Genomic DNA, 48934 nt, shown 5'->3' with positions numbered 1-48934 from the left:
CAATCTGATCAACTATCGGAAGTTCCTGGCATTCACCTAGTTGTGCTATCTTAGCCCAGAAGCTCACTGTGTTAACCTTTTGTTTTACAAGCGAATAACCGCACCCGTAAACATGGCTTTACGGAATGTCAACCTATTAGTGGAATATACGAAAGGGTAATAATTAACCAAAAGAAAAAGCTAGGCACCTGGGCACCTAGCTCGTAAGGCACTTTTTTATGCCAAGAGGTTGTAAAACCTTGATTTCACAGGATTTACAGTCCCCCCCCTTTGCCGCTCGGGACACTCTCCCATCGCCGATTTTCATCAGCACACCAGACGGATCCGGCGACGAAAAGGCCGTTGGGGCGGCCCGTCGTGGGGGGCCTTATCGCGAGTTCAGCTGAGTCTGTCAACTGCAAAAAGCAGAGCCGTTTCTTGCCAAATTCGGCGCCCCGTGACAGGACGAGGCCGGAGACCGGCCATGAGAAAATCCAGCAAACCCCCGTTCGGCGCGAAAACCGCGCGCAGCAAGCCGCATGCGGCCCCCGCTAGGGGCGGTCGGGCGGCGCCGCGGCCGAGCGGCGACATCGCCTTCCGCCGCCCCTCCGCCGAACTGTCGATCCTTTATGGTTACCACGCCGTTCGCGAGGTGTTGCGCGCACAAAAACGTAAGGCGCTCGACCTGTTCGCCACACCGGCGGCGCTGGAGAAATTGCAGCCGGAAATCGCCGCCAGCGGCGTGACCACCCATGTCGTCGCCCCCGATGTCTTGGACGCGCGGCTTGGCGCCGACGCCGTGCACCAGGGCGTGCTGCTGGAGGCGCGCCCCCTGCCCGACCTCGACATCGCCGATATCGAAGTGAAATCCGGTCTGGTGCTGGCGCTCGACCAGATCACCGACCCGCACAATGTCGGCGCGATTCTGCGCACCGCCGCCGCCTTCGCCGTGGACGCGGTGATCGTCACCGAGCGCCATGCGCCCGAGTTTTCAGGCGTCCTGGCGAAAACCGCTTCGGGGGGGCTGGAGCACGTCCCGCTGGTCGAGGTGGTCAATCTCGCCCGCGCGCTCGATCAGCTGGGCGAAGCCGGCTTTTTGCGCGTCGGCCTGGATTCGGAGGGGCCGGCGAGCCTGGAGGACACGGTTTTGTCGCGCCCCACGGTTCTGCTGCTCGGCGCCGAGGGCAAGGGGCTGCGGCGGCTGACGCGCGAGAAATGCGATGTGCTCGCAAGGCTCGACATGCCCGGCGCGGTCAAGAGCCTGAATGTTTCCAACGCCTGCGCGGTGGCGCTGACCCTCGCGCGCCGCGCGCTCCGGGAAACGCCATAGCGCGGGTTGCGCGGCTCGCGCGGGTTTGTTAGCAGAGAGCCCTTGGCCGGCGTAGCACAGCGGTAGTGCAGCGGTTTTGTAAACCGAAGGTCGGGAGTTCGATCCTCTCCGCCGGCACCAAATCAGCCCTATCGGCCCGAAGCCTTGCGGCTTTCCGGGCGGCCGGCATCCACTTCGCTCGAAAATGCTTAAGGCCGGAAGGTGAAGCCGGGCGCAATCGAATTATCGAAGGGAAAGCCGACTCCGTAAGAACTGTCGTAAGGAAACGGCCGGGGCACATGGATCGGATAGCCGCAGGCGTAACCGAGATCGTCATAGCCGGTGGGGCAGTAGACGAAAGGCGCGGAGATCACGCGGGCGGCCGCGCGCACGCGCACACGATGCCTCGGATGCTTGCGGACGCGCACCACCCGCGACGGCGTGCATTTTTTGACCACCACCACTTTATAAACGCGGGTTTCGCATGTGACGCAACCGGCTTGCGCGGCGCCCCCTAGGGCGAGCAACCCGAGTGTCGTCAGAATCAAGAATTTTGCGAACATGGCCACTCCGCGCGCAAGCGGTTCGCAGCATGTCGGGTGAAGCTTGCGTCTTGCTTGCGGCAAGCGATCATGCTCCGCCACGCGACATTGGCGGGCAGGGTCAATCTGCTTGGGGCAGGCTCCTGTATGCTCAAGACGGGCTGTCAGAGTTTCAGGGCTGAGAGCCGTCCGGCGAGGATGGTTCGTCGGGTTTGTTCAGCGCCGCGAACGTCAGCAGCAGCCGGCACCCCTCAGGCCCAATCGTATGCTCCGAAGCGCCGCCCAGCTGAGCCGCGCTCAGGTGAATCAGCCGTGTTCCAAATCCCTGCGTCGACGTTGGTTTCGGACTTGGACCACCCTCTTCGGTCCAAAGAAGCCGCACCGCCACCCTTTCCACGTCTGCGTCCTCTTGTTCCGCGTCCCAACGGATCCGCACCCGGCCGCCCTCTTGCGACAGCGCGCCATATTTGAGCGAGTTGGTGAACATCTCATGGATGATCATGTTGAAAGGCAAAACCTGGTGGTCAGCAAGGATGACCGATGGGCCAGGCGTGAGCACGACGCGGTCCTCGACCATGAGCGCAGCCTTTCCAACGAGGTGTTCCAGCGTGGCTTGGACGCCATCCGACAACGACAACTCCTGGGCCTCGCCCAGCGCAGCAACCCGACCGAGAAGAATCTGCTTGTACTCTTCCGCCGAGCGGTCGGCCGTGCGCGTGTGGCTCACGACGGCCTGCACCACCGTGAGCAGGTTCTTCACCCTATGACGCGACTCCGCGGCCAAGACGTCGGCCTTCAGGGCCGCATCGCGCGCGTCGGTCACGTCTTCGAAGACCACGAGCATGTTCGCGCTGGTGTCGTCGGGGTGCGTCAGACGCCGCGCTGACACGGTCATGGTGCGAACGCCCAAGCCTGGGAAGTCGTGCGTCACCTCGTAGCCCAGGATGGCCTGTGATTTCGGCATCACGTCCTGCAACAAGTCCCGAAGCGCTGGCAAGTCCCATTGCCCGTCCCCAAGCTCCATAAGGGTCCGCCCGCACGTTTCCCGCCGATCAACCTTGAAATGCCGATAGAAGGCGCGGTTTGCAGAGACCACGACGAACGCTGAGTCGAGGACCACGAGCGGCGCGTCAATAGAGTCCACGATGCCTTGCGCCATCACATGGCTGCTGCGCATCAAGTGGTAAATGTCTTCCAGGTTCACCTTCTTCGCTCTCCAATATACGGCGAAGCCAGTTCAATGTGGACCAATGTCAGGGATTCCTGAGCTTCTGTCGACGGGAAAACTTATGCAAACGCGTCCAAACGGATCCCTCCGATCGCGCCTCACGACCTCTGGGAAGCTGCGGGTGCGCGCCGCGGGGCGCGCAGCGCCTCGGCTTGCGCCGCGCGCGCCAAAACCCTAAAACCTCGCCTCAAGCGAGGGGAAAAATGTCCGAGTTCCAGCCGAAATCCGATTTCTTGCGCGTGCTCACCGAGCGCGGCTTCATTCATCAGTGTTCCGATCTCGCCGGCCTCGACGAGAAGGCGGCGTCCGGGGACCTGATCGCCTATATCGGCTTCGACTGCACCGCCGCCTCGCTGCATGTCGGCTCGATGCTGCCGATCATGATGCTGCACTGGCTGCAAAAAACCGGCGGCAAGCCGATCCCGCTGATGGGCGGCGGCACGACGCGGGTCGGCGACCCCTCCGGCAAGGACGAAAGCCGCAAAATGCTCACCATCGAGCAGATCGATTCCAACAAGAATTCGATCAAGAAGGTTTTCGAAAAATTCCTCACCTTTGGCGCGGGCAAGACCGACGCGGTGATGACGGATAACGCCGAATGGCTGACGGCGCTCAACTACATCGATTTCCTGCGCGACGTCGGAAAACATTTCTCCGTCAACCGCATGCTGGCGATGGACTCCGTAAAACTGCGGCTGGAGCGCGAGCACGAGCTGTCCTTCATCGAATTCAACTATATGTGCCTCCAGGCCTATGATTTCGTCGAGCTGAACCGGCGCTACGGCTGTGTGCTGCAGATGGGCGGGTCGGACCAATGGGGCAATATCGTCACCGGCCTCGACCTGGGACGCCGCATGGGGACGCCGCAGCTTTACGCCCTGACCTCGCCGCTGCTGACCACGGCCTCGGGCGCGAAAATGGGCAAGACCGCCGCCGGCGCGGTCTGGCTCAACGCCGACATGCTGCCCGTCTATGACTATTGGCAGTACTGGCGCAACGCCGAGGACGCCGATGTCGTGCGTTTTCTAAAGCTGTTCACGACCCTGCCGATGGACGAGATCGCCCGGCTCGGCGCCCTGCAAGGCTCGGAGATCAACGAAGCGAAGAAAGTGCTGGCCAACGAGGCCACCGCGCTGCTCCATGGCCGCGAGGCCGCCGAACTTGCGGCGGAGACGGCACGCAAAACCTTTGAAGAGGGCGTTCTGGCCGACAGCCTGCCGACCGTGGCCGTGGCCGCTGCGGAAGTGGCCTCGGGTCTCGGCGTGCTCACCGCCTTCGTCAAGGCCGGGCTCACCCCGTCCACCGGCGAGGCGCGCCGCCAGATCAAGGGCGGCGGCTTGCGCCTGAACGATTCCGCGCTCACCGACGAGCGCTATGCGCTCAGCGAAAAAGACTTTGTCGATGGTTTTGCCAAGCTCTCCGTGGGCAAGAAGAAGCACGTCCTGCTGAAGGTGGAGTGATGCTGAGGGTCGGCCGCATTGTCATCGACGACAGCGAGATCGCGCTGTCGTTCATGCGGTCGTCCGGCGCCGGCGGGCAGAACGTCAACAAGGTGGAGACCGCCGTCCAGCTGCGCTGGAACATCGCGGCCTCCCCGGCGCTCAGCGAACGGGTGCGCGCCAATGCGATGGCGCTGGCCGGGCGGCGCTTGACGAAGGACGGCGTGATCGTGATCAATGCGCAGCGCTTCCGCACACAGGAACTTAATCGCGCCGATGCGCTTGAGCGTCTTGCCGAATTGGTGCGGGAGGCGGCCAAGCCGCCGCCGCCGGCGCGGCGTCCGACGCGGCCGACCAAGGGATCGGTGGAGCGGCGGCTCGAAGCCAAGAAGACGCGGTCTCTGCACAAGCAGGGCCGCAAATCGGTCCTCGATCGGGACTGAAGGGAGGAAACGTGAGCGCGCGAGCCCGAGTTCTTATCGTTGAGGATGAAGCCCTGGTCGCCTTCGCGCTCGAGGAAATGCTCGGCGATTTCGGCTATGAGGTCATCGGTCCCGCGCCAAATGTGCAGGCGGCGCTGAAACTGGTCGGCGCGGAAAAAATCGACGCCGCCATTCTCGACGTCAATCTCGGCGGCGAGACCATCGAACCCGTCGCCGAGGCGCTGGCGGGCGGCGGCGTGCCCTTCGTCTTCACCACCGGCTACACCAGCGCCTCCGCGCTGCCGCCAAATTTCAAGGATCGCCCGTCGCTGAACAAGCCCTATCAGCCCGAGGCGCTGCGCGACGCCGTGGCGCGGCTTTTGAAGCCTTGAGCGCCCGTCACGCCTTCTGCGAAGGCAGAACCAGCAGATAAAGCAGTCCCTCCGGCCGCCAGGTCTGGCTGGCTTTTCCGGCGACGTCATAAGCGACCGCCTGGGTGATGAGCCGGGCGCCAAACCCTTTTCGCGTGGGCGGGGTGAGGTTCTCCAGGCCGGTTTCGCTCCACTCGAATTGCACGGCCCCGTCGATCCGGCTCCAGCGGCAAGCGACTTTGCCGCGCGGCGCGGTCCAGGCGCCATGGCGCAGGGCGTTGCCGGCGAGTTCGTGCAGCACCAGCCCCAGCGCCAGCGCCGCCTTCGGGCGCAGCTGGACCGACGGTCCCGCGACCGCGAAACGCCCGTCGTCGTCGGGGACCAGCCGTCCGGCGACGCGCGCGACCAGCGCGGCCAGATCGACGCTCTGCCAGTTCGCCTGCGACAGCAGCGTGTGGGTGTCGGCGAGCGCCTGAAGCCGCCCCATCAGCGCGTCGCGGACCTCCGCCACATCGGTCCCGCCGCGAAACGTCTGCTCGGCGATCGACTGGACCACGGCCAGGGTGTTCTTCACGCGATGGGCGAGCTCATGGACCAGGTTTCTCAGCCGAACCTCGGAATCCTTCTGGTCGGTGACGTCGATGACGGCGCCGATGAAGCGGATGGCCCTGCCCTCGACAAAATAGGCGCGGCCGCGCGACAGCACCCAGCGCACCGAGCCATCCGGCCAGATCGCGCGAAATTCGACATCGTAGAGCGCGCGTATGTCGGGATCGAGCACATTGCGGCACAGCGCGTCGACGGGCGCGCGGTCGTCGGGATGGACGCGGTCGAGGAAGGCGGCATAGCTGATCGGCTCATCCTCGGCCATGCCGAAAATCGCCTTGCACATTGGCGTCCATTCGAGCGTGTCGGCGTCGATATCCCAGTCCCAGCTGCCCATGCGCGCGCTGTCCAGCGCCAGGCTGAGACGGTCCACGGTGAGGTCGAGCGCCCGCCTGAGCGCGGCCATGTCGCCCTCGCCGACGAAAAAGGTCGCGTCCGCGGGTTCGGGCGTTTTGTCCGTCATTCCCAGCCTTCACAGTTCACGGCGTTCGCGCGGCCGGCCCGAACGAACAAAGCGTAACAACGCGCAAACGGCCATTCGGATGCAGCCCGATGGCGATTGATGAAGAATTGTGACGCAAGTGTTTCAAACGCCGGCAAAAAAGCATACATTGCTTCGTCTGGACGCGCGCGCCCTTTCCGCGCGCCGCCTTTGGCGCGAGGATGAAGAGGCAGATGCAGCGAATCCTGGTGATCGAAGACGAGTTCTTCGTCGCGGCTCATATCGAACATGTTCTTGAAGGCGAAGGTGTGGAGGTGATCGGGCCGGTTGGGTCGCTGCAGGAGGCGATGCAGCTGGCGCGCAACGAAGATGTGGACGGCGCGCTGCTCGATGTGAACATCGACGGCGGACGGATCGACGATGTCGCCGCAATCCTGGCGCAAAAACAGGTTCCGTTCGTATTCGTCACCGCTTATGGGCGGGACAATCTCCCCCCGGCGCATCGCAGCGCCACGGTGGTGGAAAAGCCGTTCAAGGACGCGGATTTGATCCGGGAAGTCCGGCGGTTCGGGGTGAATTGAAGCCATAGGATGCGGCGCCGCTTCGGCTTCACTCCGAGGCCTGCGCGATCGCCTCCAAAAAAGCGTCGCCGTAAAGCGCGATCTTGCGTTCGCCGACGCCGTGGATGCCGCGCAGCTCGTCCAACGTCGCCGGGCGGCGCTCCGCCATTTCCAGCAGCGTGCGGTCGGCGAACACCATGAAGGCGGCGATGCCCTGGTCGTTGGCCAACTCGCGGCGCAGTTTGCGCAAGGCTTCGAACACCTTGCCGTCGCCGCTCGCGACATCCTCGAAATCCCGGCCTTTGCGCAAAGCCGACTTGGACGACGATTTCTCGCGCGGCGGGTCCGCGCGCAAGACAAAATTTTCGCGCCCGCGCAGAATGGCGTCGCCCTTTTCGGTCAGCGCGAAGCCGCCATGTTCGGCGCTCGCCGTGCGCAGCGCCCCGGCCGCGAACAGTTGCCGAAAGGTGGAGGCCCACTCGGTCTTGCTGCGGTCGGCGCCGACGCCAAAGGTTTTCAGTTCGTCATGGCGGTTGCGGCGCAAAGCCTCGCTGTCGGTGCCGATCAGCAGGTCGGAGAGATAATTCAGGCCGAACCGCTGGCCGGTGCGATAGACGGCCGCGAGCGCCTTTTGCGCCTCGACCGTGCCGTCCCGGGTCAAAATTTCGCCCCGGCAAAAATCGCAGGCGCCGCAAGGCTCTGACTTTTCGTTGAAATGGGCGAGCAGCAGTTGTCGGCGGCAGGCGACCGCCTCGCACAACGAGGCCAGAGCCGAAAAGCGTTCGTGCTCGAAGCGGCGGCGCTCCTCCGAAAGGTCCTTTTCGTCGATCTGGCGGCGGCGCAGCGCCATATCGTCGAGGCCATAGAGGCAATAAGCGGCGGCGGGCAGGCCGTCGCGGCCGGCGCGGCCGATCTCCTGGTAATAGCTTTCAATCGATGACGGCATGTCGGCATGGGCGACGAAGCGCACGTCCGGCTTGTTCACCCCCATGCCGAAAGCGATGGTGGCGAAGGCGACGACGCCATCGTCGCGCAGAAAACGATCCTGGTTGGCGTTGCGCCGCCCCTGCTCGATGCCGGCGTGATAGGCGAGCGTGTCAAACCCCTGTTCGCCGAAAAATTCCGCCAGCCGTTCGGTCCCCGCGCGCGAGGCGCAATAGACGATGCCGCTCTGTCCGCGCCGCGCATTGAGGAAACGCAGCAATTGCTTGCGCGGCTGGTCCTTGGCGGCGAAAGCCAGCGAAATATTGGGCCGGTCGAAAGAATGCAGGAAAATTTTCGGCGCGCGGTCGAACAGCCGTTCGGCGATTTCCGCGCGCATGGCGGCGTCGGCCGTGGCGGTGAAGGCGATGGCCTGGACCGCGCCGAGCTTTTCCACGCTCTGCCGGATCAGCCGATATTCCGGGCGGAAATCATGGCCCCATTCGCAGATGCAATGGGCCTCGTCCACGGCGACGCGGCTGATTTTTGCGCGAGACAGGGCTTCCGTCAGCCCGTCCATGGCGAGCCGCTCCGGCGACACGAACAGCAATTTGAGGGAACCGTCGCGGATTTGCCGCCAGGTTTCGCTGGACTCCTCCTCGCTGCTTTGCGAATTGAGCGTCGCCGCGGGCAGTCCGAGCGACCGCATCTGCCCGACCTGGTCGCGCATCAGCGCGATCAGCGGCGACACGACCAGGGTCAGGCCGTCGCTCATCAGCGCCGGCAATTGATAACACAGGCTCTTGCCGGAGCCGGTGGGCATGACGGCGAGCACCGGCGCGCCCGACAGCACCGCCTCGACAATCTCCCCCTGCCCCGGGCGAAAATCGTCGAAGCCGAACACTTTTTTCAGCGCCCGGCGGGCGGCGGACACATCTGTCATGCGCTTTCCCCGCGCGAAAGGGTGGAGACCCGGCCGCTCGCGACTTCAAACAGGTCGGCGCGGCCGAGCAGGTCGTGGAACAGCGCGGCATCCGCCCCGGTCATCCAGATCTGGCCGCCGAGCGCGTCGAGGGCGTCGAACAAAGCGCGCCGCCGCAATGGGTCGAAATGCGCGGCGATCTCGTCGAGCAGGACCAGCGGCGCAATGCCGCTCATCGCCGCGACGAGACGGGCGTGGGCGAGCACCAGCCCGACGAGCAAAGCCTTTTGTTCGCCCGTCGAGGCGCGCCGCGCCTCGCACATTTTGGGACCATGGCGCACGGCCAAATCGCTGGCCTGCGGGCCGATCAGGGTGCGGCCAGCGGCTGCGTCGCGGGCGCGGTTGTCGCGCAGCAGCGCGCGATACGAATCCTCGGCTGACAGCGCCGGATTTTCTGCGACGAGCCGGTCGATTTCGCCCTCCAGCGCGATCTCGGCCCAGGGGAAGGGCGAGGTTTCGTCCGAGGTCGCGGCGATCAGCGCGGCGAGGCGCTCGACCGTCTCGCGCCGGGCGCTGGCCACGGCGATGGCGAGTTCGGCGATCTCGCGCTCGGCGGCGTCGAGCCAGATTTTTTCGGAATAACGCTCGTCCAGCAGGCGGTTGCGGTTGCGCAGCGCCCGCTCCAACCCGCTGACCCGCGCGCCATGCTCGCTGTCCACCGCCAGAACCAGACGGTCGAGGAACCGGCGGCGGTCGCCGGCCGGGCCGGTGAACAGCCCATCCATGGCCGGGGTCAGCCAGACGATGCGGATATGGTCCGAAAAATTCCTGGCGGAGCCGATGGGCTCGCGGTCCAGGCGAAATTTTCTTTGCGCGACGCCTTCGATCCGCTCGAGGCCTGCGCCCATTTGCACGGGGCCGCCCGCCTCGCCTTCAAGTTCGAGCGAAACAGCAAAGCCGCCGGCTCCGCCCTCGCGCGCCATGTCGGAGAGATCGGCGCGGCGCAGGCCCCGCCCCTGCGCGAACAGGGACAAGGCCTCCAAAAGATTGGTCTTTCCCGCGCCATTGTCGCCCGAGAGCGCGACCAGCTTGGCCTGGGTTTTCAGGTCGAGCGCGGCATAGCAGCGGAAATCGGCCAGCACGAGGCGCCGCGCTTTTGGCGCGCGCGGAGGGGAATCGTCGGCCGCAAATGTCATGGGCGCGTTGTAGCGACTCGCGCGGCCCGGGAAAACCACGCGTTGCGACATCGCGTCACGCTGCAGAAATGTTAAGAAGGCGTATACAGACCGCGAATGCCAATGCGTCGCGCCTCATATTTGAGCACGCCCGCGCCACGTCCTGGAGGCCCGCATGACTCTGCCGCCCGTCCAAACCACCGAAACCGAGCAAGACAAGCCGCGCCGCGCCGCGTTCCCGCCGGCTGGCCCGCATGCCCGCCCCGAATTGACCAACTGGGACGCCTGCCCCGGCTGCGGCGCGCTGCCGGACGAAATGGAATTCGGTTTCGAAACCGATCCGGGCGCCGGCTGAGGCTCAGCCGAACCAGATGCGTCCGATCGCGCCGGTGACGGGGGCGATTTCAAAATTGATCCGGTCGCGCCGATAATCCCGCGTGATCGGATCGCCTTTTTTGTACACGCGCAGATGATGGCCGACGAGCTCGCCGATCCTGTCGGGCGGCGCGGGACCGGCCAGCAGATTCGCCGCAAGGGCGAGGTCGAGCGGGAACGGCGTGTCCGAACCGCCCGCCCTCAGCTGCGGCGCGGTTTCATAGCCCCACAGATGAAAGCCGATTTCGGCCAGTTGAAACAGCTGCGTCCGGCTCAATCCGGCGCCGTCGATGTCGAAGACATTCGCCCAGGGCGTCGGCGCATGGCACGCCTCGGGACCGGCGATCGGCAGACGAACCCGCCGCCCCTCCCCAACGACCTTGATTTTGAGCGCGGCGATCTTGTCGGCGTCGTCGCTCAAGGCGCGCGGCTGCGTGTCCGGATCGCACTGACGCGTGCCGTCCTGTTTGAAGACGGTCAATTGATCAATCATCCGGCCTCCCCTGCTCTTTCGGCGCGACTATGCGCAATGGCCGATGAACAGGAGTGAAACGAACCGCGCGAGTCCGCTCAAGCGCAAACGTGACCCGCGCCGATCACAGGTTGTTGAAGAAGCGCATCATCTCGCGGCTGGCGTCGGGGCCGCGCGGATCGGTGAACGACCCGGAGGCGCTGCCGCCCGACCAGGCGTGCCCCGCGCCGTGCAGCACCCAATGTTCATGCGCCGGCCGTCCGGACCCGTCGGCATAGACGATGCGGGTGTAGCGCATGCCGCCCCGGGACACGCCGCCCTCAACCCTGGGCTCGTGCGCGCCGTTTCGCGATTGCGCGATCACGTGGTCGCCATTGACGGGATTCACGGTTCTGTCGCCGTCGCCGTGGAAGACAATGGTCGGGACCTCGTGGCGTCGCGCGGATTTCGCCCCGGTTTTCATCGCCGCCAAAGCTGAGGGCAGGTCGCGCGCGGCGCCGCAGGCGAGGCCGGAATGCACGCCGATCCCCTTGAACACGTCGGGATAAGTCGCGCCCAAAACCGCCGCCGCCGCGCCGCCCGCCGAGAGTCCGGCGACATAGACCCGCGCCGGATCGACGGCGAGCTCGGCGACGAGATCGCGCGCAATGCCGGCGATCAGCGAGGGCTCGCCGGCGCCGCGCTGCTGGTCGGCCTCGTTGAACCAGTTCCAGCATTTGGACACATTTGCTGACTGGGCTTGCGCGGGATAGGCGACGAGAAAATTTTGCTCCTCCGCCAGTTCGTTCATGCGCGTGCCCAAAGCGAAATCGTCGGGCGACTGGGTGCAGCCGTGCAGCATCACCACCAGCGGAACCGGTTTTTGGCGATAGCCCGAGGGAATGTAGAGCTTGTAGTTGCGACGGCCCGCCGCGCCCGCATGGACGCGCGCCTCCCATTTCGCTCCGCTGGGGACCGGCAAGGGCATTTTGGGGCCGCGGTTCACAAAACCTTCGAGGCCGCTGAGGCCTTCGCCGAGCCGGTCGCCCAGGCCGTGCAACAAATCCTTGGCGCCGCGCAGGTCGAGATGGGGCGCGGCGTCGCGCGCCAGGCCGGGCAAGGCGTCCTTGAGCTGCGCCATGGCCTCCTTGAGCCGGCCGGCGCGGGTGAGGCGGGTCGCCTCGCTGAGGTCGAATTTGGGAAAACGGGGCATGGCCGATCCTTTGTGGCGGTCAGAGCAGACGGTCGCGCAGCGCCGCCTTGACTTCAGGGCTGGCCTGCAAGGCCCCCAGCACCTTCAATGAGCCGATGGTTTCGCGCGCCAGTTCCGGCGTGACGTCGAGGTCGATGGTGGCGAGGCCGAGCACCTGGATGTGCAGGGTTTGCCCGGCGGCGCGCGCCGCCTCCAATTCCCGCCGGCCGAAACGGCGCAGGCCGAGGTCGAGCTGGTGGCGGGCGACCGATTGTTTCAGGGCGTCATTATGCCGGTCAAGCTGGTTGCGGATCGCCGTGCGGATGAAATCCGTGCGGTTGGAATAAAAACCTTCCTTTACAAGGAGGTCGATCTGCCCGAGGTCGACATAGCCGAGATTGATGGTGATCTTCTCGCTGTCGGTTTTCGGGCGAAGGTCTTGGACGTTTGAGGCCATATTTTCCATCCGTGCGCCATCCGTGTGGATGGTAGATGGGCGCACGTGTCGGGGTGCGCAAGAGCGGGGGAGATGATTTCCGCTGCTTCAGCCGTCATGACCGGGCTTGTCCCGGTCATCCACGCCGGGCCGTGAGACGCGTTGCGCGGCGCTTCAGGCGAGATCCTCGTACAGGTCTCGCCAAGACGCGTTAAATTCCAGGATCAGCCGCGCTTTCCACGCGCGCGGCCAATGCTTGATGTTCTTTTCACGCTGGATGGCGGCGATTATGTCGTCGTGGCGCTCGTAATAGACGAGGCGGGTCAGCCCATAGTGCTTGGTGAAGCCGTCACACGCGCCTGTGCGGTGCTGATGGATGCGGCGCGCAAGGTCGGACGTCACGCCAGTGTAGAGCACGCCGTTCCGCTTGTTTGTGACAATGTACACCCACCCGCCCTTCATCCCTCCATGTTGGACGGCGTGGATGACCGGGACAAGCCCGGTCATGACGGTGGAAAGGGTACGGGTAGACGCCGAAAGTGGTGCGCTACAGATTCCTCAGTTCGCGAACCTGAAATGCAGCACGTCGCCGTCGGCGACCGTATATTCCTTGCCTTCCAGGCGGAATTTGCCGGCTTCGCGGGCGCCGGACTCGCCGTTGCAGGCCACGTAATCCTCGTAGCCGATGGTCTCCGCGCGAATAAAACCCTTTTCGAAGTCGGTGTGGATCACGCCCGCCGCCGCCGGGGCTTTTGTGCCCTTTTCGATGGTCCAGGCGCGGGCCTCCTTGGGGCCGACGGTGAAATAGGTAATGAGGTGCAGCAGCCCGTAGCCGGCGCGGATCACGCGGTTGAGGCCGGGCTCCTCAAGTCCGACGGCCTCCAAAAAGTCCTTCTGCTCAGCCGCGGGCATCACCGCGATTTCGCTTTCGATCTGGGCGGAGACGACGACAGCCACCTCGCCCTCCTCTTCAGCGCGGGCAAAAACTTTTTGCGAGTGCTCATTGCCCTTGTCGGCGGAGGCTTCCTCCACGTTGCAGACGTAGAGCACAGGCTTTGACGAGAGCAGGCCGAGCTGCGAAAAAATCTTGCGCTCTTCCGGCGCCCGCTCGACCAGACGCGCCGGTTTGCCCTCGCGCAGCAGCACGAGGCAGCGGTTGACCAGATCAAGGACCTCCTTCGACTCCTTGTCGCCGCCCTTGGCCTTCTTTTCCAGATTGCCGACGCGCTTTTCCAGCGAGTCCAGATCGGCGAGCATCAGCTCGGTCTCGATCGTGTCGATGTCGCGGATCGGGTCGACCTCGCCGTCGACATGGGTGATGTCGCCGTCGACAAAACAGCGGACCACATGGGCGATGGCGTCGCATTCGCGAATGTTGGCCAGAAACTGGTTGCCGAGGCCTTCGCCCTTGGAGGCGCCGCGCACCAGGCCGGCGATGTCGACAAAGGTGAGACGGGTCGGGATGATTTCCTTGGAGCCCGCGATTTTGGTCAAGACTTCAAGGCGCGGATCGGGCACGGCGACGTCGCCGACGTTCGGCTCGATGGTGCAGAACGGATAATTCGCCGCCTGCGCCGCCGCCGTCTGCGTCAGAGCGTTGAAAAGCGTCGACTTGCCGACATTCGGCAGGCCGACGATGCCGCATTTGAAACCCATTTGAGCGCTCGCGTGTGGGAGGATTGACCTGCCTATGCGGCGCTGCGCCGCAAAAGGCAAGGGGGCGCGATCTTTTGCTGAAACATTGCCGCATTTGTGATTTACCGAGAGGCCATGAACAGGACGCTCGCCCTTTCCCTCCTCGCGCTGGCGCTCGCGACCGGCGCCGCCCAGGCCGGCTGCCCGCGCGGCCAGATTTACCGCGTGTCCAAACACGCGTGCATCGATCACGACGAGGCCGTCAAGCTCGGCATCATCCACGGTCCCGCGCATAATGCCGCGAAACCCGAGGCCGAGGCGGCGCAAGAGCCCGCGGCGCCAACGCCCGCGCTGCAGGAGACCGCGCCGCAGCAGGCGGCGAGCCCGGCGCCCGCGCCTGAGACGCCCGTCATCGCCCAGCCCGCGACGGCGCCCGAACCGGAGGCGGCGTCCTCGGCGCCGCAGGTGAAAACGGTGCGCACGGTCAAGATCGCGCCGCCCAAGCCGCCGGCGCCCGCGCCCGCCGAGCCCCTCCCGCTCAAGACGGAAGCGGCGGCCGCGCCAAACCCGTTCGGCGCGCTCGACCCCGGCGGCGTCCCGATGTCGCAGCCGCGATGATCGCGCCGGCTTGCGCGGACTGAGCGGAATCGTCTAGTGATGCGGCCATGACCCAAGACATCTGCCCCTGCCGCGTCCGCGAGGACGACAAACGCGAATTCGCCGCTTGCTGCGGTCCCTATCTCGCCCGCACCGCCGCGCCGCCGACGGCCGAGGCCCTGATGCGCTCGCGCTACAGCGCCTTCGTCAAGGCCGACATCGATTATCTCGAGGAGACGCTGTCGGAAGAGCAGCGCAAGACGTTTGACCGGGAGTCGACGGAGAACTGGGCCAAGTCGGAATGGCAGGGCATCGACATCCAGGAGACCGAAGAGGGCCTGGAAGGCGATGAGACGGGCACGGTGACCTTCACCGCGCATTTCATCCACAAGGGCAAACCGCTCCCGCACAAGGAAAAATCCCGGTTCATCCGCGAGGGCGAGGACCGGAAGTGGTATTTCGCCGGCGAGATCAGCATCAAGAACGCGCCGGTGGTGCTGGGCAACCGGACGGGCCGCAACGACCCCTGCCCCTGCGGATCCGGCAAAAAATACAAGAAGTGCTGCGGAGCGGCGGCGTAAGCTCTTCGGCTAAAGCTAAGCGAACTTCAAATGAGCGGCGCATTTTGATGTCGTCATGGCCGGGCTTGTCCCGGCCATCCACGCGGCGCCCCAACGCGAACTCCCGCAGAACTTTCTCTCGCGGCCCGGCGTGGATGCCCGGGACAAGCCCGGGCATGACGTCCTTGGGCATCCCCGAATTCAGGCCTTCCCCTCCTTAGCCGCCCTGAGCGCGGCGACGATTTTTTCGATCTTATAGGGTTTGCCGACGATCGGTTTTCCGGCGAAGGCCAGGGGCAGGTCGAGATCGTCGCCATGGCCGCTGGCGAACACAAACGGCTTTCCGCGGGCTTCGAGCTCCCGCGCCACCGGAATCACATTTTCCCCGCCGAGCGAATAATCGAGCAGCGCCGCGTCAAACGTTTCGTCCAGCGCTTCGAGCGCCGAATTGACCGTGCCGCAAATGCGCACCACTTTCGCCCCCGCCTCGCCCAATGCGGCGGCGAGCTGCGTCGCCACCATCTGCTGGTCCTCGACCACCAGCACGCTGAGCGGCTCGGTCGGCGCATCCGGCGCCCAGGCCTCGTGATGGGCCGGCAGCACCAGCCGCAGGCGCAAAGCCAGGGCTTCGGCAAAGAGTTCGAGCGCGGCGCGCAGACCCAGGCTGGGAAAGCGCGGCTGGCGGCCGAGGCCGGCGATCATGGCGAGACGCAACCCATCCGACGCCACCGGCAAAAAAGCCGCGGAACGGAAGCCGGAGTCGCGCAGCCATTGCCGCAACGGATCGGGCGGCGCGCGCAGCGCCGTCATGCCGGTGTCGAGCGGCAGCATGTCGGGCTCCGACACAATGGCGATTTCCGGCGCGTCAATGTCGCCCAGCGCATGCAGCCGCCGCCCCGGCCAGAAGGCGTTCAGGCTTTCCGGCGCGGACGGCGGCGCGCCGAGACGCCGGTAGGTCCCGGCGACGCGCACGCTTTCGGGCTCCAGCATCAGGAAAAACGTCTGTTCCGCATCCAGCGCCGCGCCGGCGAGCATGGCGGCGCGCTGGCCGAGCTCGTTGGGGTCGCCGAGCTCCTCGATCCGGTCGATCAGCGCGGCGGCGCGGTCGAGCGCCGACAGGCCGCTATGGCCGTCGCTGGGCTCCAGTTCCAGGACCATTTCCTCGCCGTTGAAATGGACGGCGGCGTCGAAGGCGCCTTCGACATTGGGAAAGCGGCAGCCCGACACCAAAGCGGGGCGCGCCGGCGCGGCGAAGCGCGACAACAGATTGCGCAGCCGATGCGATTCTTCCGAGCCGAGCAGGTCGCGCAGGCGGGCGCCGACAAAAGGTTCGGACCAATGCGGAAAGATGTCGGCGAGATTGGCGGAATGACGACGGATGATCCGGGCCTGATCGTCGCATGCGATCAGCCAGCCATGGGTCTGAATCGCCTCGCCCGGCTCCGCCATATCAAATCCTTTTGATTTGCCGAGACACGACTATAGCGCGAATCGCAGCCCCCGCCAGAGCGGAGTTTCGCCCAAGATTTAGCCGCGTATGCCGACGCGCAAGCCGGGCGCCGGGCGCTCCTGCAGCACTTCCCGGCGAAAACGGAACAAAGCGGCGGGTCGTCCGCCGGTTGCATGCGACATCTGGCCGGTCGGCTCGACCACGGCCGAGGCCTCGACCAGGCGGCGAAAATTCTGTTTGTGCAGATGGCGGCCCGAAATCGCCTCAACCGTCGTTTGCAATTCGGTCAGAGTAAAGGTTTCCGGCATCAGCTCGAAAATGACCGGGCGGTACTTCAGCTTGGCGCGCAGCCGCCCCATCGCCGTCGCCAGAATGCGGCGATGATCCGCCTCCATGCTCTCGCCAAGCAGCGGGGTGTCGTAAAAGCCCGGCGCGGGATCGCGGCCGTCGCGCACGCTTTCCTCGACCAGGCCGGCTTCGTACAACAATTCATAGCGGTCGAGGACGTTTTCCTCATCAAAACGCTCGCCCTCCTCGCCAAACAGCGCGCGGACGCGTTCGGCGCGGGTCAGGCCGCGTTTCAGCGGACCGCCATCGCCCTGCGCGACAAAAGCGCGCAGGCCCGGCATGATCGCAGAATCTAAGAGCCCCGGCCGGCCCTGGCGCCAGTCCTCCCAGGGGAAGAAACGGTACCATTCGCGAAAACCCGCGCCCGGCGCGATGGCCTCGCCGGTTCCCGACAGCCGGGTCAGCGCGAGATAGCCGACCGAAACCACATGCGGGGTGCGGGTTTCGGCGCGGCTGTGGCGGCCGCGATCGCCAAACGTATAGAGCTGCTCGACATAGCCGACCGGCGCGCCGGTCTGTTCGGCGACCCAGGCGCGCAGGCCGATTTCAAACGTGCGGTGATTGACGGGGTCGAACGGACCGGACGGCAGCGCCGCCGCCGCCGCGCCGGTCGCGGCGCGCGCGACCAGAATCAGCGGCGCATCACCGCGCAGCGCGACAATGGCCGCGGTGAGGCCGATCTCGACGGCGATGGGCGGCCGCGCCTCGTTCATGGGTTTTGCGCCCGAAAAATGGGCGCCCGCACTTTTGGGCCGTCATGGCCGGGCTTGCCCGGCGCTAATCCGGGCATGACGGCGGTCTCGATGATGATCGCGCGAACCATGCTCATGCCATCTTCATAGCGAAAATTTGAGGCGGGCGGTTAGAGCAGCCCCGAGATTTCGGCGAATTTCCCCAAGAACTCCGCTTGCGCCGTTTCGGGCGCGCGAGGCGCAAACAGAGGCGCGACGCGCTCGAAAGCGATTTTGGGCTCGCCGAACAGAGGCTTGGCCTCCTCCTCGGCAAAACCGGCGTAAAGCGTGGCCTCGAAATAGGCGGAGATGCGATCCGCGGATTTGGTGAGTTTGGTCAGCGCCGCCGGCGCCTCGGGCTTGAGCGAGAAGCGTTGCAGGATCGCCCGCGCCAGACGCGATTCGACCTCGACATAGACCCCGCCCAGCGCCGCCTTGAACGGCGAGATCATATCGCCGATCACATATTCGGGCGCATCATGCAGCAGCGCGAACAGCAGCCAGCGCGCCGGGGCGCCGGGGTCGAGCAGGCGCACGATCTCGGCCACCGCCACCGAATGCTGGGCGACCGAAAAAATCTCGCCGCCGCGCGTCTGGCCGTTCCAGCGGGCGACCCGGGCGAGGCCATGGGCGATGTCCTCGATCTCCACGTCGAGCGGCGAGGGGTTCAAAATGTCGAGACGGCGGCCCGACAGCATGCGCTGCCAGGCTCTTGCAGGCTTGGAACTCACGATTGGCAGGCCTGATGGCGCCAGCAGTCCACCAGATGGTCGTTGACCATGCCGACCGCCTGCATGAAGGCGTAAACAATGGTGGGGCCGCAGAATTTAATGCCGCGCCGCTTGAGGTCCTTCGACATTTTCTCCGACAGCGGCGTGGCGGCGGGCGCCTCGGCGAGGCTGCGGAGCTGGTTGACGATCGGCCGTCCGTCGACAAAATCCCAAAGATAGTTGGAAAAGCCCTGGGACGCCTCGATCTCGAGATAGACGCGCGCGGAGGCGACGGCGCCGGTGATTTTGGCGCGGTTACGGACGATGCCGGCGTCCTGCATCAGGCTCTCGATTTTCGCCTCGTCATAGGCCGCGATCTTCAGCGGGTCGAAATTGTCGAAGGCCTTTCTGAAATTGTCGCGCTTGCGCAGGATGGCGATCCAGGACAGGCCGGCCTGGAACCCGTCGAGCACGAGCTTTTCATAGAGCGCGCGCGAATCATATTCGGGGACGCCCCATTCCTGGTCGTGATAGGCGAGATAGGCGGGGTCGAACCCCGGCCAGGGGCAGCGGCGCAGGCCGTCTTCGTGCAGGATCACCTGCTTTTTCGACGAGTCGTTCATGGGACAGATATAGAACATCTATGTGCCGGCGCAAATCGCGCCGGAACAGGGCGGCGGCGCCGGTGTTGATCGAGGCGGGGGAGGATTCCGTGGCGACAACACGAATTTCTTTGGTCTTGCTGTCCGGGATCGCCCTGGCGTTCGGCCTCGCCTTCGTCTTCGCCCCGGGCAAATTCGGCGCGGTCCTCGGCCTCGAAACCTCCGGCTCGGTGGCCGCGCTCGGACGGTTGATGGGCGCGGCCATGCTGGCCTGGGGCCTGATCCTGTGGTCGGCGCGCCGGTTCGACGCGGAGGCGCAAGCGGCCGTGCTGCGCGCCACCGGCTTCGCCGATGCGGTCGGCGCCGCCGCCGCGCTGGTGGCCAGCGTGTCGGGCGCCATGAATGTTTTCGGTGGGATCGTCGCGCTGGTCTTCCTGTGCGGCGCGATGGCCTGCATGGGCCTGTCGATGCGGGAGCGGCGCGCGGCGGCGGAAGCCGAAGGCGTCATATTGCATAATTACGAATAATCGAATATATCATCCTCACTCTGACAAACGAGGTGGACGATGATTTCCGATTGGCCGCAGGCGACGAGAGACCTTTCCGCCATGTTGCGCGACCTGCGCGGCGGCGCGGCTTCCGACGCGATGAAGAATTTTTCCGCTTTGGCGCAGACCGCGACCAAGGCCGGGGCGCTCGACGCCAAGACCAAGGAGCTGATCGCTTTGGCCATTGGCGTGGCGATCCGCTGCGACGATTGCATCGCCTTCCACGCCAAGGCCGCCGCGCAGCTCGGCGCGACGCGCGAGGAGGTGGAGGAGACCCTGTCCATGGCGATCTATATGGGGGCCGGTCCGTCCGTCATGTATTCCAGCCACGCGCTGCAGGCGTTCAACCAGTTTTCCGAGGCGAAGGCGGACTGAGTCGCGTGGACCGCCCTCGTGCTTCGAGACGGCGCTTTCGCGCCTCCTCAGCATGAGGGGCTATTTATAGGAATCCGCTCACGCCGGGCGCAGCGCGGCCTCGCCGCTTTTCAAGGGCAGGCCGGCTTGCGCCGCCTCTTCGACGCGGTCGAGGCGCAGCAAAGCGAGGCCGATTCCATTGGCGCTGGAGCCCATCGTCCCCACCGCCTTGTCGCCAGCGGTGATGGCCGCGCCGGGCTCAGGCGCCGCGCCCTCAACAAGAACTTTCGTGACCCGCGTGCGCACCGTGCTGCGGTAGTGCATGCGCGCCACCACCTCCTGGCCGACGAAACAACCCTTTTTGAAATCCACGCCGTTGAACAGGTCCATGTCGGCCTCGGCGGGAAAGGCGTCGCCATAGGCGAAGTCGACCCCACCCTCGGGAATGCCCAAAGCGATGCGATGCGCGGCATAATCGGCCGCGCCATAATCGCCGCCAAGCGTCAACAAAGCGGCGTCGGCCCCGGCGGCGGGGACGATCAGCCGCGCGCCCATGTCGGCGTGACGCGAATCCTTCGCCCCCTCCCCGACCGGTCCGCCATAAAGCGCGATGACGACAAAATCGGCGCTGGCGTCGGCGATGTCGACTTTCGCCCGCAGTCTGTACATGGTCAGGCGCTTCGCCAGCTCGGCCGCCTTTTCAGCCTTCACGTCGAGCAGAATCGCCTCGTCGGCCACGCTCATCAGGAAATCAAACAGGATTTTGCCCTGCGGCGACAGCAGCGCCGCCCAGCGCGCCTCGCCCGGCTCCAGCGTCAGGACATTGCCGGTCACCAGCCCCTGCAAAAAGCTGCGCGCCTCCGGTCCGCTCACCCGAACCAGGCCGCGATCGGAAAGTTTCGCCGCTTTCATGTTCCGTCCCCTATATATTTAGGCTGTTGCGCCCGCGCGCGGACGCGCTTAAGCCCGACTCATAACGCACTTATGCAAAGTTTGGTCCGCGACCCCTCAAAAAATCGGAGAACGCCCTTGACGAGCTATGACCTGATCCTGCGCGGCGGAACGCTGGTCAACCAGGACGGCGTTTTTGCCCGCGATGTCGGGATTGTGGGCGGCAAGATCGCGTTCATCGGCGATCTCGCCGCCGCTTCGGCGGGCGAAATCGTGGATTGCCGCGGCCTGCATATCCTGCCCGGCGTGATCGACAGCCAGGTGCATTTCCGCGAGCCCGGTCCGGTCCACAAGGAAGATTTGCAGACGGGTTCGGCGGCGGCCGTGCTCGGCGGCGTCACCGCCGTGTTCGAAATGCCCAACACCAATCCGCTGACCACCACGCCCGAAGCCGTCGCCGACAAGGTTTCGCGCGGCACAAACCGGATGCACTGCGATTTCGCCTTTTGGGTGGGCGGCACGCATGACAACGCCAAACACGTCGCCGAACTGGAGCGGCTGCCCGGCGCGGCGGGCATAAAAGTGTTCATGGGCTCGTCGACGGGATCGCTGTTGATCGCCGATGACGCCGGCGTGGCCGAGGTGCTGAAAAACATCCGCCGCCGCGCGGCGTTTCACAGCGAGGACGAAGCGCGGCTCAACCAGCGCATGGGCGAACGTGTTCCGGGCGACGCCGCCTCGCATCCGGTCTGGCGCGATGAATTGACGGCGCTGACCAGCACGAAACGCCTGATCGCATTGGCCGAACAGCACCGGGCCCGCGTCCACGTGCTGCATGTAACGACCGCCGAAGAAATCGAATTTCTGGCGGGCTACAAGCATTTGGCGAGCGTCGAGGTGACGCCGCACCATCTGACCCTCAGCGCCGACGATTATGCGCGGCTGGGCACGCTGATCCAGATGAATCCGCCGGTGCGCGCTTCGCGCCACCGCGACGCTTTGTGGCAGGGCGTGGCGCAGGGCGTGGTCGACGTGCTCGGCTCCGACCACGCGCCGCACACGCTGGAGGAGAAAGCAAAACCGTACCCGGAGAGCCCCTCGGGCATGACCGGCGTGCAAACCCTGGTCCCCACCCTGCTCGACCATGTCAACGCCGGGCGCCTGACCCTGCAACGTTTCGTCGACCTCACCAGCGCCGGGCCGGCGCGGCTGTTCCAGATCGCCGGCAAGGGGCGGATCGCCAAGGGCTATGACGCCGATTTTACGATCGTCGATCTCAACCGCGTCGAAACCATTCGCAACGACTGGATCGCCTCGCGCTGCGGCTGGACGCCCTATGACGGCAAACAGGTCAAGGGCTGGCCGGTCGGCACTTTTGTACGCGGCGCCAAAGTGATGTGGGAGGGCGAGATTTTGGCGCCCGCCACCGGTCGGCCGGTGCGGTTTTTGGAGGCGCTCTGAGCGCTCCCGTCCGCGCACGTGGGCCGATCACCCCACGAACGTCATGCCCGGCCTTGTGCCGGGCATCCACGCCGACACGCAAGGCTCAATTCTGCATCGGTTCGCGCGGCGGCCCGGCGTGGATGGCCGGGACGACGCCCGGCCATGACGACAGGAAGTGGGATGTTAAACGGGACATGCGCGTCATTGTATGTCCTCGAGCGCGGGAGCGGGCGCCTCAGCACACATCATAAGCATAGCTTTCCGGCAGCATCCGGCGCGGCTTTTTCGGCGCGAGCGCGTCCAACACGTCTGAGGTCGCGACAACCTTTCCGCAGGTCTTGGCGATGGCGGACAAGCCCGCGGCATGGTCGGCCTCGTGCATGTCGGCCACGGCGTCGGAGACGACAAACGGTTTGATGTCGCGGGAAAAAGCATCGACGGCGGAATAATGGCAGCCGATGGAGGTGTAGACGCCGACGATCAGCAGGGCGTCGCGGCCCAGGCGGCGCAGCAGCGGCTCGAAATCATTGCCGTAGAAGGCGCTGTAGCTGCGCTTCACCAGCGGGCGCGCGTGGAAAACGTCGAGGCCGAGCGCCGGCTCGATGCCTGGGGCCGAGGGACCAGGGCCCCACATGTCCGCCATCAACCCGCGTTCGTCGAGGCGGCGCGCTTTCGGCACATGGGAGGCGAAAATCGGAATGCCCCGCCGGGCGCTGGCCTCGCAGAGGTCGCGCGTTTGCGCCACGATCAGCGCGCGACGGTCGTCGGGGAGCGCGGTCAAAAAATGCGGCTGCATGTCATGCACCAGCAGCGCGCATCGCTCCGGCTCAATCGTCCAATCCACCTTGTTTGAAACAGTCACGGGCTTGCCTCCTTGGAGGCCGCCGCATCGTCACGCGAATTGAATTGTTTGACCAAACGCCTGCCGATACGGCGGCCATGGTCATGGGTGATGACGTGGCCGCTCCCTAAAAGGAGCGCCAATAGCCTGCGGTGAGCGTGATGCGGGCGTGTGTCATAACGTCATATGCGCCATAGCGCGCCGGCAATGTCAATGTCGCCAATGTCGCATCACCCCCGCTTGCGGCAGACGCGCACATAGGGGTGGGCGCGGTCCCAGGCGTCGAGCATGACGCGATGGCGCAGGACGCAATTGGTGGCGCCCCCGTGGTCGCCGTAAAGCGTGTTGAAGTGGAGGACGGCGCCGGAATCGTCGACCACCAGATGCATGTCCGGCTCTTTCGGCCCGGGCGCCTTGGCGGGATCGACCGGGCCGGGATCGCCCTCGTAGAGCAACACGCCGTTCAGAAACCGGATGTCGCCGGTCTTCGCCAGCGCCGGGGCGCCCATCAGAGCCGCGCAGCACGCGCCCAGCAGAATTTTGGACATCACCGCCTCCGCGCCGCGTTAATGCGCGGCGGGCGCGATCGTTCCGTTCTATTCGGGCTTGCGGCACACCTGCACGTAGGGGTGGCGGAAATCCCAGTCGTCAAAAATCACCCGCTTGCGGAACACGCAATTCGCCTTGCCGGCGTGGGGGGCGTAGACGATCATCGGGCGCCCGGCGTCCCAGCGGGTCCGATCCAGATAGGCGTTGGGGTCGTATTTGTACTGACCGGATGTCCAGAACGCGCCGGGATCGATCGGCCCGGGATCGACATCGTAATAGGACACGCCGTTGGCGGTCCTCACCTGGGCGCGCGCGTCCGAGGCGAAGGTCGCGACGCCGACCAGCGCGACGCAGAGGGGGAAAAGACGGGCAAAATGTCCGAACATCAAAACCTCTTTCGCCGGAAAGGCCGGCGGACCGCGAGAGTAGCGCGATCAATGCGCCCTGCCTATCAAAGTTCCCTGACCCGCCTCAATCGTCGCTGAACAGTTTTTCGAAGAAATTCCGGTCGTCGCGCGCCTGGCGGGCGGTGCGGCCGGTCGGAATCTCGGCGGGCGGAATCGGCTCCTCGTCGCGGTCGAACCCTGGAATCCTCTCCGGCGGGCGCGGCGGCGGCGGCGCGCCGCGTCCGGCGCTGGAGAAGACCACGGGCGCGGACGGATTGGTCGTATCGAGATGCTGGACCGGCGCCTGCGGCGGCGCCGGCTCGCGCGGCGGCTCCGGCTGCGGCCACAGCGAGGACGGCAGGCCGCCCAGGCTTTCGTTGCGCCAGCCGCCGGTCGGCAGGCCGGCGACCACCTGGCCTTTCAAGGCGTCGCGCATGTAGCGGCTCCAGATCTCCACGGGAAGATTGGCGCCCGACGCCTTTTTCGTCGGCGAATTGTCGTCATTGCCGAGCCAGACGCCGGTGACCAGTTGGCTGGTGTAGCCGACGAACCAGGCGTCGCGGTAATCCTGGCTGGTCCCCGTCTTGCCCGCCGCCTCCCAGCCGGGCAGATCGGCTTTGCGCGCCGTGCCGATGATCAGCGTCTGCTGCAGCATGCTGTTCATCATGGCGACATAGGTCGGGTCGATCACCCGTCCGTTGCTCGAGCCTTTGCGGGCGTACAAAAGCTTGCCGTCCGCCGTGCGCACCTTGGTGATGATGTGGCTCTGCACGCCGATACCGCCATTGGCGAGCGGGACATAGGCGGTGACCAGCTCCAGCGGCGACACCACGGAAGTGCCGAGCGCGATCGAGGCGTTGGGCTCCAGTTTCGAGGACACGCCGAGCCGATGCGCCGTCTCGATCACCGCGCGCGGGCCGACTTCGAGGCCGAGCCGCACCGCCACCGTATTGAGCGACAAGGCGAGCGCCGTGGTCAGATTGACCTCGCCCATATATTTGTGGGTGGAATTTTCCGGCTGCCAGCCCTTCACATTGATCGGCCCGTCCTCACGGGTAGAATCGGGCGTCAGGCCTTTTTCCAGCGCGGTGAGATAGACGAACGGCTTGAAGGCCGAGCCCGGCTGCCGCCGCGCAGACACGGCGCGGTTGAACTGGCTTTCCTCGTAATTGCGGCCGCCGATCAGGGCGCGGATCGCTCCGGTCGGGTCCACCGAGACCAGCGCGCCCTGGGACACGCCGAATTTGCCGCCGCTTTGCGCCAGAACCGCGTTCAGCGCCTTTTCGCCCGCCGCCTGCATGGTCGGGTTGATGGTGGTGGTGACGACAATGTCCTCGTCGATGGCGCCGATGGTCTCGTCGAGCGTGTCCATCACGTAATCGGCGGCGTAATTGAGCGTGCTGGCGTCCTTGCCCTTCACGGCGCGGGCGGGGCGGGCCAGCGCGAGCTGCGCCATGGCCTCGGTGATGTGGCCCTCCTGCGCCATGGCGGCGATCACCATATTGGCGCGCTCGACGGCGGCGGATTCGTAATGGTTGGGCGCGAGTTTCGTCGGCGCCTTCATCAGGCCGGCGAGCATGGCCGCCTCGGCGAGCGTGACGTCGCGCGAGGGATGGCCAAAATATTTGAGCGCGGCGGCGTCGACGCCATAGGCGCCCGAGCCGAAATAGACGCGGTTCAGATAAAGCTCGAGAATCTGGTCCTTGGAATATTTGTGCTCCAGCCAGAGCGCCAGAATCGCCTCCTGGATTTTGCGCGAGACCGTGCGCTCCTGGGTAAGGAACAGGTTTTTGGCGAGCTGCTGGGTGAGCGTCGAGCCGCCCTGCATGCCGCCGCGTCCGGTGACATTGCGGGCGAGCGCGCGGAGGATGCCGACGGGATCGACGCCGTAATGGCTGTAGAAACGGCGGTCCTCGATGGCGATGAAGGCCTTGGGCAGATAGGGCGGCAGATCCTGCAGACGCACCGCCGCGCCGCCGGTGTCGCCGCGATTGGCGAGCAGGCTGCCGTCCATGCCGAGAATGGCGATATTGGGCGGGCGTTTGGGCACCGAGAGATGGTCGATCTGCGGCAATTGCGAGCCGTAATAGACGGTGAGGCCGCCGAGGCCGATCACGCCCCAGACGCCGAGCACGAAGGTCCAATAGAACAGCCCGCCGAACAGCGAGCGGCGTCTTTTCCTCGGCTTTTCGGCTTTGGGCGCGGCCTTCCGCGGCTTTGCCGCCGGGGCGCGCGCATCCGGTTCGACGGGCGGCGCAGCGGCGTCAAAGGTCGGCTCGATCCGTTCGCCGCGTTTCTTCCGCGCCATGTCCCTCAAGTCCGAATGGGTGAAAACGGCCTTTTCGAGCTTAAGTTGGGCGAATTAAGGGCCGGTTAAGGATCGGAAGCCGCGGGGCGCCCCCTTCCCTCAATGGGGCCGGCGCGGGTTGAGGCGGCGATGGGTCTGCGAGGGCAATTCGCCGAACAAAGCGGCGTAATCGCGGGCGAAATGGCCGAAATGCCAAAATCCCCAATGCGCCGCCGCCTCGGTGACCGACTGCGCCGTGCGCAGCATCCGGCGCACCCCGTTCATCCGCACCGCGCGCAGGAATTGCGCCGGGCTCATGCCCAGCGTCTCCTGAAAACAATTTTGCAGCGTGCGCCGGCTCACGCCGGTGATCGCGCAAAGTTCGGCGACGCCGGTCGGTTCGTCCGGGCGGCTCAGCGCGTAATCGCGCGCCTGCGCGACGATCGCCCAGCGCCGCGCCGGCGCGGCCTCGCGGGGACCGTCGCCATAGGCGGAGATCAGCCCGGCGACATTGGACAACAAACCCTTGGCGAGCGTGTCCATGATCGGGCCGTTGTCGAGAAGCTGCGGCGCGTTTTCCGCCATTTCCAGCACGCCGCGCACAAAATCGCGGGTGGCGGCGGCGGCCTGCGTCTCGACGCGGGCGAGATGGGCGGCGCCGAATTTTTGGTCCAGAAGCGCCCTTTCCGATTCGCTGAGCAGATCGGTCAGCGCCGCGCGCGAAACCACCAGCCCGGCCATGGTCATGCCCTCGGGCGACAGGAATTCAAAACCATTGCCGCCGGAAAAAACATGCAGCGCCCGGGAATCGTCCGGCATGCCGCAAAAAACGGCAGGCCCCGGCATATCGAGCGGCAGGCCCAAAGCGATGAGGTCATCGGGCAACAGGCCGGATTGCATCAGCGCCTGTCCGGTGTGCTCGGAGAAGATGCGCGCCGGGCCGAGGGCGATTTCGGTCACCGAACCGAAAAACTTGCCGGCGGACACCTGCGCATAGCTCTGGTTCCAGCCGCGCAGCAGTTCGGCCTGGTGGTCGACGTCGTCGCTGGAGGCGCGAAACAGCGCGGCTTGAGGATCGGGAAGAGCGTGGGCCATGAGGGGTTCCGAAACGTTTCGCCGAAACCCCTGCAACCGCCTCAGGTTGCCGACAGTTCCGGCCGCGCTTCCCTTGCAAGCGTCAGGCCATCCGCGTCGGTTTCATCCTTGAGCCGGACGCCGCTGTAAGCGAGGCGCCGCGCCTCATTGAGCAGATAAACAGTCTTGCGCGCGGCGGCGTCGAAACTCAGGCCCTCCGGCCTGATGTTGGAAATGCAATTGCGGTCGGCGTCGGTGCGGCCTTTTTGCGGCGCCCAGGTCAGATAAAGGCCCATGGAATCCGGCGAGGACAGGCCGGGGCGTTCGCCGATCAGCACGATCACGGCTTTGGCCTGCAAGGCCGCGCCGATCTCGTCGCCCAGCGCCACCCGGCCCTGCAGCGCCAGCGCGACGGGACCGAGCGAGAATCCGCCCAGCATGGGCAGCAGCGACGCCAGGAACGGACCGACATTGTTCTCGATGGCGAAGGAGGACAGGCCGTCCGCCACCACCAGCGCGAGATCGCAAGGGTTTGGCCGCAACGCCGTGCGTGAAGAATCGTCGAGGCGGCGGCCGAGGTCGGGGCGTTGCAGATAGGTGGCGCGATCCGGCGCGGCGCTGTGCGCACGCACCACATCAAGAGTGTGGCCGCGCAAAACCGCTTCGACCGCGTCGGCGTCGAGCGGGCGGTGCACGGCGTCGCGGGCGCGGGCGTGGTCGAACTGGAAATCGAGATGGGCGGCGGTGGGCAGGCTGGCGCCGGCGCGGCCCAAGGCAATGCGCGCGGCGGTGAGGCGGCGCAGTTCGGTCCAGGGATTTTTGATGACTTCGCTCATGGCCGCCTCACGAAAACGCCAGGGCGCGCATTTGCGACGGCAGGGTATCGCTGAGTTTTGCCCGGGCGGCATCGACAAAAATCCCGGCTTTTTCCAGCCATTCCGCAAATTCCGGGGCGGGCGCGAGATTGAGCACGCGGCGGGCATAGAGGGCGTCGTGAAAGGACGTCGTCTGATAGTTGAGCATGATGTCGTCGGACCCGGGAATGCCCATGATGAAATTGACGCCGGCCGCGCCGAGCAAAGTGAGCAGAACGTCCATGTCGTCCTGGTCGGCCTCGGCGTGATTTGTGTAGCAAATGTCGCAGCCCATGGGGACGCCGAGCAGTTTTCCGCAAAAATGGTCTTCGAGGCCGGCGCGGATGATCTGCTTGCCATTGTACAGATATTCTGGGCCGATGAAGCCGACCACCGTATTGACCAGCAGCGGCTTGAACGCCCGCGCCACCGCATAGGCGCGCGCCTCCAGGGTTTGCTGGTCGACGCCGTGATGCGCCTCCGCCGACAGCGCCGAGCCCTGGCCGGTCTCGAAATACATGACATTGTCGCCGAGCGTTCCGCGTTTCAGCGACAAAGCGGCGTCGCGGCCCTCCCTGAGCACGGCGAGATCGACGCCGAAACTGGCGTTCGCGGCCTGCGTGCCGGCGATCGACTGGAACACGAGGTCGAGCGGGGCGCCGCGTGAAATCGCCTCGATGCTGGTGGTGACATGGGTGAGCACGCAGCTTTGCGTCGGGATCTCTTGCCGCGCGATGATCTCGTCGAGCATGGCGACCAGTTTCATCACCGCCGGAATCGAATCCGAGGCGGGATTGATGCCGATCACCGCATCGCCCGAGCCATACATCAGGCCGTCGAGCACCGAAGCGGCGATGCCAGCGGGATCGTCGGTGGGGTGGTTGGGCTGCAGGCGCGTGGAGAGACGACCCGGCAGCCCGATGGTGTTGCGGAATTTCGTGACCACCCGGCATTTGCGCGCGACCAGAACAAGGTCCTGCGCCCGCATGATTTTTGACACGGCCGCCGCCATTTCCGGGGTCAGGCCCGGCGCCAGAGCCGTGAGCCTCGCCTCATCGGCGGCGTCGGACAGCAAAAAATTGCGGAAATCGCCGACGGTGAGGTGGGACACGGGGGCGAAGGCCCCCGCATCATGGCTGTCCACGATCAGCCGCGTGACTTCGTCGGCTTCATAGGGGACGACCTGTTCGTTCAAAAAGGTTTTCAGCGGCAGCTCGGCCAGGGCCCATTGCGCGGCGGCGCGCTCGCTGTCGTCGCGGGCGGCGATCCCGGCGAGGGCGTCGCCGGAACGCGCCGGCGTCGCCTTGGCCAGCAAGCTCTTCAGATCGTCGAAGCGATAGGTCTGTCCACGAACGCTTTGCGCATAGGCCATGGCCGCTCTCCCCTACGCTTTCACGTCGATCGCCAGTTCCGCCGGCGTCTCGATCATCGTGTCGAGCGGCGCCTCCTCGCGGCTCCTGCGGGTGAGCGCGAAATAGAGGTAGGCGACGGCGATCATGCCGACCAGCACGCCGGTGAGCAGCAAATTATACCAGACCAGCGCGATCAGCGAGATCACCGCGAAGACGAGCGCGACGGCCGGGAACACGGGATAGAGCGGGGTCTTGTAGGGACGCTCCATCTGCGGCTCGCTGGCGCGCAGCTTGAACAGAGCCGCCATGCTGACGATATACATGATCACCGCGCCCATGGCCGAGAGCGTGACGATATTGGCGGTCAGCGACTGGCCGTTGAAGCTGAGGATGTCGTCGCTGAAAATGGCGACCAGACCGACCGCGCCGCCCGCCAGAATGGCGTTGTGCGGGGTGCGGAAGCGCTTGTTGACCTTGGAAAAGCCCTTGGGCAGGTAGCCGGCGCGGGCCAGAGCGAAAATCTGGCGCGAATAGCCCATGATAATGCCGTGGAACGAGGCGATCAGGCCGAACAGGCCGATCCACACCAGCATGTGCAGCCAGTTGGAATTTTCGCCGACGATGAACTGCATGGCCTTGGGCAGGGGATCGTTGATGTTGGACAATTTGGTCCAGTCGCCGGCGCCGCCAGCGAAGAGCATCACGCCGAAGGCCAGGACCACCAGAGTCACAATGCCGGCGATGTAAGCGATGGGGATGGATTTCTTCGGGTTTTTCGCTTCTTCGGCGGCCATGGCGACGCCTTCGATCGCCAGGAAGAACCAGATGGCGAAGGGCAGCGCGGCGAACATGCCGGAGACGGCGCCCAGCGAAAATTGATCCGCGCCGGACCAGCCGCCCTTGACGAAATTGGCGAAGCTGAAGCCCGGCGACACCACGCCCATGAACACCAGCAATTCGATAATGGCGAGCACGGTCACCAGCAGTTCGAAGGTCGCCGCGATTTGCACGCCGATAATGTTCAGCGCCATGAACAGCGCATAGGCGCCGGCCGCCGCATATTTCGGGTCGAGCGCGGGAAATTGCACGTTGAGATAGGCGCCGATCGCCAGCGAAATGGCCGGCGGCGCGAAGACGAATTCGATCAGCGTGGCGACGCCGGCGATGAACCCGCCCTTGTCGCCGAAGGCGTGGCGCGCATAGGCGAAGGGGCCGCCGGCATGGGGAATGGAGGTGGTCAGTTCGGTGAAGGAGAAGATGAAAGTGGTGTACATCACCGCGATGAATACGGTGGAGGCGAGAAAGCCGAGCGTGCCGGCGGAGGCCCAGCCATAGGACCAGCCGAAATATTCGCCCGAGATCACCAGACCGACGGCGATGCCCCACAATTGCAGCGTGGACAGGGTCTGTTTCAATTCGTGATGGGTCACCTTGCCGTGGTGATGACCCGGTGTGAATCCGGACATGGTCGCTCCTTGCGCTTTCGCCGGCCACCGGGCCGACACAAATCCGTTAAAATCTAGACTTTGGTCTGAGCCCCCCGCTATCCAGGATCGGCAAAGCGCCGCAAAAAGCGTAACAGTTTGTTTCCTCTGTCCTTTTATCCAGACACGCGGGACCGGAGGGCGCGCGGCGCCGTGGATTTCACCGGATACGGCAAATGCCGTGGACGAATGGCGCAAAACGCTTGCCTTGTGCGCCGCAGCGGGGCAGTCTTGCCCCCCTTTTGTTGGTTCCGGTTCGCGAAAATGAAAGTCACGCTTGAGAGATCGGCTTTGCTCAAATCGCTGGGGCACGTGCATCGCGTGGTCGAACGGCGCAACACGATTCCGATCCTGTCCAACGTCCTGCTCAGCGCCAGCGGCGAGGGCTTGCAGCTCAAGGCGACCGACCTCGACCTGGAAGTGACGGAAATCACCCCCGCCGACATCGGCCAGAAGGGCGCGACCACCTTGCCCGCCCACACGCTTTACGAGATCGTGCGCAAATTGCCCGATGGCGCGCAAGTGTCGCTGGAAGCCGGGGACAACGGCCAGCTGCAATTGCGCTCGGGGCGCTCGCGCTTCAATCTGCAGAGCCTGCCGGAAAGCGATTTTCCCGATCTCGCCACCGGCGACCTCACCCATGCCTTCAAAATCCCCGCGGCCGAACTGAAGCGGCTGATCGACAAGACCCAATTCGCCATATCGAGCGAGGAAACCCGCTATTACCTCAACGGCGTGTTCATGCATGTCGCCGAGGTCGACGGGCAGGCGTTTTTGCGCGCGGTCGCCACCGACGGCCACCGGCTGGCGCGGCTGGAGACGCCGGCGCCTGCGGGCGCCGTGGGCATGCCCGGCATCATCATTCCGCGCAAAGCCGTGGCGGAAGTGCAAAAGCTGATCGAAGACCCCGAGGCGGAGATCGGCGTCGAGCTTTCTTCGACCAAGATTCGGTTCTCCATCGGTCCGGTGGTGCTGACGACCAAACTGATCGACGGCTCCTTCCCCGATTACGCGCGGGTGATTCCGACCCAGAACGACAAGTTTTTGACGGTTGAGCGAAAAGATTTCGCCGAGGCCGTGGACCGCGTCTCCACCATTTCCTCGGAGCGCGGACGCGCGGTGAAACTGGCGGTGTCGGACGGCAAGCTGGTCCTGTCGGTCACCAATCCGGATTCCGGCTCGGCGGTGGAAGAGCTGGAAGTCGATTATGACGGCGCCGCCCTCGAAATCGGCTTCAACGCCCGCTACCTCCTGGATATCGCCGGGCAGCTCGACAGCGACACCGCTCTGTTCAAGATGAATGATTCCGGCTCGCCGACCATCATCGCGGACCGCGACGGCGCCAGCGCGCTTTACGTTTTGATGCCGATGCGGGTCTGAGCAGACGCGATCACAAGGATGTGAGAGCCCGGCGACGTTGCGGTATATTTTGCCTGCAACGTCCTGGGTTTACGCCTGTATCGGCAAATGCGTCCGGCCGGCTCGCCTCGCCGGTTGTGTGAATGCAATCAGAAAGTTAATGGTCTGTTAACTTCTTTGAACGCATCATTTTTTACTAAAATTGTTCCAATCGGCTCGGCGCCGCCTCGGGGGATCGCCATGCAAGCCATCTGTGTCATCGACGACGACGTCCTCATCCGCATCGGCCTTGAAATGGCTTTGAAAAAGGAAGGGTTTGATGTCCGCGCCTTCTCGTCGGGGTGCGAATTCCTGGAAGAAGGCGACTTTTCCGAAATCGGCTGCATCGTCACCGACATCGAAATGCCCGGTGGCGTCACCGGCCTCGATCTCCTCGCCGAAACCCGCAAGACCGCGCCCGACTGCCCCGTCGTGGTGATGACCGGCAAGGGCGAAGGCGCGTTCCGCTCCGCCGCCCTGGCCCTCGGCGCCCGCGCCTATATCGAAAAGCCGGCCTCGCCGCGAAAAATCCTCGACGCCATCGCCGGCGCCATGCGGCCCGCGGTGCTGGCCGCGTAAACTTTCCTGACGAAGCTGAAGGCAACGCCCCTGCCCCTCACCCCCGCCCCGCTTTAGCGCACGGCTGTCCGGGGAAACAATATTGGTTGTGTTTCCCAGCGCGATTTCAACCCAAGAACGTCATGCCCGGGCTTGTCCCGGGCATCCACGTCGGCCCGCCGGGAAAAACCTCCGGCAGTTCGCATTGCGGCGCCGCGTGGGTGGCCGGGACGACGCCCGGCCATGACGACATCAAGTTGCATCGCAACGCCGACATTAGCGTATCTGTGGAACCGACAATTTCCCCGGACAGCCGTGCGCAAGCGGGGAGAGGGAGAGGCTCTTCGCCAGAAACACGCGACTCGCGCCGGGTGGAAAGTTCTCGATCCTTCCGGTGACGACAAAACCCCGGCGCTGATAAAACGCGCAGGCGGAGGCGCTGAACGTGTCGAGATAGATCCCGACGCAATTGTTTTCACAGGCAAAATCCTGGGCGCGCGCCAGCAGCGCGCCGCCGAGGCCCACGCCCCGGGCCTGCGGCGCGACGTAGAATTGCGCGACATAGAGCCAGCGCCAATGGATCACGCCATTGACGCCGCCGACCACATCGCCGCTGGCGCCGCGGGCGAGCAAAGCAAAACTGCGCTCGTCGCGCGGGCCGAATTCGGCCGCGACTTCGGCGCCGAGCGCCTGACCCACGCTCTGCGCCGCGCTGGACTCGCGGGGCGCAAGCTCGATAGAAAAGATCGGATCATCCATGGTTTGACGATGAAGCGATTTTTGACCGCCCTGGCAATAGCGGCGTTTTCCTGCTCTGGCGCACGCGCCGGCGTGGATTGCGCCGCGCCCGTCGACATTGCCGCGCCGCTCGGCGAGGTGAAGCCGCTCGAGCGCGTCACCGACTACCGACTGAAAATGCTGGAAAGCTGCACGCGTGACGCCAGCAAGACAAGCGCGCTGGCGATTCGCGCCATGGTGGTCGATGGCGAAGAGCTGTTGCTGATGGTCGACCCCGAGAGCCTGCAGACCCGGCTGGAGCGCGCGGCCTGCTGGACCTGCCGCGAAGCCGGGCCGGAGGCGAAGGACACGCGCTATCTCAAGGCGGTGGAAGCTTTTGCGGCCAGCAAGGGGAAAAAACTTCCCAAAAACGCCAATTATCTTGAAAACGCCGGCCTCACCCATGGCGGGGACAAAGGCGCATTCGTCACCGGCGACCTCTGCCCGTCACGAAAACCGCTCGACCGGGCGTTTTTGCAAAAACTCGAGACGCAAAAACATGCGCCCGTGTCCCTTTCGGTCACCGGCGCATGGGTCAGACATCATCACGAAGATTTCACCTGGCTGCGGCGCGAGAAGGCGGAAGGCCGCCTGAACATCCTGTGGGTCAATCACTCCTTCACCCACCCGTTTCGGCCGAGTCTGCCTTACGGGGAGAATTTCCTGCTGACTCCCGGGCTCGACCCGGAGGACGAGATCGCCGATGTCGAACGCTTGCTCATCGCCAATGGCGAGACGCCCAGCGTGTTCTTCCGCTATCCCGGACTCATCTCCGACACGGCCTGGGCGTCGCGGCTGCGCGAGGCCCATTTGATCCCCCTCGGCGCCGATTCCTGGCTGGCCCTTACGGGCAAGGCGCCAAGCCCGGGCGGGGTCATCCTCGTCCATCCCAACGGCAACGAACCCGCGGGATTGGCTCTGTTCGACCGGCTCAACCAATTGGGAGCGCTGCCAAAACCTTTTCGTCCGCTCATGGAGGCTCCCTGATCAGCCGCAGGCGAGGCGCTGGTGGGCGTTGGCGCGCGAGCGCGGCTCGAAGCAATGGTCGGGCGGATCGCGGCCGAACACGCTGTTGCGCACATCGCTGGCGGTCGGCTGCGGCGTCCGGTCGATCAGGACGGCGGGCACGACTTGCGCGGCGGCGGGCTTCGGCGCGGCGGCCCGCGCCGGCGCGGCCGGCTGATACGCGAGAGTCGCCAGCCCGCCCAACACGCCGGTGACCAGGAATAAACGAGTGAACAACGCTGACTGCCTCATGTCCGCCCCCGAAATGATGCTTCGGCGATCCAAGAGGTAGCGCGTCCCTTGCCTCGATTCGAATCACAAGCTCGTGTACTGCGACGGCGTCTGCCGGGGTGGTAAAGTTTCGCGGACACCCCCACGTCCAATTGGAGCGCGCATGCAAACGAAGGATTCACCCCTGACATTCGAGGCCGCCATGCGCGAACTCGAGGAGATCGTCACCGCCCTGGAAAAGGGCAATGTCGATCTCGACAAGAGCATCGCGCTCTACGAGCGCGGCGAGCAGCTGAAGAAACATTGCGACGCCCTGCTCAAGAACGCCGAGGCGCGAATCGAGAAGATCGTGCAAGGCGCCGACGGCGCGGCCAAGGGGGTGGAGAAACTCGACGTGGAGTGAGAATATGAGCGCATCGGTCGAAGCCCAGATCATTCCGCCGCTGCGCGACATCGGCGGCTTCGGCGTGCGGCGCGCCCTGCCCGCGCCGAATCGGCGTTCGATCGGACCGTTCGTGTTCTTCGACGAAATGGGGCCGGCGGATTTCGCCGCCGGGCAAGGCATGGATGTGCGCCCGCACCCGCATATCGGCCTCGCCACCCTCACCTATCTGCTCGACGGCGCGCTGTTCCACCGGGATTCCTTGCGCAACGACCAGGAGATCACCCCCGGCGCCGTCAATCTGATGGTGGCGGGGCGCGGCATCGTCCATTCCGAGCGCTCGCCGCAGAAATTCCGCACGGCGGGCGGGCGGATGGCGGGCTTGCAGTTCTGGCTGGCGCTGTCGCAGGCGGAGGCCGAACGTGAGCCGCGGTTCGACCATTTCGACGCCGGGCAGATACCGGCCATCGCCGGCGACGGATTTCGCGGCCGGGTTGCGATCGGCCGCTGGGATGGCGTCACCGCCCCGGTGCATAATCATTTCGGCCCCTGCGCGCTCGCGGACATCGCGCTCGACGCCGGCGCGGTCTATGAGATCGGCGCCGATTACGAGGAGCGCGCGCTCTATCTGATTTCCGGCGTGCTCGAAATCGACGGCAAGGGTTTTGCCGAAAAATGCCTGATCGTGCTGAAACCCGGGGAAAACGTTGTTGTGCGCGCCAAAACCGCCGCCCGAATCGCTTTGGTCGCCGGCGATCCCATGGACGGGCCGCGCTACCTCTGGTGGAATTTTGTCTCCGCCAGCCGCGAGCGCATCGTTCAGGCGCGGGAGGACTGGATTGCCGGACGTTTTTTGGGCATTGAGGGAGACGCGGAATTCATTCCGGCTCCCGAACTGAAAGCGCTATGATCAAAAATCCCAGAACCGCCCGAGCGCCCGCGAAAATCAATCTCACATTGCACATCGAGGGTCGGCGCGCCGACGGCTATCACGAGCTGACCAGCCTGGTCGCTTTCGCCGGCGCCGGCGATTTGCTGAGTTTTGAGCCGGACACGCAATTCTCGCTCGCAGTGTCAGGGCCGACCGCCATCGAGGCGGGCGACGGCGGCGACAATTTGGTCGCGAGAGTCGAGCGCGCGCTCCGGGCGGAAAAGCCCGATGTTTCGACCGGCGCGTTCCATTTGACCAAGCGCCTGCCGGTCGCGGCCGGCATTGGCGGGGGCTCTTCGGACGCCGCAGCCGCGCTGCGCCTGCTCGCGGCGGCAAACGGCATCGCGCTCCACGCGCCCGCGCTCTACGAGGCGGCGCGGCGCACCGGCGCGGACGTGCCGGTCTGCCTCGATCCCCGCGCCAAATTCATGCGCGGCATTGGCGAAAAGCTTGGGCCGACGTTAAAGCTGCCGGCGCTGCCCGCCGTGCTGGTCAATCCGCGCGTGCCCGTGGAAACCAAGGCGGTGTTCCAAAAACTCGGGCTGAAGCCGGGTCAGGGCACGGGGTACGGGCCGCATCCCGCTGTGACCGACGGCATGGATTTCGAAAGTTTTGTGCGCGTGCTGAAAAAAGGGCGCAACGACATGGAGGACGCGGCCTGCGTGATCGCGCCCATCGTCGGCCATGTGCTGTCAACCCTTTCGGGCGCGCGCGGCTGCCGTCTGGCGCGCATGTCGGGGTCCGGGGCCACCTGTTTCGCCTTGTTCGAGACCTGCCGGCAGGCCGGCGCGGCGGCCAAGGCGATCTCCGCCGCGCATCCGGAATGGTGGGTGAAGCCGACGGTTTTGCGGTAGGCCACTGAGACATTCGCGGACCGCCCTCGCCCTTCGAGACGGCCCCTGACGGGGCCTCCTCAGGATGAGGGCTACTTTTATAGTAGATGAGGGCTACTTTTATAGTAAAAGCCCTCATGGTGAGGAGGGCGCGTCAGCGCCCGTCTCGAACCATGGCCATGGGAACGGCCCCGAACATCACACGCAATTGGCGTCCTCGTTACGCGAACGCAGGTAGCGGTCGAAGGCGCGCTCCAGATCCGGCTTGTCGCCGGAAAATTCCAGCACCCCAAAACTGTTGCGGATCAGGTCGTTGACCGGGTCGAACTGGTGCTGCACGAACATGTCCCAGCGCCCCACATAATTGCGCCGCACCTTGGAGCCGTGAAAAATGTGCTCGACGGCAAAGGGCAGCGCGCCCACCTTGCCCTTCACATATTCGCGGGCCCGCGCCTCCCAGCGCCGGACCGCCTGGAGGTAATTGCCGTTCGCCTTGCTGTGCACGGAATTGTCCCCGAACCCGGCCAAAGCCAGCGCCATGTGATGGTCGCCCGAGCCCATGCCGCCGACCTCGAACAGGCCGCCGAGCTTATCCAGGATTTCGCGGGTGTAGGCCCAGGCGTAGCCGCTGTGCGGATAGTCATAGGGGCCGCCGTCCGACTTCCACATTTTCGCGCCATTGGGCGCGACCGGCTGGCCCGCATGCAGCAGAGAGGCGAAACTTCTGTGCACGCCGATCAGCTCGTCGTTCGGTCCGAGATCGTAACAGATTTCCCAGGGCTGGATCACCGGATAGAGGTGCAAAGCGTTGATCACCTCCTTGGCCCAGCCGGGCCGGCGGAAGACGATATCGGCGTCGAAGGAGCCGAAATATTTGGCGTCGGCGGGGGAGCGCGCAAACCCGATGTTCATCAGGTTTTCCTTGTTCCACACCAGGGTTTTGGCCCGCACCGGCACATAGGTGATGCGCGGGTAATCCGCGAAGGCCTCGAGCTCGTAGGGACGGTCGCCATAGGCGCATTCGACCAGGGTGACCCGGACCTCGGGCTCTTCCAACCAGGAGCCGATCGCCTTGCGCGCCGTCGAGACGCGGCTTTTCCATAGCAACGGATTGGCGATGACTGTCACGATGTCAAGCATTTCCCCCCCACAAAGCTGCGTTGAGCTTTCCTGGCGCCAGTTGTCGAATGATGGATTCCAAACGGGCGCGCTCGTCCTCTGTCACATCGCGTGATTCTATTGGGGCGCGCCTCAATTTCTAGTTGTAGTTAATCGAATTCGCGGGAGCCAGCAAGAGCTTGGGCGGAGGTTGCCCGTCGAAATTTTCGTGGGATCAAATGCTTGGGCGTTGTTGCGCCAAAGCCATAGAAAAGCCGCAATGCCGCCAGCTCCTCACGGAGGAATTTTGGGAGGGCGCGATGGCCGCGGTTTACGTGTTCGATGCCTATGGCACTTTGTTCGACGTGCATTCCGCCGTCGCGCGCTGCCGGTCGCTGCTGGAGCCCCGCGCCGAAAATCTCTCCGAGATCTGGCGGACCAAGCAGCTCGAATATACGTGGACGCGATCGCTGATGGGCGCCTACCAGGATTTCGACACGCTCACCGCGCAGGCGCTCGACTTCGCTGCGGCGCGCTGCGGCGGGATTTCGGCGGAGGCGCGGGCCAAACTGCTGGAGGCCTACAAGGACCTCTCGGCCTTTGCCGACGCGGCGCCGGCTTTGGAGCGGCTGCGCGCTTCGGGAGGCGCCTGCGTGATCCTCTCCAACGGCACGCCGCCGGCGCTGGCGCGCGCCGTGGCGGCGGCGGGCCTGGGCGCCTGGCTGGACGAATCCCTTTCGGTCGATCCGCTGCGGCTCTACAAAACCGCGCCGCAAGCCTACGAGCTGGTCTTGCGCCGCTACCGGGTGGCGCCGCAAGAGGTCGCCTTCCAGTCCTCCAACCGCTGGGACATCGCCGGGGCGAAGAAATTCGGCTTTTCCACCAATTGGATCAATCGGTCGGGCGCGCCCGACGAATATGCCGACCTCGCCCCGGACCGGGTGCTGTCGAGCCTCGCCGAGCTGTGACGCGAGCAAAAAAAAGGCCGCTGCGAACAGCGGCCCAAGTCTAGGGAGGAAACGCCCAAGGAGGGCATGCAGCACAGGCGAGGCCCGCGCTACAGGTGCGAATTTATGTTGCGGCGCACAAAATGTCAACCCGCATTGCTGCGTTGCATCATTTGCTCCCTTGCAAAGTTCAACCTGAGCGTGTGCTTACTGAACCGTATGGTCCTTGTTGAAGCCGCGGTTGAGCATGATCGCCTGGGGCGCGCCGGAGGCGTCGCGCCATTTGGCGCGGCAGACCTGCGGGCCGCACCAGATTTCCGGGAAGTGATACAGCGGCTGGCCCTTGCCGGTGCGCGCGCCATAGGTCACGTCGGGCTTCCAGCCCTGGGCGAGCAGCGCCGCGCGCGCCTGCTCGTAGGGCGTGCCCGAGGCCACCTGGGCGAGCGCGGGGGACGCCAGCAGCACGGCGACAGCCGCGAAAAGCAGTTTGTTCATTCATTTCTCCATGGGAAGGCGCGCTATGGATTGGCGCGCAAAAGCTCAAGCACCGCGCGTGAGGGATAGCCATCGGCCCTGGCGACGCCGGAGCCGCGCTGAAAGGCGTGGATGGCGAGCCGGGTGATCGGACCGAATCGCCCGTCGATCTTGCCATCATAGAGGCCCCTGGCGACAAGGCCGCGCTGGATGGCTTCGCGCTCGGCCTGGGTCAGCGGTTGCGCCTCCACGGGCCAGGGCTGGCGCAGGGCCGTGCGGCCGGCCAGGCGCTCCGCGAGCACGGAGGCGGCGAAGGCGTAGGAATCCGAGAAATTATAGGCCTTCAGCACGAAGAAATTCTCGCTGAGCAGGAAGGCCGGGCCGCTCGCGCCGGCGGGAAAGAACAGCATGGCCACGCCCTGGCGCGGCAGCGGATAGCCCTCGAGCGTCTTGAACCCCGCCGCCCGCCAGGCGGAAAAATCCTGTTTTAGGGCCGCATAGTCGAAATTTTCCGGCGCGCGAGTCTCGATCAGCGGCGCGAGGCCCTGGACCCAGCCGCTTTCATGCAGAAAATTGCCGATCGAGAGCAGCGCGTCCGGGGCGCTCCAAATGTCCGGCATGCCGCCGGAGGCGCTTTTCGCATATTTGAGATAGGCCGAGGGCATGAATTGCGGGTCGCCCATCGCGCCGGCCCAGGACCCCTTGAGCTTTTCGCGCGGAAGACCCTTTTGCAGCAGCACCAGGCCGGCGACGAATTCCTGCGCGTAAACCGGATTGTCCGGATGCAGGAAGGCGAGCGTCGCCAGCGTGCGAAAAATGTCGCGGTCGCCATGGGAGCGGCCGAAATCGCTCTCCATGCCCCAGAGCGCCACGATCATTTCGACGGGAACTTCGGTGGCGCGCGAGGCCGAGGCCACGGCAAGCCCGTATTTGGCCGCGCTGTCGCGGCCGATCTTGACCCGCGCCGGCGAGGCGGCGTCGTCGACATAGGTTTTGAGCGGCCGGGTGAACTCGCCCTGCCCCGCGCGCTTGCCGGCGAGCGACGGGTCCTGGCTCAGACCGCCCGCGACCGAATCGAACAGGGCGTCGGGGACGCCCGCCGCATTGGCGGGACCGCGCAGGGTGGCGACGAAGGCGGAAAAATCGTCGGCAAAGGCCGGGGTCGCCGCCAACGCGGCCACGAAAGTCAGAAATCCGCGTCGGTCCATGTCAAATCTCAGTTGCGGCCACCCCATTCGGCCAAGGCTATGCCAGACAAGCCCAAAATCATGGCGCCGGCGTGGTAGAGGTGAAATGGCTCCGACAGCAAAGCTATCGCAAAGACGGCGCCGAACAAAGGCGTCAGATTGGTGAAGATTCCCGCCCGTCCCGGCCCGATCAGCTCCACCGCGCGCATGAAGAAAATCTGCGAGATCAGCGAGGGAAACAGCGCGACGAACAGGACGAACAGCCACCCCCTTGTCGTCGGCCAGAAAAAGCCGCCGGAGGCGATCTCGTAAGCCAGGAACGGCAGCGATTCGACGAAGGCGGCGAGCGCCATGCCGGAGAAGAAGACGAGGGGCGCAAGCGGCGGGCGATCGCGCAGCGCCAATGTGTAGAGCGCATAGAGCAGGCAGGCGACCAGCATCATGGCGTCGCCGGCGTTCAGGGAAATCTGGCCGATGGCGAAAAAATCGCCGCGCGTGGCGATCAGCCCGGCGCCGCTGAACGACAGCAACATGCCGGCGATTTGCAACGGACGCGCCGGCAGGCCCTTGAACAGCGCGCCCAGCGCCAGCACCGCCGCCGGAATCACCCCTTGCAGCAGGACGATATTGACGGCGCTGGTGCGCGCGCCCGCCAGATAAAACAGCACGTTGAAGCCGGTGTAGCCGGAGAGCGCCATCAGCGCGAGATAGGTTTTGCGCGCCCGCAACATGGGCGCGGCTTTGCGAAAATCTTTCCAGACGAAGGGCAGCAGCACGGCGCATACCACCAGCCAGCGCAAGGTGACCAGGGTCAGCGGCGGAATCTGGCCCACCGCGGCGCGACTGATCACGCCATTCGCGCCCCACATGGCGGCGGTCAGCACAAGCAGGGTCACTGCGCTTCCATTGAGCGCGGCGCGGGCGCGAATCCAGGCTGTCATGGCGCGACTGTGGCGCAAGCCGGCCAAAAGTCCAGATTTGCCGGGGCAAGCACGGTCTTGCGTCGAAAAAAACGCGCAATCGGACTGTCTGATCCCGGGGAATTTTGCGGAGTGAATGTCTTATGCGCCTTTTCCTCTCCCTTTCCGCGCTCTCCCTTGCAGCCCTGTGCCTCGCCTGCCCCGCGCTGGCGGCCGACATCGAGGCCTCCTCGCGGATCGAATCCGTCACCCTCTATCCCGACGCGGCGCAAGCGACCCGCAGCGCCGAAATTGTGTTGCCGGCCGGGGCGAGCCGGGTGGTGCTGCGCGATCTGCCCGCGGCGCTCGACGCCGCGACGCTGCAAATTTCCGGCGAGGGGGACGGCGCGCTGACGCTGGGCGCGGTGGACGTGCGCCGCACGCCGGCGCCCAAACCCGACGGCGGGTTTGAAACCAAGCTGAAAGGATTGCAGGACGAACGCGAGGCCGCGCAAATCAAAGTGGACGCGCTCGCCGCCAAACTGGCGATGATCCAGGAGTTTTCCCGCAAAGGCCCGCAACCCGGCGAGGAGAAGGCGGTCACCGCGCAGGACTGGAGCGCGGCCTTCGATCTGGTCGGCAATGCGCTGACCAAGACGGGAGACGAATTGCGGCAGGCGCGCGCCGTCGTCGCGGAGGTCGACACACGGATCAAGGCGCTGGAGGCGACGCGGCCGGCGCCCGCCCCGCGGGGCGCCGCGCAGGATGTCGCCATTGATGTGGAGGCGCCCGCGGCGGGCAAATATCGGCTGAGCCTGACCTATCGGCTGCATGGGGCGCGCTGGACGCCGGCCTATGAGGCGCGCCTGACCACGGACAAGAAAACCGCCAAACTCGAATTTCTGCGCCGCGCCTCGATCAGCCAGCGCACCGGCGAGGATTGGAGCGCGGTGAGCCTGACGCTCGCCGCCTTCCCCGCCGCCTCCCGCGCCGCCGCGCCGGAGCCGCAGCCGCAGCGCATCGAATTTTTCGAGGTCGCGCCGATGGGCGCGGTGATGCGGTCCGCGCCGGCCCCGGCCGCGGCGCCGCCGATGCTGGAGGAGGCCGATGGCGCGCGGCTGAAAAAAGCCGCGCGGCCGCAAATGGCGCAGATCGACTCCAACGGCATTCAGGCCTTTTTCCGCGCCCCGGGAAAAGTGAGCCTCGCCTCCGACGGGACGACGAAACTGGTCGCGCTGTCGGCGCAGACGCCCGCCGTAGACCTGAGCTGGAAGACCGCGCCGGCGCTCGATCCGCGCGCCTTCCTCTCCGCCCATTTCGTCAATGGCGAGGAGGCGCCGCTGCTGCCCGGCCCCGTCACCCTTTACCGCGACGGCGCGATGATCGGCCAAGCCTCGCTGAAACTGATCGCGGCGCAGGAGGGCGCGGATCTGGGCTTTGGCCCGGACGAACGCGTGACCGTCACCCGCGCGCCGATCAAGCGCAAGGAAAATGAGCCGACCTGGTACGGCCAGACCAAGACGGAGACCCGCGAATTCAAGACTGTGCTGAAAAACCTGCACGATTTCCCCGTCGACCTGCTGGTGGTGGATCAAACCCCCTATTCGGAAAACAACGCCATCACCGTCGAACTTTTGGCGTCGCAGACGACGCCGGGCGCGGAAAAGGACCCGGAGGGCAAGCGCGGCCTGCTCAACTGGCGCCTGTCGCTGGCGCCGGGCGAAAGCAAGGAGCTGCGGCTCGCCTATCGGATGAAATGGCCGGCGGATCGGGAGGTGCTGGTTCCCGGCGCCGGCGGGTGACGGCGCCTCCCGCCCGACCCAGCTGAAAAGTCACAAGACTTTCAACAAGCAAAGCCAAATGTGACGAAATAGCAACTTGGACCTGCTTTTCATCAAGCCAAGCCAAGGCAAGCTGTGCCTTGGAATCTCCGAATGTTATCCTGGCGTTAATGTCTGGCGCCGGGCCAGCTTTCGGAGACCCTCATGCGCCTTCTGCGACCCCTTCTGCTCAGCGCCGCCGTCCTTTGCGCGGCGCAACCGGCCGGCGCCGTGGAATATACGGTGGGATTGTACAGCCTCGGCAGCGGCGCGGTCGGCGCAGGGCAATTGCCGCCGGCCGGCTTCTATTTCACCACCGCGGTCAATGCGCTGCACCTGGACAAGTCGATCTCGACCCCGTTCGGCGCCACGCTCTCGGCCCAGGCCAATATCGCGCCCACTTTCGTCGGCAATATTTTGGGCGTGCTGCCGCAGGACGTGCTCGGCGGACATCTGGCGCTGTCGCTGACCTCCGGCTTCAGCGAATCGACGGTGACCGCGGCGCTCGGTCCGATCCAGAGATCGACGCAGGGCTGGGGCGCGGCGGACACGATTCTCGGCGTCGCGCTGGGCTGGCAGCTCTCGCCGACCTTCTCGCACAAGATCAGCTTTTCCCAATGGCTGCCCACCGGCCGCTACGAACCCGGCTTCTTCCCGATCGTCGGCATGAACCGGCCGGGCAGCAATTTCTCCTGGGGAGCGACCTATATCGAGCCGACCAATGGGATCGAAGTCTCGGGGACGGCGGGTTTCACCATCGAAGGCTATAATGCCCAGACCGCCTATCATTCCGGCGACGCGCTGCATTTCGAGGAAAGCATTTCAAAACATTTCGGCAATGGGTTCCGCGCCGGCGTCTATTCCTATCAATACCAGCAGGTCACGCCTGACACCGGCGCGGGCGCGCGGCTCGGTTCGTTCGAGGCGAGCGCCGTCGCCATGGGCCCGACCTTTGGCTATATGACGATGATCAACGACCATCTCGTCTCGTTCACGCTTCAGGGCGCGCATGAAGTCGCGGTGAAGAATCGCCTCGCGCAGACCTCCGGAATCCTGTCGGCCACCTACAAGTTCTGAAGCTCGGTTTTCTGCGGGGAGCGGCGCTATACTCCTCGCGTCGCGCTTCGCGACGCGAGGAGTTTTGCATGGCCAAGGCGATCCACGCCATGATCCGCGTTCTCGAGGAACAGCGGTCTTTGGACTTTTATGACAAGGCGTTCGGGCTGAAGCCGTCCTATCGGCTCGATTTCCCCAGCTTCACCCTGATCTACCTGCGCAATGCCGAAAGCGATTTCGAGCTGGAGCTGACGGTCAACAAGGACCGCGCCGAGCCCTATACGCATGGCGACGGCTACGGCCATATCGCCGTGGTCGTGGACGATCTCGCCGCCGAGCACGCCCGGTTCAAGGCCGCCGGCCTCAACCCGCTCGACATCAAGGAATTCGCGCCAGACGGCAATCTGATCGCGCGGTTCTTCTTCGTGCAGGACCCCGACGGCTACAAGATCGAGGTTTTGCAACGCCACGGCCATTACGTGTGAAAAAACCTTGGCAGGCGACTGAAAACGTCCCGTTGCGATGGCCATGGTTCGAGACGGCTGCTTCGCAGCCTCCTCACCATGAGGGATTTCTCGATATATATCATAGAGTAGCCCTCACCCTGAGGAGCCCGCCTTGGCGGGCGTCTCGAAGGGCGGGGGCGGTCCACGGCTTTTTCCAGCACGCCGTCAGACCCCCGCCAGGGCGAACAGGGTTTTGAGCGAGGGCGGCGGCGCGCCCGCCATTTCCTGCTTGAGGAAGGCGAGCAGCGCGCGCTCGGCGGAGGTCAGCTCCGGCGACAGAAGCGCCAGCAGCCAGCGCGTCTCCTCGGCATCGACGCGCTCGGCGGCGGCCCGTTCGACGGATACCGCGATGTTGCGCGCGCGCAGGCGCTCGTCGGCGCGTTCGCCCACATCTTTGAGGTCGTCGCGCGTCGGCAGGCTGACGCCCGAAAACATGCCGGTCAGAAATTGCCCCATGCTCGGCGGCGGGCTGTTCTCAAAATCGTCCAGCTGCTGCCGCTCCTCGCGTGAAAAAATCTTGTGGGCGACGCCCATCAGGTGATTGCCGACGGCCTGGGCGAACAGGCGGTCGAAAGCGGGATCGACGGAGCCCGGCGCGCCCGCATGGGCGATGCGGAACAAAGCTTCGGCCTCGGTGCGGGTGACGTGAAGCGCGGCGTCTTCATCCGGCGCATAGACCGCGCAGCGCAGCGCCTCGACATCCCGCGCGTCGATGTTTCCCGCGGGATGGTCGCGACGCCCCAACACAATCGCCTCCTCGATCTCGGCGAGCAGGAATCGCGGCAGCGAGTCCGGGAGGCTGAGCGCGCGCGCGATCGTGCGCGTCAGCAGGCGGATTTCGACGTCATAGGGCAGCGGATGCGAATGGATCGCGCCGATCAGCCAAGCCGCGTCCTTGGCGCTGACATAGCGCGCGGGCTCCACCTGCTCGACGATCAGTTCGATGGCGATGTCGGCAAGCAGATCGGCGTATTCGGGGCCGGCGCCGTGAAGCGTGAGCGCCCGCAAAAAATCCTCAGGGGTGACGGCGCCCTTGCCGAAAATGTCGCGGCGCAACGCGGCGACTTCATTCGAAAGCATTGCATTGGCCATGGCGGAAAATCCTTTTGAGAAATTCTCCGAATTGTCCGGGCCGCGCCTTGCCGCCAAGTAAAGAGCGGACGCCAGATAGAAGAACAGCTAATTTTCAGCTAACGCCGGGAGCGGGGAACCGCCCGCGCGACCGCACGTTGGGCTGCAAATCCCTCCATGCGGTTCAAAATGTCTCAGCCCCCTTCCCGCGATCACAAGAAAACACAGGATGACGTTTTTCCGGTCAGGCCGGACGAGCCGACCGGCGGCTGGGGGTCGCTGCGCGGCATCAATTCGATCCGGCGGCGCGAACGCCCGCCCGTCGTCCCCGCGCTGCAGACGCTGATGAACCAGAACAAGCAGGGCGGCCACATGTGCACCTCCTGCGCCTGGGGCAAGCCGGCCAAGCCGCATTTTTTCGAGTTTTGCGAGAACGGCGCCAAAGCGACGCTTTGGGACCTGACCAGCGACCGCTGCACGCCCGAATTTTTCGCCCGCCACACCGTCTCCGAACTGCGGCGCTGGCCGGATTTCAATCTGGAAATGCAGGGCCGGCTCACCGCGCCCTTGCGCTACGATCCCGCCAGCGACCGCTATTTGCCCTGCTCGTGGAACCGCGCCTTCGCCGAGATCGGCGCGCAACTCAAGGCGCTCGAGCCAAAATCCACGGTGTTCTACGCCTCGGGCAAGGCGAGCCTGGAAGCCTCCTATCTCTACGCCTTGTTCGCGCGGGCCTATGGCCACAACAACCTGCCCGACAGCTCCAATATGTGCCACGAGACCACCTCGGTGGCGCTGAAGAAGAGCATTGGCGTGCCCGTCGGAACCTGCGTCTATTCCGATCTCGACTGTTGCGACGCGATTTTCTACTTCGGCCAAAATCCGGGCGGGAACAGCCCGCGCATGTTGCATCCGCTCCAGGATGCGGTGCGGCGCGGCTGCAAGATCGTGACGTTCAATCCATTGCGCGAACAGGGGCTGCTCAAATTCGTCAATCCGCAGGACCCCGTCCAGATGCTGACGGACCGGCCAACCGATCTGTCCTGTCTTTATTTTCAAGTGCGGCCCGGCGGCGACATCGCCGCGCTCCTCGGCGTCTGCAAACATGTGATCGCCGCGCATGACGCGGCCATCGCGCAGGGAAAACCGCCGGTGCTCGACGTGCGTTTCATCGCGCAGCACACCCATGGTTTTGAGGAATTTCTGGACAAGGCGCGGGCGACGGATTGGGCGGAAATCGAGCGCGTCTCCGGACTGTCGCGCGAAAACCTGGCCAAAGCGGCAAAGGTTTATGCCGAGGCCCGCGCGGTGATGGGGATTTATGGCATGGGACTGACCCAGCATGTCCATGGCTCGCAGAGCGTCGGCATGCTGGTGAACCTGCTGCTGCTGCGCGGCAATATCGGCCGCCCCGGCGCAGGAATTTCGCCGGTACGCGGCCATTCCAACGTGCAGGGCCAGCGCACCGTCGGCATTGCCGAAAAGCCGGAACTGGTCCCGCTCGACCGGCTCGCCGAACTCTACGATTTCTGCCCGCCGCGCGAAAAGGGTTTGAACACCGTCGAAGCCTGCGAGGCGGCGATCCGGGGGGATTTGAAGGCGTTCATCAGCCTGGGCGGGAATTTTGTCCGCGCCGCGCCCGATCATGCGCTGGTCGAGCCGGCGTTCGAAAAACTCGACCTCACCGTGTTCATCGCGACAAAACTCAACCACAGCCACACCGTCCACGGCAAGACCTCGTTCCTGCTGCCCTGCCTGGTGCGGGAAGAGCAGACCAGGACGATCTCGAAGCCGCAGGTGGTGTCGATCGAGGACACGTTTAGTCATGTCATCGCGTCCCTGGGAACGCGGCGGCCGGCGAGCCCGACCCTTCTGCCCGAGACCACCATCGTCTGCGGTCTCGCCAAAGCGACGCTGCCGCACAATCCGAAACTTTTGTGGGACGCGTGGAAGAACGACAATGCGTCCATTCGCGACGCCATCGAGCGGACCTATCCGGAGGAGTTCAAGGATTTCAATCGCCGCATGTATCAGCCTGGCGGGTTTTACCGGGGCAATGCCGCGCGCGACCGCGTGTTCAAGACGCGCTCCGGCAAGGCGGAGTTCACCGCGCCCACCACGCTGTCGGCTCTGGGCCTGGGCGATGCGGCGGGGCGCTACCATCTGGTGACGCTGCGCTCCAACGACCAGTTCAACACCACCATTTACGGCTTTGTCGACCGGCTGCGCGGGCTGGAGGGGCCGCGCAACATCGTGCTGATCAGCCCGGCCGACATGCGCCGGGCCAAGCTGAAAGAGCACGAGCGCGTGACCCTGGTCTGCGATGTGGACGATGGCGTGACGCGGGAGGTCGGCGACTTGATCGTCACGCCCTATGCCCTGCCCGACGGCTGCGTCGCCGGCTATTATCCCGAGTTGAACCCGCTCCTGCCGCTGTCCTCACACGACCTGGAATCGAAAACGCCGGCGGCCAAGGGGATTCCCGTGCGCATCAGAAAGGCGAACGGGGTTTTTGTTGGCGGGCTGGAGCAGAGGTTTGGGGTGTAGCAGGCTGCTGAAAAACCCGTGGACCGCCCCCGCCCTTCGAGACGCCCGCTCGCGCGGGCTCCTCAGAGGCTGTGACTTAATCTCTGTCCCTTCGCTTGTCTGATGAGTTGGGTGTGGGGACAACCAGCGTGCTTGCGGGGTCCCTCTT

General features: G+C 65.0%; 52 protein-coding genes and 1 tRNA gene. 23 read left to right on the top strand and 30 right to left on the bottom strand.

The features are described from left to right. The first annotated feature begins 463 nt into the window (after positions 1-463). Both rlmB and M2320_RS20230 read left to right on the top strand, forming a co-directional pair. A complete protein-coding gene (gene rlmB, locus M2320_RS20235) occupies positions 464-1309 on the top strand; it encodes a 23S rRNA (guanosine(2251)-2'-O)-methyltransferase RlmB (protein WP_264598830.1) in 846 nt (281 codons plus the stop codon). 45 nt (positions 1310-1354) lie between these two features. After that, positions 1355-1429: transfer RNA gene (locus M2320_RS20230), tRNA-Thr, on the top strand. A 68-nt stretch (positions 1430-1497) separates the two neighbouring features. On the opposite strand, the gene M2320_RS20225 is transcribed toward M2320_RS20230, so the two are convergent. Next, entirely contained in the window at positions 1498-1851 is a 354-nt protein-coding gene (locus M2320_RS20225) for a hypothetical protein (protein ID WP_264598829.1), read from the bottom strand. Between the two features lie 151 nt (positions 1852-2002). Next, positions 2003-3034: a sensor histidine kinase gene (locus M2320_RS20220; RefSeq protein ID WP_264598828.1), complete on the bottom strand. Its 1032-nt coding sequence runs from the start codon at positions 3032-3034 to the stop codon at positions 2003-2005. Between the two features lie 227 nt (positions 3035-3261). On the opposite strand from M2320_RS20220, the gene tyrS reads away from it, so the two are divergent. The 3 genes from tyrS to M2320_RS20205 are packed head-to-tail and all read left to right on the top strand — an operon-like array spanning position 3262 to position 5311. Further along, the gene (gene tyrS, locus M2320_RS20215) at positions 3262-4518 is read left to right on the top strand and encodes a tyrosine--tRNA ligase (protein ID WP_264598827.1); all 1257 of its coding nucleotides are present in this window, start codon (positions 3262-3264) and stop codon (positions 4516-4518) included. Continuing rightward, the gene (arfB, locus tag M2320_RS20210; protein ID WP_264598826.1) at positions 4518-4940 is read left to right on the top strand and encodes an alternative ribosome rescue aminoacyl-tRNA hydrolase ArfB; all 423 of its coding nucleotides are present in this window, start codon (positions 4518-4520) and stop codon (positions 4938-4940) included. Before tyrS ends, arfB begins: the two co-directional genes overlap by 1 nt. Before the next feature lie 11 nt (positions 4941-4951). After that, positions 4952-5311: a response regulator gene (locus tag M2320_RS20205; protein ID WP_264598825.1), complete on the top strand. Its 360-nt coding sequence runs from the start codon at positions 4952-4954 to the stop codon at positions 5309-5311. A gap of 7 nt (positions 5312-5318) precedes the next feature. On the opposite strand, the gene M2320_RS20200 is transcribed toward M2320_RS20205, so the two are convergent. Beyond that, the gene (locus M2320_RS20200; protein ID WP_264598824.1) at positions 5319-6359 is read right to left on the bottom strand and encodes a sensor histidine kinase; all 1041 of its coding nucleotides are present in this window, start codon (positions 6357-6359) and stop codon (positions 5319-5321) included. Between the two features lie 212 nt (positions 6360-6571). On the opposite strand from M2320_RS20200, the gene M2320_RS20195 reads away from it, so the two are divergent. Further along, positions 6572-6919 (top strand): response regulator, encoded by a 348-nt coding sequence (locus tag M2320_RS20195; RefSeq protein WP_184429347.1) that lies wholly within the window; start codon positions 6572-6574, stop codon positions 6917-6919. Positions 6920-6947: 28 nt separating this feature from the next. On the opposite strand, the gene recQ is transcribed toward M2320_RS20195, so the two are convergent. Then, positions 6948-8762, bottom strand: coding sequence for a DNA helicase RecQ (gene recQ / locus M2320_RS20190; RefSeq protein WP_264598823.1), 1815 nt, complete (start codon positions 8760-8762; stop codon positions 6948-6950). Beyond that, positions 8759-9937 (bottom strand): DNA replication/repair protein RecF, encoded by a 1179-nt coding sequence (gene recF, locus M2320_RS20185; protein WP_264598822.1) that lies wholly within the window; start codon positions 9935-9937, stop codon positions 8759-8761. The genes recQ and recF overlap by 4 nt, the downstream gene beginning before the upstream one ends. 154 nt (positions 9938-10091) lie before the next feature. On the opposite strand from recF, the gene M2320_RS20180 reads away from it, so the two are divergent. Beyond that, positions 10092-10271: a hypothetical protein gene (locus tag M2320_RS20180; RefSeq protein ID WP_184429350.1), complete on the top strand. Its 180-nt coding sequence runs from the start codon at positions 10092-10094 to the stop codon at positions 10269-10271. Between the two features lie 3 nt (positions 10272-10274). On the opposite strand, the gene M2320_RS20175 is transcribed toward M2320_RS20180, so the two are convergent. The 5 genes from M2320_RS20175 to ychF form a co-directional block, all read right to left on the bottom strand. Further along, positions 10275-10784: a hypothetical protein gene (locus tag M2320_RS20175; RefSeq protein ID WP_264598821.1), complete on the bottom strand. Its 510-nt coding sequence runs from the start codon at positions 10782-10784 to the stop codon at positions 10275-10277. Between the two features lie 103 nt (positions 10785-10887). Then, entirely contained in the window at positions 10888-11955 is a 1068-nt protein-coding gene (locus M2320_RS20170) for an extracellular catalytic domain type 1 short-chain-length polyhydroxyalkanoate depolymerase (protein WP_264598820.1), read from the bottom strand. Between the two features lie 19 nt (positions 11956-11974). Then, a complete protein-coding gene (locus M2320_RS20165; RefSeq protein ID WP_184429353.1) occupies positions 11975-12391 on the bottom strand; it encodes a CopG family transcriptional regulator in 417 nt (138 codons plus the stop codon). Positions 12392-12544: 153 nt separating this feature from the next. Beyond that, on the bottom strand, positions 12545-12877 hold the full coding sequence (locus M2320_RS20160; protein WP_264598819.1) for a GIY-YIG nuclease family protein: 333 nt from the start codon (positions 12875-12877) through the stop codon (positions 12545-12547). A 51-nt stretch (positions 12878-12928) separates the two neighbouring features. Then, on the bottom strand, positions 12929-14026 hold the full coding sequence (gene ychF, locus M2320_RS20155; RefSeq protein WP_264598818.1) for a redox-regulated ATPase YchF: 1098 nt from the start codon (positions 14024-14026) through the stop codon (positions 12929-12931). Between the two features lie 114 nt (positions 14027-14140). Here ychF and M2320_RS20150 point away from each other — a divergent pair, with 114 nt between their 5' ends. After that, a complete protein-coding gene (locus M2320_RS20150) occupies positions 14141-14623 on the top strand; it encodes a hypothetical protein (protein WP_264598817.1) in 483 nt (160 codons plus the stop codon). 47 nt (positions 14624-14670) lie between these two features. Then, complete coding sequence (locus M2320_RS20145) at positions 14671-15183, top strand: YchJ family protein (RefSeq protein ID WP_184429356.1); 513 nt, start codon at positions 14671-14673, stop codon at positions 15181-15183. Between the two features lie 180 nt (positions 15184-15363). Here M2320_RS20145 and M2320_RS20140 read toward each other — a convergent pair whose 3' ends face one another. The 4 genes from M2320_RS20140 to M2320_RS20125 all read right to left on the bottom strand — a co-directional run bounded on the left by M2320_RS20140 (position 15364) and on the right by M2320_RS20125 (position 19042). After that, a complete protein-coding gene (locus tag M2320_RS20140; RefSeq protein ID WP_264598816.1) occupies positions 15364-16611 on the bottom strand; it encodes a hypothetical protein in 1248 nt (415 codons plus the stop codon). Between the two features lie 78 nt (positions 16612-16689). After that, positions 16690-17673, bottom strand: coding sequence for an NUDIX hydrolase (locus M2320_RS20135; protein WP_264598815.1), 984 nt, complete (start codon positions 17671-17673; stop codon positions 16690-16692). Positions 17674-17822: 149 nt separating this feature from the next. Next, entirely contained in the window at positions 17823-18389 is a 567-nt protein-coding gene (locus tag M2320_RS20130) for a YfbR-like 5'-deoxynucleotidase (RefSeq protein ID WP_184429359.1), read from the bottom strand. A gap of 29 nt (positions 18390-18418) precedes the next feature. Beyond that, positions 18419-19042: a DNA-3-methyladenine glycosylase I gene (locus tag M2320_RS20125; RefSeq protein ID WP_264598814.1), complete on the bottom strand. Its 624-nt coding sequence runs from the start codon at positions 19040-19042 to the stop codon at positions 18419-18421. A gap of 71 nt (positions 19043-19113) precedes the next feature. Between M2320_RS20125 and M2320_RS20120 the strand changes: the two genes are divergently transcribed. Next, positions 19114-19530, top strand: a complete 417-nt coding sequence (locus M2320_RS20120; RefSeq protein WP_264598813.1) for a hypothetical protein — start codon at positions 19114-19116, stop codon at positions 19528-19530. Positions 19531-19569: 39 nt separating this feature from the next. Continuing rightward, positions 19570-19926 (top strand): carboxymuconolactone decarboxylase family protein, encoded by a 357-nt coding sequence (locus tag M2320_RS20115; RefSeq protein ID WP_264598812.1) that lies wholly within the window; start codon positions 19570-19572, stop codon positions 19924-19926. Between the two features lie 78 nt (positions 19927-20004). Here the strand turns inward: M2320_RS20115 and M2320_RS20110 are convergent, their stop codons facing one another. Then, the gene (locus M2320_RS20110) at positions 20005-20817 is read right to left on the bottom strand and encodes a YgfZ/GcvT domain-containing protein (RefSeq protein WP_264598811.1); all 813 of its coding nucleotides are present in this window, start codon (positions 20815-20817) and stop codon (positions 20005-20007) included. A gap of 117 nt (positions 20818-20934) precedes the next feature. On the opposite strand from M2320_RS20110, the gene M2320_RS20105 reads away from it, so the two are divergent. Further along, complete coding sequence (locus M2320_RS20105; protein WP_425540701.1) at positions 20935-22257, top strand: dihydroorotase; 1323 nt, start codon at positions 20935-20937, stop codon at positions 22255-22257. Positions 22258-22474: 217 nt separating this feature from the next. Here M2320_RS20105 and M2320_RS20100 read toward each other — a convergent pair whose 3' ends face one another. From M2320_RS20100 to eat, 8 genes are all read right to left on the bottom strand, one after another. Continuing rightward, entirely contained in the window at positions 22475-23101 is a 627-nt protein-coding gene (locus M2320_RS20100) for an isochorismatase family protein (RefSeq protein WP_264598809.1), read from the bottom strand. A gap of 209 nt (positions 23102-23310) precedes the next feature. After that, the gene (locus tag M2320_RS20095) at positions 23311-23628 is read right to left on the bottom strand and encodes a hypothetical protein (RefSeq protein ID WP_264598808.1); all 318 of its coding nucleotides are present in this window, start codon (positions 23626-23628) and stop codon (positions 23311-23313) included. 48 nt (positions 23629-23676) lie between these two features. Beyond that, positions 23677-24015, bottom strand: a complete 339-nt coding sequence (locus tag M2320_RS20090; protein ID WP_184429366.1) for a hypothetical protein — start codon at positions 24013-24015, stop codon at positions 23677-23679. 85 nt (positions 24016-24100) lie between these two features. Further along, complete coding sequence (locus tag M2320_RS20085) at positions 24101-26323, bottom strand: transglycosylase domain-containing protein (RefSeq protein ID WP_264598807.1); 2223 nt, start codon at positions 26321-26323, stop codon at positions 24101-24103. A 99-nt stretch (positions 26324-26422) separates the two neighbouring features. Beyond that, on the bottom strand, positions 26423-27397 hold the full coding sequence (locus M2320_RS20080; protein ID WP_264598806.1) for a helix-turn-helix domain-containing protein: 975 nt from the start codon (positions 27395-27397) through the stop codon (positions 26423-26425). Between the two features lie 41 nt (positions 27398-27438). Then, positions 27439-28212, bottom strand: a complete 774-nt coding sequence (gene eutC / locus M2320_RS20075) for an ethanolamine ammonia-lyase subunit EutC (protein ID WP_264598805.1) — start codon at positions 28210-28212, stop codon at positions 27439-27441. Between the two features lie 7 nt (positions 28213-28219). Next, positions 28220-29602, bottom strand: coding sequence for an ethanolamine ammonia-lyase subunit EutB (locus M2320_RS20070; protein ID WP_264598804.1), 1383 nt, complete (start codon positions 29600-29602; stop codon positions 28220-28222). 12 nt (positions 29603-29614) lie between these two features. Then, positions 29615-31048 (bottom strand): ethanolamine permease, encoded by a 1434-nt coding sequence (gene eat / locus M2320_RS20065; protein WP_264598803.1) that lies wholly within the window; start codon positions 31046-31048, stop codon positions 29615-29617. A 282-nt stretch (positions 31049-31330) separates the two neighbouring features. On the opposite strand from eat, the gene dnaN reads away from it, so the two are divergent. Beyond that, positions 31331-32446, top strand: coding sequence for a DNA polymerase III subunit beta (gene dnaN / locus M2320_RS20060; protein WP_184429372.1), 1116 nt, complete (start codon positions 31331-31333; stop codon positions 32444-32446). A 219-nt stretch (positions 32447-32665) separates the two neighbouring features. Continuing rightward, entirely contained in the window at positions 32666-33043 is a 378-nt protein-coding gene (locus tag M2320_RS20055) for a response regulator transcription factor (RefSeq protein WP_184429373.1), read from the top strand. Between the two features lie 255 nt (positions 33044-33298). Here the strand turns inward: M2320_RS20055 and M2320_RS20050 are convergent, their stop codons facing one another. Continuing rightward, complete coding sequence (locus M2320_RS20050) at positions 33299-33781, bottom strand: GNAT family N-acetyltransferase (protein ID WP_264598802.1); 483 nt, start codon at positions 33779-33781, stop codon at positions 33299-33301. A gap of 21 nt (positions 33782-33802) precedes the next feature. Here M2320_RS20050 and M2320_RS20045 point away from each other — a divergent pair, with 21 nt between their 5' ends. Continuing rightward, positions 33803-34786 (top strand): polysaccharide deacetylase, encoded by a 984-nt coding sequence (locus M2320_RS20045; protein ID WP_264598801.1) that lies wholly within the window; start codon positions 33803-33805, stop codon positions 34784-34786. Here the strand turns inward: M2320_RS20045 and M2320_RS20040 are convergent, their stop codons facing one another. After that, entirely contained in the window at positions 34787-35041 is a 255-nt protein-coding gene (locus M2320_RS20040; protein WP_184429376.1) for a hypothetical protein, read from the bottom strand. A gap of 157 nt (positions 35042-35198) precedes the next feature. On the opposite strand from M2320_RS20040, the gene M2320_RS20035 reads away from it, so the two are divergent. Genes M2320_RS20035 through M2320_RS20025 form a run of 3 tightly spaced genes read left to right on the top strand, consistent with a single transcriptional unit; the run spans position 35199 to position 37202 of the window. Continuing rightward, the gene (locus M2320_RS20035) at positions 35199-35438 is read left to right on the top strand and encodes an exodeoxyribonuclease VII small subunit (RefSeq protein WP_184429377.1); all 240 of its coding nucleotides are present in this window, start codon (positions 35199-35201) and stop codon (positions 35436-35438) included. Between the two features lie 4 nt (positions 35439-35442). Further along, the gene (locus M2320_RS20030; protein ID WP_264598800.1) at positions 35443-36327 is read left to right on the top strand and encodes a pirin family protein; all 885 of its coding nucleotides are present in this window, start codon (positions 35443-35445) and stop codon (positions 36325-36327) included. Then, positions 36324-37202: a 4-(cytidine 5'-diphospho)-2-C-methyl-D-erythritol kinase gene (locus M2320_RS20025; protein ID WP_264598799.1), complete on the top strand. Its 879-nt coding sequence runs from the start codon at positions 36324-36326 to the stop codon at positions 37200-37202. Before M2320_RS20030 ends, M2320_RS20025 begins: the two co-directional genes overlap by 4 nt. A gap of 177 nt (positions 37203-37379) precedes the next feature. Here M2320_RS20025 and M2320_RS20020 read toward each other — a convergent pair whose 3' ends face one another. Continuing rightward, entirely contained in the window at positions 37380-38321 is a 942-nt protein-coding gene (locus M2320_RS20020; protein ID WP_264598798.1) for a hypothetical protein, read from the bottom strand. 278 nt (positions 38322-38599) lie between these two features. Here M2320_RS20020 and M2320_RS20015 point away from each other — a divergent pair, with 278 nt between their 5' ends. After that, positions 38600-39247 (top strand): haloacid dehalogenase type II, encoded by a 648-nt coding sequence (locus M2320_RS20015; protein WP_264598797.1) that lies wholly within the window; start codon positions 38600-38602, stop codon positions 39245-39247. 186 nt (positions 39248-39433) lie between these two features. Here the strand turns inward: M2320_RS20015 and M2320_RS20010 are convergent, their stop codons facing one another. The 3 genes from M2320_RS20010 to M2320_RS20000 are packed head-to-tail and all read right to left on the bottom strand — an operon-like array spanning position 39434 to position 41783. Then, positions 39434-39721 carry a hypothetical protein gene (locus tag M2320_RS20010; protein ID WP_184429382.1) on the bottom strand — a complete coding sequence of 96 codons (288 nt, stop codon included), beginning with the start codon at positions 39719-39721 and terminating at the stop codon, positions 39434-39436. A 23-nt stretch (positions 39722-39744) separates the two neighbouring features. Then, entirely contained in the window at positions 39745-40908 is a 1164-nt protein-coding gene (locus tag M2320_RS20005) for a lytic murein transglycosylase (RefSeq protein ID WP_264598796.1), read from the bottom strand. A gap of 8 nt (positions 40909-40916) precedes the next feature. Then, on the bottom strand, positions 40917-41783 hold the full coding sequence (locus M2320_RS20000) for a DMT family transporter (protein WP_264598795.1): 867 nt from the start codon (positions 41781-41783) through the stop codon (positions 40917-40919). Positions 41784-41950: 167 nt separating this feature from the next. Between M2320_RS20000 and M2320_RS19995 the strand changes: the two genes are divergently transcribed. The 3 genes from M2320_RS19995 to M2320_RS19985 all read left to right on the top strand — a co-directional run bounded on the left by M2320_RS19995 (position 41951) and on the right by M2320_RS19985 (position 45147). Then, on the top strand, positions 41951-43588 hold the full coding sequence (locus M2320_RS19995; RefSeq protein ID WP_264598794.1) for a mucoidy inhibitor MuiA family protein: 1638 nt from the start codon (positions 41951-41953) through the stop codon (positions 43586-43588). Between the two features lie 183 nt (positions 43589-43771). Then, complete coding sequence (locus M2320_RS19990; protein ID WP_264598793.1) at positions 43772-44683, top strand: SphA family protein; 912 nt, start codon at positions 43772-43774, stop codon at positions 44681-44683. 68 nt (positions 44684-44751) lie between these two features. Further along, positions 44752-45147 (top strand): VOC family protein, encoded by a 396-nt coding sequence (locus M2320_RS19985; protein ID WP_264598792.1) that lies wholly within the window; start codon positions 44752-44754, stop codon positions 45145-45147. Positions 45148-45333: 186 nt separating this feature from the next. Here the strand turns inward: M2320_RS19985 and M2320_RS19980 are convergent, their stop codons facing one another. Beyond that, on the bottom strand, positions 45334-46260 hold the full coding sequence (locus M2320_RS19980; protein WP_264598791.1) for a hypothetical protein: 927 nt from the start codon (positions 46258-46260) through the stop codon (positions 45334-45336). A gap of 168 nt (positions 46261-46428) precedes the next feature. Between M2320_RS19980 and M2320_RS19975 the strand changes: the two genes are divergently transcribed. Then, positions 46429-48786, top strand: a complete 2358-nt coding sequence (locus M2320_RS19975) for an FdhF/YdeP family oxidoreductase (protein ID WP_264598790.1) — start codon at positions 46429-46431, stop codon at positions 48784-48786. The last annotated feature ends 148 nt before the right edge of the window (positions 48787-48934 follow it).

The organism is Rhodoblastus acidophilus, from assembly GCF_025961575.1.
Taxonomy (GTDB): Bacteria; Pseudomonadota; Alphaproteobacteria; order Rhizobiales; family Beijerinckiaceae; genus Rhodoblastus; species Rhodoblastus acidophilus_C.
Note: the sequence above shows the minus strand (reverse complement) of the source record. Positions and strands in the feature narration are given on the sequence as shown.

Excerpts from the sequence above, each read along its gene's own strand:
- M2320_RS20055 (WP_184429373.1), top strand. The coding sequence starts at position 32,666 with ATGCAAGCCATCTGTGTCATCGACGACGACGTCCTCATCCGCATCGGC.
- M2320_RS20025 (WP_264598799.1), top strand. The coding sequence starts at position 36,324 with ATGATCAAAAATCCCAGAACCGCCCGAGCGCCCGCGAAAATCAATCTC.
- M2320_RS19995 (WP_264598794.1), top strand. The coding sequence starts at position 41,951 with ATGCGCCTTTTCCTCTCCCTTTCCGCGCTCTCCCTTGCAGCCCTGTGC.
- recF (WP_264598822.1), bottom strand. The coding sequence starts at position 9,937 with ATGACATTTGCGGCCGACGATTCCCCTCCGCGCGCGCCAAAAGCGCGG.
- M2320_RS19980 (WP_264598791.1), bottom strand. The coding sequence starts at position 46,260 with ATGGCCAATGCAATGCTTTCGAATGAAGTCGCCGCGTTGCGCCGCGAC.
- M2320_RS20150 (WP_264598817.1), top strand. The coding sequence starts at position 14,141 with ATGAACAGGACGCTCGCCCTTTCCCTCCTCGCGCTGGCGCTCGCGACC.
- dnaN (WP_184429372.1), top strand. The coding sequence starts at position 31,331 with ATGAAAGTCACGCTTGAGAGATCGGCTTTGCTCAAATCGCTGGGGCAC.
- M2320_RS20080 (WP_264598806.1), bottom strand. The coding sequence starts at position 27,397 with ATGGCCCACGCTCTTCCCGATCCTCAAGCCGCGCTGTTTCGCGCCTCC.
- M2320_RS19975 (WP_264598790.1), top strand. The coding sequence starts at position 46,429 with ATGTCTCAGCCCCCTTCCCGCGATCACAAGAAAACACAGGATGACGTT.
- M2320_RS20130 (WP_184429359.1), bottom strand. The coding sequence starts at position 18,389 with ATGCTGTCGGGCCGCCGTCTCGACATTTTGAACCCCTCGCCGCTCGAC.
- arfB (WP_264598826.1), top strand. The coding sequence starts at position 4,518 with ATGCTGAGGGTCGGCCGCATTGTCATCGACGACAGCGAGATCGCGCTG.
- M2320_RS20165 (WP_184429353.1), bottom strand. The coding sequence starts at position 12,391 with ATGGCCTCAAACGTCCAAGACCTTCGCCCGAAAACCGACAGCGAGAAG.
- M2320_RS20125 (WP_264598814.1), bottom strand. The coding sequence starts at position 19,042 with ATGTTCTATATCTGTCCCATGAACGACTCGTCGAAAAAGCAGGTGATC.
- M2320_RS20035 (WP_184429377.1), top strand. The coding sequence starts at position 35,199 with ATGCAAACGAAGGATTCACCCCTGACATTCGAGGCCGCCATGCGCGAA.
- M2320_RS20010 (WP_184429382.1), bottom strand. The coding sequence starts at position 39,721 with ATGAACAAACTGCTTTTCGCGGCTGTCGCCGTGCTGCTGGCGTCCCCC.
- M2320_RS19990 (WP_264598793.1), top strand. The coding sequence starts at position 43,772 with ATGCGCCTTCTGCGACCCCTTCTGCTCAGCGCCGCCGTCCTTTGCGCG.
- eutC (WP_264598805.1), bottom strand. The coding sequence starts at position 28,212 with ATGAGCGAAGTCATCAAAAATCCCTGGACCGAACTGCGCCGCCTCACC.
- ychF (WP_264598818.1), bottom strand. The coding sequence starts at position 14,026 with ATGGGTTTCAAATGCGGCATCGTCGGCCTGCCGAATGTCGGCAAGTCG.
- M2320_RS20160 (WP_264598819.1), bottom strand. The coding sequence starts at position 12,877 with ATGACCGGGCTTGTCCCGGTCATCCACGCCGTCCAACATGGAGGGATG.
- eat (WP_264598803.1), bottom strand. The coding sequence starts at position 31,048 with ATGTCCGGATTCACACCGGGTCATCACCACGGCAAGGTGACCCATCAC.
- M2320_RS20070 (WP_264598804.1), bottom strand. The coding sequence starts at position 29,602 with ATGGCCTATGCGCAAAGCGTTCGTGGACAGACCTATCGCTTCGACGAT.
- M2320_RS20170 (WP_264598820.1), bottom strand. The coding sequence starts at position 11,955 with ATGCCCCGTTTTCCCAAATTCGACCTCAGCGAGGCGACCCGCCTCACC.
- recQ (WP_264598823.1), bottom strand. The coding sequence starts at position 8,762 with ATGACAGATGTGTCCGCCGCCCGCCGGGCGCTGAAAAAAGTGTTCGGC.
- M2320_RS20020 (WP_264598798.1), bottom strand. The coding sequence starts at position 38,321 with ATGCTTGACATCGTGACAGTCATCGCCAATCCGTTGCTATGGAAAAGC.
- M2320_RS20180 (WP_184429350.1), top strand. The coding sequence starts at position 10,092 with ATGACTCTGCCGCCCGTCCAAACCACCGAAACCGAGCAAGACAAGCCG.
- M2320_RS20145 (WP_184429356.1), top strand. The coding sequence starts at position 14,671 with ATGACCCAAGACATCTGCCCCTGCCGCGTCCGCGAGGACGACAAACGC.
- M2320_RS20175 (WP_264598821.1), bottom strand. The coding sequence starts at position 10,784 with ATGATTGATCAATTGACCGTCTTCAAACAGGACGGCACGCGTCAGTGC.
- M2320_RS19985 (WP_264598792.1), top strand. The coding sequence starts at position 44,752 with ATGGCCAAGGCGATCCACGCCATGATCCGCGTTCTCGAGGAACAGCGG.
- rlmB (WP_264598830.1), top strand. The coding sequence starts at position 464 with ATGAGAAAATCCAGCAAACCCCCGTTCGGCGCGAAAACCGCGCGCAGC.
- M2320_RS20050 (WP_264598802.1), bottom strand. The coding sequence starts at position 33,781 with ATGGATGATCCGATCTTTTCTATCGAGCTTGCGCCCCGCGAGTCCAGC.
- M2320_RS20005 (WP_264598796.1), bottom strand. The coding sequence starts at position 40,908 with ATGGACCGACGCGGATTTCTGACTTTCGTGGCCGCGTTGGCGGCGACC.
- M2320_RS20140 (WP_264598816.1), bottom strand. The coding sequence starts at position 16,611 with ATGGCGGAGCCGGGCGAGGCGATTCAGACCCATGGCTGGCTGATCGCA.
- M2320_RS20090 (WP_184429366.1), bottom strand. The coding sequence starts at position 24,015 with ATGTTCGGACATTTTGCCCGTCTTTTCCCCCTCTGCGTCGCGCTGGTC.
- M2320_RS20135 (WP_264598815.1), bottom strand. The coding sequence starts at position 17,673 with ATGAACGAGGCGCGGCCGCCCATCGCCGTCGAGATCGGCCTCACCGCG.
- M2320_RS20115 (WP_264598812.1), top strand. The coding sequence starts at position 19,570 with ATGATTTCCGATTGGCCGCAGGCGACGAGAGACCTTTCCGCCATGTTG.
- M2320_RS20095 (WP_264598808.1), bottom strand. The coding sequence starts at position 23,628 with ATGTCCAAAATTCTGCTGGGCGCGTGCTGCGCGGCTCTGATGGGCGCC.
- tyrS (WP_264598827.1), top strand. The coding sequence starts at position 3,262 with ATGTCCGAGTTCCAGCCGAAATCCGATTTCTTGCGCGTGCTCACCGAG.
- M2320_RS20015 (WP_264598797.1), top strand. The coding sequence starts at position 38,600 with ATGGCCGCGGTTTACGTGTTCGATGCCTATGGCACTTTGTTCGACGTG.
- M2320_RS20225 (WP_264598829.1), bottom strand. The coding sequence starts at position 1,851 with ATGTTCGCAAAATTCTTGATTCTGACGACACTCGGGTTGCTCGCCCTA.
- M2320_RS20195 (WP_184429347.1), top strand. The coding sequence starts at position 6,572 with ATGCAGCGAATCCTGGTGATCGAAGACGAGTTCTTCGTCGCGGCTCAT.
- M2320_RS20200 (WP_264598824.1), bottom strand. The coding sequence starts at position 6,359 with ATGACGGACAAAACGCCCGAACCCGCGGACGCGACCTTTTTCGTCGGC.
- M2320_RS20030 (WP_264598800.1), top strand. The coding sequence starts at position 35,443 with ATGAGCGCATCGGTCGAAGCCCAGATCATTCCGCCGCTGCGCGACATC.
- M2320_RS20110 (WP_264598811.1), bottom strand. The coding sequence starts at position 20,817 with ATGAAAGCGGCGAAACTTTCCGATCGCGGCCTGGTTCGGGTGAGCGGA.
- M2320_RS20085 (WP_264598807.1), bottom strand. The coding sequence starts at position 26,323 with ATGGCGCGGAAGAAACGCGGCGAACGGATCGAGCCGACCTTTGACGCC.